The sequence below is a fragment of the Kitasatospora sp. NPDC059408 genome (assembly GCF_042751525.1).
In the GTDB taxonomy this organism is placed as follows: Bacteria; Actinomycetota; Actinomycetes; order Streptomycetales; family Streptomycetaceae; genus Kitasatospora.
The window spans coordinates 115,343-168,719 of the sequence record NZ_JBHYWI010000002.1 but is presented as its reverse complement, the minus strand read 5'-3'; the positions used below and the strand labels follow the sequence as shown (position 1 = coordinate 168,719).

The following is a 53,377-nucleotide window of genomic DNA, read 5'->3' as shown; positions in this document are numbered from 1 at the left end:
CGGGAGCGGCCAGCGCGGCCTCCAAGGCGAAGGTGGCACCGATCGAACTGCCCACCAGCACGGGCCGGTCGAGGGCGAGGCGGTCGACGAGGGCGAGCACGTCGGCGACGTTCCCGGCGACGTGGTTGCCCTCGGCCGGGTGGTCCGAGCGGCCACAGCCCCGCCAGTCGACGGTCACCGTGCGGTGGTCCGCGGCCAGGCCGGCGACCTGGGCGCCCCAGACGCGGCCGCTGGAGCCCCAGCCGTGCAGGAACAGCAGCGGGCGGCCGGTGCCGTGGTCCTCGTAGTGCAGTTCGATCCCGTTGATCCGCGCGAACGGCATGACGTGCTCCTCAAGTCCGGTCCACCGCCGGTGCGGTGGCGCAGGACCATCACACCAACCGGGCCGGCCGCGACCAAGGAGCGTTCCGCGCCTACACTCATCGGTGATCGTGATGAATCGCGGTGATGATTCGCCGTGATGATCGTCGGGGTGGTCGTCGAGGTGGGGGCTCTCGGGTGGAACTGCGTCAGATCCGGTACTTCCTCGCGGTCGCCGAAGAGCTGCACTTCGGCCGCGCCGCCGAGCGCATGCACATCGTGCAGTCCGCGGTGAGCCAGCAGATCCGGCGCCTGGAGCGGGAGTTGGGCGTCGACCTGTTCGACCGCACGACGCGGAGCGTGACCCTGACCCCGGCCGGCAGCGTCCTCGTCGACCGGGCCAGGGCCGTCGTCGCCGCCGAACAGGCCGCGCTGGACGCGATCGCGGCGCACCGGGCCGAGAACGCGGGCGGGGCCGCCGCGCTGCGCATCGGCACCAACGTCGGCCTCGGTGCCCGGCTCGAACGGCTGCTGGCGGCGCTGGAGCACCGGGCGCCGGACCTCGCCGTCGAACTCGTCAGCGCCGCACCGGCGGACCGCCTCCAGCGCGTGCGCGACGGCGGGCTCGACGCGGCGTTCGTCCGCGGGGCGACCCGCAGCCCCGGGCTGGAGCTGGTGCCGGTCTGGCGGGAACGGTTCGTCGTGGCGCTGCCGGCCGGGCACGCGCTCGCCGCGCGCGAGACCGTCCGCCTCGCCGACCTGGCCGGGATGCCGCTGCGGATCGCCCCGCGCGAGGCCAACCCGCACCTCGTCGACCTGGTCCTCGACGCGTGCCGCGCCGCCGGGTTCGAGCCGGTGCTCGGCCCGGCGTTCACCACCGACCAGGACACCCTGGCCGCGATCGGCGCGGGCGGCGGCCACTGGACGGTCTTCTACGCGACCCAGGCCGAGGTGCTCCCGACGATCCGCACCGTCTTCCGCCCCCTCACCGGCCCGGACGCCCCGGCCATGCCGACCTACCTCGCCGTCCGGCCCGACGCGCCGGCCCGCACGGTCACACCGCTCCTCGACGCGTGCCGCGACGTAGCGGGGTAGCGGGGGAGCGGAGTTCCCCTTGGCACGAGCGCGGCGAAACGGGGTAGTCGCGGGCGCACCCGGCGCGGTACGGACCCCGGGTAGCGATCGCCCGGCTGCGCACGGGCCTCCGGCGGCTCCGGTCAAGAGCCCGGAGCGTGCCTCCCGGGGTGCTTCGTCGCCTGGAGAACGCCGAGTGCGTTTTCTAGGATTCGGTGCCGATTCCAAGGGTCCCCACCCGGCATCCGCCCTGAAATCCAAGGCTGCGACCACCCCATGGCACACCCCCTCACCCTCTTGCGGACGGCGGCCGGCCTCTCCCACCAGCGACGTCTGCCGGCTCGGCCAGCCGCACTGGCTGGACCGGGCCACGGGCGACGCCGGTTTGCTCGACCAGCCCTTCACCGACGAGGGCACCGCCCACGTGCTGCGCGGTGCCGTCCACCTGCCCGACGCGCCAGGCCCGGCCGGACTCGTCCTGCTGCGCGACAGCGCCCCGCCCCGAACGGACCCGCCGTGACCGAACCCGAGCGCCCCCTCCTCGCCCTCCCCGACCTCGTCGCCCACGTCGGCGCCATACTGGCCGTCCCCGCGCTGGCCGTCCGCCTCGCCGCCCGGGACGCCCAGCGCCCCGAACTCGTGCCGGTGGCCTGGACGATCGGGGCCGCCGGCCTGCTCACGATCGCCGTGGGCGTCGCCCTCTCCCTCCTGCGCTCCACCCGCCCGAGCCCGGCGGTGTGGGGGCTGCTGGTCTTCTGGGTGCTGGTCACCGGCGTCATCCTGCTGGAGGCGTGCGGCTGATCGACGGATTCACCGTCAGAGCCGAGGACCCGGCCGGCCCGGTCCCGGCCGGGACCGCTCATCCCCGGCCGGGACCGCTCAGCCCCCGGCCGGCTCGACCGTCAACTCCGAGCCGGCCAGCAGCACTTCGCCGGGGTTCAGCCACAGTGACCAGTGGTCGAACTCCCCGTCCTCGGGGTCGCTGCGGTACATCGGGAACGTCTCCAGCCGCAGTCCGCCGAAGTCGAACCGGGTCGCCAGCGCGGGCGGCCGGATCACGACCTCCGTGAGCGCCCGGCCCTCCAGCCCGGCCAGCGCTTCGCCGAGCCCGGGGTCCTCGGAGCCGACGACGACCCGGTCGTCCGTCTCCAGCCGCCACGCGGCCATCTGGATCCACAGGTGGTACTCCCCGTAGACACGGCCGAACCGGTCGGGCGGCTGCGGCCGGCCGAACTCCAGGGTGACGAAGCTGCCCATGCCCCGCCGTACGTCCCACGCGGGCCGCCCGAGCAGCGGGCCGATCCGCCGGTGGGCCTCGGCGACGCCGACGACCGCCTTCACGCCGTCATCTCCCAGCGCGCCCCCGGGCCGACGACGAGCCGGCCGCCGGACGGCGTCCGGAAGGTCCAGTCCGGGGCCGCCGAGGGCGTGTGGTGGCACAGCGGGAAGACCGTCAACTCCAGCTCCCCGAAGCGGAAGAGCGTGTCCCACCCGGGTGCCAGGACGCGCACGCCGGTGATCGCGCGGCCGGTCAGCACGGCGAGGTCCTCGGCCAGCCGCCGCTCACGGTCCCCCGAGGCGGCCACGACGCCGTCCGGCCGGTCCAGCCGCCAGGCCGGTGCGTGGACCGCCAGCCACCGGCGCCGGACCTGCCTCCTCCCGTCGTCCAGCAGCCGCGTCAGCCGGACCTGCAGCCCGAACCGGCCGCCCCCGTCGAGCGGCACCCGCACCTGCTCCACCACGCCGCCGACGAGGCGCGCGGCCGCGGCCCGCAGCCCTTCGATGTCCGTCGTCCCCTTCATCGCGCCCGAGTATGGGGACGGATGGCGCCGTCGTGCAACGGAAATCGGTCCTTTCCGCCGCGATGGGGCCGTTGGCCTCTTGTGGTGGGAGTGGCGGGCGCGCAGCGTAGGGGGTGCTGTTGGGCGGGGTCCACCGAGTGGCAGGAGGATGGCGGAGATGAGCACGGACATCGCGGTGGTGGCCTTCGGAGGGGTGTCGCGCGAGGTGCTGGCCGAGGGCCGGGCCCGGGTCGCGGCGGCGGTGCAGGGGGCCAACGCGCTCGTCGAGGCGCTGAAGGTCAGGCTGTCGGCCACCGGCGCGGGCGTTCTGGCGCAGGTGAACGCCGAGGTGGACGGCCGCCGGGTGCGGGTGCAGACGGCGGCGCCCGGTTTCGCGGAGGCGGTGGACGGGATCGGCGAGCGGCTGCGGCGGCGGATCGCAGCGGTCGGCGGGGCGTGGAAGCCGCGGGCGTGGACGCCGGGAGGGTCCGAGGAGGTGTCCGCCCCGGACGGCGCCCGGCGGATCGCCCGGGTCAAGTCCCCTTCGTTGGTGTGGTGTTCGCCGGACGCCGCGGTGCGCACCCTCGACGCGATGGACTACGACATCCACCTGTTCACCGACCCGGCCACCGAGACCGACGCCGTCGTCTACCGCACCGGCCCGACCGGCTACCGCCTCGCCCGTACGACGGCCGCCGCCCCGCCGCACCGCTGCGCCGTGCCGCTGACGCTCCACCCGCGCGGCGCCCGCCGCCTCACCGACGACGAGGCCGTCGCGAGTGCGGAGGCCGCCGAACTGCCGTTCCTCTTCTACGCCGACCCGGTCACCGGCCGCGGCCGCGTCCTCTACCGCCGCTTCGACGGCCACTTCGGCGTCATCGCGGGCGGCCGGCCGTGAGCAGACCCCGGCACGACCGCGCGGTGGGGAACGACGGCTCCGACGAAGGACTGCCCGAGGGCTGGACGATCGAGCGCATCCGCACCGCCTCGGGGGACTCCGAAGCCGAACTGCTCTCCCTCGCCCGGCTCGTCGTCGTCGAGGTGCACGGCCGCGCCGACCACGAGACCCTCCGGCCGAGCATCATCATCTCCTTCCACGGCCTCTGCCTCGTGAAGGCCGGCGACGACTGGTACATGGGGGACCTGGACTCCGACGGCTCGATCTCTTGCTGGTCCTCCTACGGCCCCGACCTGGGGGAGGCCATCCGCGGCCTGTGATCCTCCTCTGCGAGAATCGGCGCATGGCTGATCACGACGAAGACCGCGGCTACCTCCTCGACAACCGGCGGGCGGAGGCCGGCGTCCGCTTCGACGCCCTCGCCGAGATCTTCAACCCGGTGACGTTCCGGCACGTCGACCGGATCGGCCTCGGCCCGGGCATGCGGGTCTGGGAGGTCGGCGCCGGCGGCCCGTCCGTCCCGCTCGGGCTGGCGGAGCGCGTCGGCCCGACCGGGACGGTGGTCGCCACCGACATCGACGCCTCGTGGACGAGCGGCATCGCCGACGGCACGATCGAGGTGCTCACCCACGACGTCGTCGCCGACCCGCCGCCGCCCGGCGAGTTCGACCTCGTGCACGCCCGGCTCGTCCTCGTCCACGTCCCCGACCGCGCCGAGGCGCTGCGCCGCATGGTCGGGGCGCTGCGCCCCGGCGGCCGGCTCCTCCTGGAGGACGCCGACCCCGCGCTCATGCCGCTGATCTGCCCCGACGAGTCCGGCCCCGAGCAGCGGCTCGCCAACCGGCTGCGCAACGGCTTCCGCGAGCTGATGGCCTCGCGCGGCGCCGACCTCGCCTACGGGCGCACCCTGCCGCGCGTGCTGCGCGAGGCCGGGCTCGCCGACGTGCAGGCCGACGCGTACTTCCCGATCACCTCGCCCGCGTGCGCGGTGCTGGAGGCCTCGACGGTGCGGCACGTCCGGGGCCTCCTGGTCGAGAAGGGCCTCGCGACGGACGAGGAGATCGACCGGCACCTCGCGGCCGTCGAGAGCGGGAAGCTCGACCTGGCCACCGCCCCGCTGATCTCGGCCTGGGGCCGCCGCGTCTGACGTTCCGTCCGGTCCTCAGGCGGTGAGCAGGTCGACCAGCGCGGACACCCCGTCCGGCCCGTGGCCCGCCTCCGCCGCCCGGCGGGTGAGGGCGAGCGCGGCGTCCAGGACGGCGGTGTCCAGGCCCCGGGCGCGGGCCGTGTGGGCGACGTGCGCCAGACCGGCCGCGGCGGAGGCCACGCTGCTGCGGTCGCCCGGGTGCCGGCGGTCGTCGGCGCGCCGGGCGAAGTCGTCGATCAGCGGGGGCAGCAGGAGTGGCAAGCCCTGGGCGTACGGCGCGAGTTCGGCGCCGCTGATGCCCTCGGTGCGGGCGAGCGCGAGGGCGTGGACGTACCCGTGCACGGTGGTCCAGAACAGGTCCAGCAGGGCCGCGTCGAAGGCCGCCGCCCGTCCTGGGTCCGTGCCGACGTGGCGCACGGTGCCGAGGGTCCGGAGCGTCTCCCGATGCTCGGCGAAGGCCTCGGGGTCACCACTGAGCAGGATCGTGCCCCGGGGGCTGCCGATCGTCGGGGTGGGCGTGAGGATCGCGGCGTCGAGCAGACGGTAGTCACGGGCGTCGGTGGCGTTGGCGCGGGCGTCGTCGGGCGCGATCGAGGTGGCGTTGACGAGGGTCCGGCCGCGCAGCGCCGCCGCGGTGGTGTCCAGGACGGCCCGGGCGGCCGGCTGGTCGCGGACGCAGAGCAGGACGAGCGGTGAGCCGGCCACCGCCTCGGCGGCGCTCGCGGCCGACCGCGCACCGCGGGCGAGCAGGTCGGCGTCCCGGCCCGGCGTGCGGTTCCACACGGTGGTCGGATGCCCGGCGGCCAGCAGCGCCCCGGCAAGGGCCCGGCCCATCGGGCCCAGGCCCAGTACGGCAACGGCGGTGCGGGCAAGGGTGGTTGAGGAAGATCGTTCGTTCGGCATGCCGGTTACGCTAGACCTTCACGCCGACGTCAGAGTCAAGCCGGGACGCGGCGCCCGTCCCGTCCTCAGGAGGTGCCCGCGATGCGGATCGGAGAGCTCGCCCGGCGGACCGGCGTCACGCCGCGCGCCCTGCGCTACTACGAGGAGCAGGGGCTGCTCGCCCCCGAGCGCCGCCCCAGCGGCTACCGCGAGTACGGCGAGCGGGACGTGGACGCCGTCCACGGCATCCGAACCCTCCTCGCCGCCGGACTCAACAGCGCCGCGATCGCCGAGATCCTGCCGGGCCTGCCGCTCCCGGGCCGCCGCCGCCCCGGCCCGACCTGCCCGGAGCTGCTGGAGGGCCTGGCCCGCGAACGCGCCCGGATCACCCGGCAGATGGACGAGCTCGCCGCTGCCCGCGCCCTGCTGGACGAGATCATGGGTGCGGACGCGCCGAGTGAGGCGATCCGCCGGCGCGGAGCGTCGAACGCTTCGCCGTCGCGCGCCTGAGTGACCACGCAGTGAGTCCAAAAACTGCGGGTCGGGACGACCTACCGCCGGACCCGCACGCTCCCGCGCCCCGCCGAGGAGCACTTCCGCGTCGTCGCGTACGACCCGCCGCACCTGCTGACCGCGGACGGCGACTGCCCGGTCCACAGCCGCCGGAAGACGGGCGAGGACCGTCAGAGGCCGATGTCCACCGGGGCGCCGCTCAGTCCCATGCCGGGTCCTCCGTGAGCTTCTCGGCGATCCGGTCGTGGAAGCTCCGGCGCTCCAGCGCCCGCTCGACGTCGGCGACCACCCGGCTCAGCGGGTACGGGATCTCGGCCTCGATCTCGGCCAGCGCCGCCTCGGTGGCCCGCCACTCCGCCGCCAGCCGACCGGTGATCGCGCGGGCCTCGTCGGTGAGCGTCACTTTCTTGCTGCGCGCGTCATCGCCCGGGACGGTCCGCACCCAGCCCGCCGCGCGCATCGCGGCGACCTTCTGACTGAGCGCCGAGTGCGTCCGCCCGACCGACTCGGCCAGCTCGGTGATGGTCATCGGCCCGTGGGTGTGCAGCCGCAGGAGCTCCATGACGCGACCGCGGTGACGACGCGGGCGCTGGCCAACTGGGTGAGCACGATGCTCGGTTCGATGCCGAGGAGGGCTCTCGGGTCGTACGGCTGGAACAGCTCGGGATCGACGAACGGCGTGCCGGTCGAGATGGTGCCGACCCCGGAACCGACCACCGGGGTGGTCACGGTGAGCGGCACGCCGGTCTGCTCGGAGACCATGGCGGCGAGGGCGGGCAGCCGGGTGAGGTCGGGCGCCCGCCACCACAGCCCGGAGCCGTCGCCGGGCAGGCCGAGCAGCCGCGCGGCGCGCTCGGGCGTGTGGGCGAGCAGGAACAGCACCTGCTCGGTGGCCACCATGCCGGAGCGCTCCGCGAGCCCGAGCCACGAGGCCGAGACCACCCGCACACCCGCCCGGAGCGCCTCCAGGGTGTTCGCCAGCCCGAGGCCCAGGTCGTTGTGGAGGTGCGAGCCGAGGACGGCCTCCGGCCCGGCCGCCGCGCGGACTCCCGCGAACATCTCGGCCGCCTCGACCGGCAGTTGCCGCCCGACGGTGTCCGCGAGGATCACCGTGCCGGCGCCGAGGGCGGTGAACTCCCCTGCGGCGTCGCCCATCAGCCCGTGCTCCGCCCGGGAGGCGTCGGCCAGGCACACGTCGATCGCGACCGCGTCGTCCAGGTCGCGGGCGGCCTTGACCAGGTCCGCGCCCTGCGCGAGCGCCTCCCGCGCGCCCTGGTGGACCATCACCCGGGCCATCGCCTCGGACGCGGGCACGACCGCCATCACCCTGGCGTGCTCGGTCCCGCGCACCGAGGCGACGGCCTGCCGGACGTCGGCGGGCGTCGCCCGGCACACGGCGGCGACGCTCACCCGCCCCTCCGCCTCCACCGCCACCTGCCGCACCGCCTCGAACTCCTCGGCGCACACGGCCGGGAACCCCGCGGCGAACACGACGTGCCGGGGCCCGTCCGCCCCGAACACCGCCCCCTGCGCACACGCGAGCCGCACGCGGAACGAACCGGGCATCAACGTCTTCGCCTGCGCCCCGTCCCGGGCGGACTCCTCCCACACCACCATCCGCCCGGCCGACGCCGACTCCCGCACAACGTCCCGCATGGCGAGCTCCCTCGTGTGTCGGACCGGGGGAGACGTTAGGGGGAGGGGCGGCGCAGCAAAGGTGGAATGATCAATTTCGATCATGCGTGGCACTTATCATGGATCCCTGGACCGGAAGTTGCTCGATCCCGATCGAGATGGTGCGCGGGACCACACGGCGAGTGGGTCAGTGGCCCTCGTGGACACTCCGGACGGCCGCCGACAGCCGGAGGTCCGGCCGCCGGTGATGCATCCGCCACTGATCGGGCCGGCCGGGCGTGCGTTCGTGCACCGGCTCCGCTTCGTCGTCGTCCCCGACGATCTCGTAGAGGCGCACCATCACGATGTACAACTGACGCTCGGCGCTCCCCACGTGGCTGCGTCGGCCGAACGCGGCCATCATGGTCAACTTCGTCGCGGCATGGGAGGCCTGGCGGAAGATCTCCTGCATGAGCGGCCTCTGGCCCGGCTCGCTCACGGCGCGCGCCAGATTGGCCAGGTCCGCCGACAACTGCTTGGCAGCCATCCCGAGTTCGTCCAGCTCCCACGCCGGGTCGGCCCTCGTCTTGTGTCCGATCCGCGCCCGGGTCAGCTCGCCGGCCAGTTGCCGCGCGGTACGGGCTGCGCGCCGAAGTGCGTCGTCCGGTGGCCTTCCAGCGGGTGTCGGCCACCAGGGCGCGGCCCATGCCCGGTCGGTGGAACCGGACGGTGTGACTTGCTGCCACCGACGGACGCCCATCACCCGTCCGTCCGGTCCGGCCAGGTCTTCCCACACGGACTCGGGCAGCACCAGGATCGGCCCGGGATCGTTCCGGTGCAGGAATTCGTCCCGGACCGACCTGAGGAGACCGAGTTTCCGGCCCAGATCCCAGAGCACGCGTCGATCCGATGACCGGGTCCCCAGGACGCCGGCCAGGTAGCGCGGCCGGTGTTCCCGGGACAGCCCGGCCGCCACGAGGCGGAACCAGCGGGCGATCGACTCCCCGCCCGCGTTGTTCGGCAGCACGGCCATCAGTCCGTCGCCCTGCTCGACCCTGCAGTCCTGCCAGCCGACGACCCGCGAGCAGGCCTCCGTCACCGCGCGGAACCACGCGTCCCGGAACTCCTGGTCACGGTGGTTGCGGATGCCGGACCGCTCGCAGTCCACGACCACGACGACGCGGCGGACGGGCTCCTCCACCGGGCTCTCCTCCTCGGCGTCATCCCAGTCGTAGACGTTCCGGTCCAGCACCGGCTCAATGGACTCCGGATCGAGTTCGGGCGCGATCGAGGAGCCCCGCAGGGTCCTCAGGAAGCCCCGCAGCGATGGGCTCAGTCTGCCGACGTCCACTTCCGCGCCTCCGCGCGACGGCAGGCGGACACGCTCCAACTCCCGCGTCCAGACGCCCGCGTCGCTCGTGCCCGCGGTGCGGAGAATCGTGAGGGCCCAACGGATCAGGTCGCCGGTGACGGCCTCGGGCATGGGATTGGTCATGGGTGCGTCCTCCTCCGTTCCTCGTTGGTGGGGTCCTGCTGCTCGCCGGGTTGTCGGGGCCCGCGCTGCCGGCCGCGGCCGAGGTGGTCGCGAAGCCGTTTGACCCGCATGGAGACCGCGCCCTCGGAGAGTCCGAGGCGGGCCCCGATCTCCTTGTCCGTGAGTCCCAGGGCGCGCCAGCGGAAGATCTCCGCGAGGATCCGGCACTGTTCGGGGGTGAGGTCCGGCCCGAGGTCGGCGATCACCGTCTCGGACGCCGCCAGGTCGGGCACGATGTCGTCGTGGGCGCGGTCCTGCTGCACTTCCCCGCCGTCCACGATGTCGGGCAGCGCGTCGCCGAGCGGGACTTCGACGGCGGCACCCGCCGCGAACTCCCGGCACCAGCGTCGGTGGGCGCCGGGGAAGGCCAGCAGGACCGCGCCCACGAAGTAGGAGGCGAGCGTGGCACCGCCGGCGCAGCTCCAGCCGCCCTCGATCAAGGCCTTCTCCCGGAACCGCGTCCAGGCGAGGGCGACCGTCTCGCCGATCAGCGACTCCCGCTCGTCCACCCGATCGCGGAGGACCCGCCGCGTCCCGGCATCCGTGTCCAGGGGCCGGCCGGCGGTGAAACAGCGGTGGTGGATCTGCTCCGTGACGATCCAGTGCCGCAGCACCTTCGTGCCCGTGGCTATCATCGCGGCTTCGAACAGCACGTAGTCGGGGCCGGTCCAGCCGTCGGCGGCGAGCCGGTCGACGAGGTCCTGGTCCGCCTTCCGGCGCGCGAGCGAGTCGGCCGGGGCGCGGGCGGGCTCTCTGGCCGGTGCCGGGTACGGCGAAGCGCCGCTCCTCTCGACCTGCACCATCGACCCTCCCGCGTTGCGGCCCAGCACCACGCTGCTCCTGTCGGCGTTGTAGGCCCGCGGACGAGCACGATCCCACGCATCGTCACAATTCTTTCGGGAAAAGATTTTTGGGCCGCTCGCGTGGGTCCGGACGGTGCGCCCGACCTATGCCCGAAACGAACCGGGTCCGCCGGACCCGACCGCACCGCCAGGAGACGCGACCATGTCGCACGACCAGATCCCAGCTCAGGCCTCGTCGGACTCCCTCACGCAGCCCGAGCCCGTCGGCCCGGTCCTGGACGTCCGCGTCGGAGGGATCCGCCTGACGCTGGAGGTGCCGGCCCGCCTCCACCTCCTGGCGTCCGGCCTGATCACGTCCGGGACCGCCGCCGCCCTCGGGTACCTGCTCGCGGCGCGCTGAGCCCGGTGGGCCCCCACGGTCCTGATGCACAAGGGCCTGTGGGGGCTCCGACCGTCAGGCGTCGGAACGCGGACGGGTGCGGGGACGGGGCCGTTGGAGCGGATGCGAAGCAGCCGGATCCGGCACCGGATCAGCGCTGGGCGCGCCGGAAGGCGCCCGGGGTGCGGCCGGTCTCGCGGGTGAAGAACTTGCCGAAGTTGGTGGGCTCGCCGAAGCCGAGGGTGCGGCCGATGGTCGCGACGGGGAGGTCGGTGTGGGCGAGGAGGCGCTGGGCCTGCAACGCGACGCGGGCGTCGGCGAGTTGTTTGGCGGTGCGGCCGGTGGCGGCCAGGCAGGCGCGGGTGAGGGTGCGGGGGGAGTAGCCGAGGCGGGCGGCGTACTCCTCGACGGAGCGGGTGGTGGCGAAGGACCGTTCCAGTTCGCGCCGGAAGGCGAGGTAGAGGTCGGGGGAGGGTTCGCCGGTGGGGCCCGGGAGGCGGGCGATGCGGATGAGGAACGCGCCGAGGAGCTGGCGCAGCAGCGCGCTCGAAGGGTCGGCGGGGGCCGCGCCGGTCCGGAGCGCCGCGTACTCGGCTTCCAGCTCCGCCGCCGCCCGGTCGAAGGCGCCGAACTCACCGGGCGGCAGCTGCCACGCGACCGGGTCGAAGCCGTCGAGCGCGGCGTGCGTCGCGGGCAGTGGCGGTGGGAAGTCGGCGGTGAAGAGGAGCAGGACGGCGTCGAGTGCCGCCGGGCGGCCGTCGGCGCCGGACGGCAGGCGCTGCACCTGGCCGGGGCGCAGGTGCAGGAGCGTGCCGCGCGTGCAGGGGTGCGGGACGAAATCGACCATCGCGGTGCCCTCGCCGCCGCGCACGAGCACCAGCTGGTGGAAGTCGAGCCGGCTCGGCCGGCGGGCGACGGAGCTCTTCAGGCGCTGCTTCAGCGCCTCGAAGGTCAGGACCTCGACTCCCGGGTGTGCGGGGTCGGGGTTGTCGTAGGCGATCTCGATGACGTCGCGGTGTCCGTTTTCGACCATGGCGAGTCCCGACTCTACCTCGCCGGGGAGGCGGCCCCGGCGGGATCGTGGAGGCACGGCGGCCGAGGGCCGTCACCGTCACCACTACGACACGTGAGGATGTTTCACCATGTCCGTCCCCGTCATCACCGATCCCGCGCAGCTGCCGATCGCGTTCGAGCACGCCCTGAACGCCGGCGACGTCGACACCGTCCTGACCCTCTTCGCCCCGGACGCGGCCATGCGCACGGTGGCCGGCGAGTTCATCACGGGCACCGACGCGCTGCGTGCGGAGTTCGGCGGCACCGTCGCCGTCCACGGCAAGCTGACGAACGTCCGGCGGCACACGCTCGTCGGCGCGGGCAGTGCCCTGCTGGTCAACGACTGGACCCTGGAGGTCGACACCCCCGGCGGCGGGCGGACCGCCCGGACCGGCACCACCGCCAACATCGCCCGCCGGGACCCGTACGACGGCACCTGGCGCTTCGCGCTCCTCAACCCGCTCGGCACTGCCTGAGCCGTCGGGCGCGTCCGCGGTCAGTTCTCCAGGCTGACGGCCTCGTTGAGGGTGTGCACGCGTTCGGTGGCCCCGGGGTCGGCGCCGATCTCCGGGGCCCGCGCGATCAGGAGGTCCAGGAGCGCGAGGGCCGAGGCGCGTTCGCGCTGGGAGAGGGTGTCGGTGCCGGGGGCCGCGTTGGCGGCGTCGGTGACGGCGCGGTGGAGGCGGCGGACCCGTTCCGTCACCTCGGCGTCGCGGCTGAGCGGGCCGGTCCGGGCCATCAGCCGGTCGAGCACGGCGTCGATCTGCGAGGGCCCGCCGGGAGCGCTCCGGTGGCCGGCGCCGGTGTCGGTGCTGATGCCTGCGTGGCCCCTGGACCCGTCGCGGGACGGGAAGGCGGCGATCTCCGCGACGAGCACCCGGATGCGGTCGACGGTCGCGGGGTGGTGGGCGATGGTCGCGGCGTGCTCGTCGAGGAGCGTGCGCAGCGCGGTGATGGTTTCCGGCGCGCTCATGCCGTCGGCGACGGTGGGCAGCGGGGTCATCGGGGACTCCTGGGGGTCTGGCCGGGGCGGTCGCCGGTGGGACGCGGCGGGCCCGCAGTCGGGTGTGCGGGACCGGACGCGCTCGCCGCACGCCCCCATGCTCGGTCGGCGGGCCTCCCGCTGTCCTGCGGGACCCGTCGCACGGGTGATCCGGCCCGGCGGGTCCTGTGGAAACACCGTGCCCCGGACGGCGGCCGCTCGTGCCCGTTCGACGAACCGTCCAGGCCACTACCGCGCCCGCCTGGCCGGTATTCGACCGGTTACTCCACGTCGCCGCCGGGGAAGATCGACCAAGTCCGATCCGCGCATGACAGAAGGAGCCCGTCCATGGCCGACGACCAGCCCACCGAGACCACCGCCGACGAGCCCGAAGCCGGCGAGACCGCCGCCGCCGAGACCGCCGCCAAGCCGACAGCCGTCAAGGCCACCCAGCCGGTCGGCCATCAGAAGCTCGAGGTCAAGCACATCCAGGGGCAGGTCATCACCCACACGATCGTCAAGCCCCTGCCGGAGTGACAGGCCGAGGCGTGACCGCCCCGGCGCCTCGCGGCTGACCGGCACGCGACTACGCGGGGAAGCCGGGCGCACCGTGCTGTCACTGGGCCGCCCTTCACGGCAAGGGCGGCCCAGATCGCTGTCCGCGGCCGGCCCCGCAGGGCGGCCGCGGCTCTTCGATCTCGCTGCTGGTTGCTGCGCTGCATGTTTGACACGTCATCAGATGCAAGGAGTTCCTGTGGTGAATACCAAGGTCCCGATCGCCGCCGTGGTGGCCGTCGCCGCCGCGCTCGTGCTGGGCGGCGGCACGCAGGCCGTCGCCCAGCCCCAGGCCGGGACGGGCGCGGCGGCCTGCGCGGGGTGGACGAAGGTGGAGGCGGTCTCCTACCTGAGCCATGCCGACGGCAGCTACCGCCGGGCCCAGGGCACGGTCCGGAGCGTCGCGAAGGACACCTGTTTCATCGAGCTGGACGAGAACAAGTACGCCCCCGGCTGGTACACCGGCTGGGACGGTTACTGGAGCATCGCCAAGGAGAACGACAAGGGCGCGGTGTACAAGCAGTTCGCCAAGGCGGTGGTCAGGAGGGGCGACGGCGGCTACGTGGAGTCCCACCTCGTGGACCTGGACCAGCTGCGCGACGTCGCGGAGAGCGTGAACTGCGACGCGAGGGTCACCAAGGACCTCGCGGACGCCTGGCGGGCGGACATCCGCGTCTACGGCGAGCCGAACCGCCAGCGGACCGACTGGATCCGGACCTGGAACGAGGTGACCGGCTTCACCAACCTGGGCAGCCGGTGGCGCAAGGACCAGTGCGTCAAGCTCACCGGCAGCGCGACCAAGTGGGACGGCCACACCTTCTACGAGACCCCGCAGGGCCAGGGCGGCCACTACGACTGGGTCCGCGACGACGCGGTCAACCTCCGGCGCAAGTAGCCCGCGTCATCCACCGGTGCCCGCCCGCACCGCCCGCAGGTCGGAGCAGGTTCCTCGGCGAACCGCCCGCTGGGAAACCTGCTCCGGGCGGGCGCAGTGTTCACCACGCCGGTTGAAACGCCCTAGCCGAAGAGCCGGTCCAGGTGCTCGTCCAGGACGGCGAGTGCGTCGGCCTCGCGGTAGACGCCGAAGAGGACGGGCCAGCGCAGGCCCTCGACGACGGTGTGGAGGGCGCGGGCGGCGTGGTCGGGGTCGAGGTCGGCGGGGAGCTCGCCACGCTCCTGGCCGAGCCTCAGCTGCTGGGCGAGGAAGCCGGTGGCGCCTTCGTACACCATCGTCACGACGTCGCGCACGGACGGGTCGACGGCGCCGCGCGCGAGGATGGCCGCGCCCATCCGGGCGCCGTCGCGGCTCTGCTCGTCCAGCGGGAGCAGCTCGACCAGCAGCCGGCCGAGCAGCTCCCGCACCGTGGTGGGCATCCGGTCGCCGGCGAAGAGGCGGGCGAAGCGCGCGGTGAGCAGCTCGTGGTTGTACTCGATGGCGAAGCGCAGCATCTCGTCCTTGGTGGCGAAGTAGTGCTGCACCGCGCCCATCGAGACGCCGGCCTCGGCGGCGACGTCGCGCAGGCCGGCGCCCTCCAGGCCGCGGGTGGTGATGATCCGCAGCAGGGCGGCGGCGATGTGGCGGCGGCGTTCCTCGCGGTCGACCTGCTTGGGCATGGGCGGCGGTTCTCCCGTGACGATCCGTCTGGTGGTCCGGTACTGCGGCAGTCCGGCAGTGGGGCAGTTTGGCAATGCGGGTGCATTGCCAAGCATACGCGGCGGCTTTTACCATGCGAGTGCATGGTGAAAATCGGCGAGGCGAGGGGGCCCCGATGGTCGTGTCAGTCCCGTACGAGCGCGCGGTGGCGAGGAACGGCGAGGTGGAGATCGCCTACGAGGCGTTCGGCGAACCGGACGGGCGGCCGCTGCTGCTGATCGCCGGCCTGGACGGCCAGATGCTGTGGTGGTGGACGGACTTCTGCCGCCTGCTCGCCGGGCGGGGCTACCGGGTGGTCCGCTACGACCACCGCGACAGCGGCCTCTCCACGCACTTCACCGGGTACCGCGGCGCCCCCTACACGGCCCTCGACATGGCCGGGGACGCGCTCGCCGTCCTGGACGCGCTCGGCTGGCGCGACGCCCACCTCTGCGGCGCGTCCATGGGCGCCGGGCTCGGCCAGTACCTCGCGGCGACCGCGCCCGAACGGGTGCGCACGCTGACCTCCATGCTGTCGATCCCGGTCGACCGGCCGGCGAGCGCCCTCGCGTACGTCCACCCGCTGCGCCCGTTCAAGCTGGCGTTCCGCCGGTACGGGGACGACCGGGCGAGCCAGATCCGCCGGACCGTGGACGTGCTGCGGCTGACCTACCCGGACGGGGCCCGCTTCCCCGAGGAACAGGCCCGCGCGGTGGCCGCCGAGTGCCACGCCCGTCACCCGCACGATCCGACGGCCCGCCGCCGCCAGCTCGCCGCCTCGCGTGCCGTCCGCTTCCCGGCCCCGGGCCTGGCCGGGATCACCGCGCCCACCCTGGTGATCCACGGGGAGGACGACCCGCTGGTCCGTCCGGCCGGAGGACGGGCGGTGGCGGCGCGGATCCCGGGCGCCCGGTTCGTCGGCTACCCGGGGATGGGGCACAACCTGCCGGAGGAGCGGTGGACGGACATCGCCGACGAGCTCGACCGGCTGACGGCCGGTAGCCGGTAGCCGGTAGCCGGTGGCCGCCGGCGGCCCGCGGAGGCACGGGGGTCTTCCGCGGGCCGCCGCTCCGCCTGCCGCGCGGCGCGTCAGTCCGTGAGCTCGAACCGCGCGGCGATCTCCTCGATGAGCGGCAGGTGCTCGTCCCAGGTCGCGCTGCCCATGCCGAGGATGAAGGCGGCGTTGCCGCGCACGGCGAAGTACTCCCGGGTGCGGTAGATGACGGCGCCGCTGCCGTGCCGGGTGAGGAAGTCCAGCGCGACGCCTTGGCGTCCGCCGAACCGGGCCTCGGTGCGCGTGAAGTCGCCGTAGCCGTGGGCCTCCAGTTTCTCCTGGGCGACGTCCGCGACCTTCTCGGCGGTCATGTCCCTGGCCGGGACCTTGAAGACGATCAGGTTCCGGCCGGGCCCGCCGGTGGCCCGCAGGATCTCCGGACCGTTCGCCGGGACGGGCGGCATCGCCTCCCAGCCGGCCGGGACGTGCAGGACGGCGCCGTACGGGACGATGGCCAGGGGCTTCCACGCAGTGGTGTCGGACATGGTGCGGGCCTCTCGGTTCGGTGCGGTTCTCATGTCGCCGGAGGTGATACCGGGAAACCGCGGCGCTGCGAACCTCGCATTCGGCGCGCCGCCCGGTATCGGTACCCGGTGACAGCAGGACGAGGGCCCGACCCGGGGAGACGGAGCACGATGAGCAACCACGAGGTGCGGGAGCGGCTCGTCACCGCGCACGGTCACCTGGTCGAGCGGGAGGTCGCCCGCTACCGCACCTGGCACCTCGACCGCGCGGACCTCCGCCAGTCCGGCATCCTCGGCCTGCTGATCGCCGCCCACCGCTTCGACCCGGACCGCGGCGCACCCTTCGCGGCGTACGCGCACACGTGGGTGCGGAAGGAGATCCAGCGGGCGATCGCGCAGCAGGAGTTCCCGGCCGTCGTCCCCGCCGACCTGGTCGGCCGGACGGTGGCACTGCGCGGCGCCCTCCGGGACAACGCCGACGACCTCGGCCTGGCGGCGGCGGCACTCGGCATCTCGCCGGGCACGGTGGCCGCGCTCCACCGGCAGCTGCGCACGGTCGCGCCGGAGGAGGACGAGGAACCGCCGGTACCCGGCCTCGGCCTCACCGATCCCGAACGCTCGGCCGTGGCAAGGGACTTCGCGACCGTCGCCCGCAAGGCCCTGGCACGCCTCGACCGGCGCGAGGCCGACGCGCTCGTCCTGCGCTACGGCCTGGACGGCGAGCCGGAGCGGTCGTTCCGCGAGGTCGGCCGGGCCCTGGGCGTCTCCGGCCACACCGCGAAGGCGCTCGTCACCCGGGCCCAGACGGAGCTCAGGCGGCTCCTGGACTGACGCCGGGCGGGACCGGACCGCCAGTCCCGGGCGTCCCCCGAAGGAGCCGCACGGACGGCGCACCCACGACGGCCGGGGCAGGCTGGCCGCATGAGGGTCGCTCCGGGGCGCGGTGAGGCGCTCATCGCCGGCGTCATGTTCGCCCTGACCATGGTGGCCGGCGCGGTGGACGCGATCACCTACCTCGGGCTCGGGCACGTCTTCGCCGCGCTCGCCACCGGGAACGTGCTGCTGCTCGGCTTCGGGGTGGCGGGTACGGCGGGGACGCCGCTCGCCGCGCCGGCGGCGGCGCTGGGGGCGTTCACGGCCGGGGTGCTGCTGGCCGATCGCGTGATCGTGGGCCGGCTCCGCGAGGGCCGGCGCTGGTTCGTGTCCATGCTGGGCACCGAGGCCGCGCTCATCGCCGCCGCCGGGGCCTGCACCATCGCCGCCGACGGCGCCGAGCGGCTGCCCACGCACGGGGTGGGCCTCCTCGTCCCGGTCCTGGCGGTCGCGATGGGCTGGCACAGCCGGATCATGGACCAGGCGCGGATCCCGGACATGCCGACGACGGTCCTGCAGACGGCCCTGGTGAAGGCGATCGTGGACACCCTCGCGTTCCGCCCGGCGGTACGGGCGGTGCCCCGGCTGACCCGGATGCGCCGGGTGGCGACGGTGGCGGGCATCCTGCTCGGCGGTGTCGGCGGGGCGCTGCTGCTGCGGCTCGGGGCCGGTCCCGGGTTGCTCGCCGTGGCCGGCTTCGAGGCGGCGGTCGTGGCGCTGTACTCGCGTGCTCCCCGCCTCCGGCCCGCCGAGGGTGACGCTCCGGCGGCGACGGGCTGAGGGCTCCTGCCCTGCCCGGGCCGCTCCGTTCGTCCGCGGTAACGATCCGGTGACGGGTGTGCACGGTGCGTGCAGGCGAGGATAGTTGGATGCGCTAATCTGACTAGCCGCCACCGGACTGACGCCTCATCAGTCACATGTCTGATCGGACGCGACCGGACCAGGCTCATGTGCACCGCAATTCGACCTCCTAGGGACGTGACGTGCATGGCTGACCCCACCGGCTCCGCGGGCTCCACCGGTTCCACCCCCGAGACGATCGAGGTCCACCTCGGCGACGGCACGACCGTCTACGCCGCCGTCCGAGACCCCCGGCCGGGAGGTGACGGCCGGACGGGACGCGACTCCGGTGACGCCGGCGCCGTCTCCACCGCCGTGCGGCACACCTTCGACCAGGTGCGCGAGACCGTCCAGGCCGTCGGCCAGTGGGCCAAGGACACCGCGGTGAAGTGCGGCGACCCGTCCTCGTTCGAGGTGGAGTTCGGGGTGACGCTCTCCGTCCAGGCCGGGCGGCTGATCGGCGTGCTGGCCGAGGCGGGCGGCGAGGCGAGCCTGAACGTCCGGCTCACCTGGGACCGCGCCGGCTCCGGCACCCCCACCGCCGCGTAGGGCGGCCCGCGTGGTCCTGAGAGCCGGCGGCCCGCACGACCCCGCCGTCTGGCTCGCCGACGGCGCCACGACCTTCCTGGGCAGCGGCTTCTTCGTCGCCCCCGGACTCGTCGTGACCTGCGCCCACGTCGTCCACGGACGCCGGCCGGTCACGGTGCACGGCGCGCTCGGCCCGGAGGAGGTCCTCTCCGTCGACCTGTGGCCGCCCGACCGGCCCGCCGGCAGCGCCTACTACCCCGCGCCCGACCTCGCCGTGCTGCGTACACCCGTCCGCGAGGGGCGGCCGGTCGCCGTCCTCGCCGCGACGGAGGCACCGGCCGGTACGGAGCTCTCCGCGCACGGCTTCACCACGGCCACCCCGGCGGACGGCGTGCAGCCGGACACCGCTCGGCTGACGGTGGCCGGGCTGTCGGGCGGCTTCGTCCGGCTCGTGAACGGGTGGATCCGCAAGGGGCTCAGCGGGAGCATGGTGGTCGCCCCGGGCAGCGGGCAGGTGGTCGGTGTGGTCAAGGGGACCGAGGACGACGGCGACCCGGTGGGTGGGTGGATGACCCCGGTCGGGCAGCTGCGCGCGCTGCTGGACCTGCCGACGGCTGCTGCGAGCCCGGCTGCTGCCTACCGCATGGCGGGACGCCAGGAGTGGGCCGACGCGCTGTTCCGAATACCGGCGCTGGACGACGAGCGGGTGCGCCACGACCTCGTCCGCCGGATCAACGACACACTCCCCGCCGAGCAGGGCATCCGTCCGCGCGGCGACTCGCTCGCCCTGCCCCACCTGGAACTGATCGCCGGCGCCTGCCTGGACAACCTCGCCCCCTGCGACGCGCTCCGCGCCCTGGTCGCGGCGGTCCGACGGCTGGCCGGCGGGCACCGGGCGGTGGGCGACCTGGAGCTCCTGCTCGCGACGAGCTGCGGAGGGGGCACACATGCGGCAGCTTGACGAGCGCGCGGTGCACGTCCTGGCGGCGGCGTTGAAGGACATCCCGCTGCTGGAGAACGTCGATCGACGTGTCGACCTCGTGCACAGCATCCGACAGGCTCCCGGGGTGCTGGAGTTCGAGGTCGCATCGGACAACGGGACACACACGCACCTCACGCGGATCACTCGCGCGTGCATCGAGCACCGCAACGCCCCTGCGGCCCGTCGCGCGCTCTACGAGGAGGCCCGGCGCCTCGCCGGCGGTCAACGAGCGGTCTCCTGGCTGAGGTTCTTCAACGCCGTGCTCGATTCGCGGCACCCGGACTCCTTCAAGATGTGGCTGCTGGAGCGCGGCGGGCTGTTGCTCGCGCAGGGCTGGGGGAGCGCCACGGCCCCCGGTGTCCCCGACCCGTTGAGCGAGTTCACGTGGCTCGTGGTCGGCGGGTCGCGGACGCAGATCCAGGCGTACTGCGCCGAGATCGACGGACTTCCGGACAACACGGTCGCTGACCCGGTCGTACCTCCGCCGGACGGGGAGTCACCGGCACCCGAGAAGGAAGAACCCCCGAGCCGCCGCCGCAAACGGTGGCTGCTCGCTGGTGCCGGTGCCGTCGTCGTCCTGGCCGTGGTGATCTGGGCCTTCGTCTCGGCCGGCGGCGACCTGCCGACGGTGTCGCGGCAAGTGGAGTGGCCCACGACGACGCTCTCGCTGGACCCGCACGACGGGCAGCAGTCTGTGACCGGCAGCGTGGCCGATGTGCCCGCCGGGCGCACCCGCGTAACGCTTCCGCTGAATCTGAGCGACCTGAACCCGAGCGGCGGAGCTTGCCCGGGGACGACGGTGGACGTGTCGATCGAAGGTCAGGAGTTCCCCGGAACGCCGTTGGACGGCGTCGTCCACGCGAGCGTGCCAAAGGGCCGGACGAGCCTGAGCCTGAAGCTCACACTGCACACAACCAATAACTGCAAGTTTCTGATCAACTCGAGCACCGTCGACTTCGAGGGCTGAGGGGTTCCGCCGTGATCGCCAGTCGCCGTTCGCGCATGATCGCCGTCACCGTCGCCGTCATCCTGCCGCTGGTGCTCGTCGCCTGCTCGTCCGGACCGGACAAACCGGCGCCCTTCGACGGGACGGTCCGGGTCGGGTTCAAGACGGCGGCCCCCGGCATGTCCGTCCAGGATCCCAACGGCATCTTCCAGGGCTTCGAACCGAGGCTGGTCGACAAGGTGCTGGGCGACGCCCGCGTGAACTACTCCTCCGTCCCGCTCTCCGCGCAGACGTGGCAGGACGCCCTGCTGGACGGCAACACCAACCACAACGGCGCCGACGTCGTCGTGGCGGACATCTCCGACACCGCCGACCGCGAGCAGAAGTTCGACCTCGCCGGGCCGTACCTGAAGACGCCGCTCGGTGCCCTGGCTCCGGCCGCGCGCCCCGTCGCGGTGCAGCGCCAGGAGGACCTGACCCCGCTGCGGGTCTGCACGATCGCGAAGACCACCGCCCGAGCGCTGATCGACAACGAGGTCAAGCCCAAGGTGTCGGTCGACGCCCTCGTCCCCGACGACTGCCTGAAGGCGCTGGACGACGGCAGCGCGGACGTCTTCGTCTCCGACTACCTCGTCCTGCGCGGCATGGCCGTCAACGTCAAGGTGAACGGCCAGGCCCCGTACGTCATGGCGGAGGGCCGGTTCGGCAGAGTACAGACGCTGGTCGCCGCGCTGCCCCCGGGGCACACCTCGGCCTGCCGATGGCTGCGGGGGCGGCTCGACGCGTACGTCAAGAGCCAGGCGTGGGCGACGGAGCTGCGCAGCAACTTCGCCTTCGGCCCCGACGTGTCGGACGACAACCTGCGCCAGGACTTCCAGCCGCTGATCAGCGCCTCGGACAACCTCTGCGCGAAATGACCGGGACGGTCCGCCGGTTCGTCCACGAGTGATCTTCCAACTCACGTACAGTGACGGGGAGGTGGCGGAACGGCGCGAGGAGGGTGCGGCGGCATGGCCGAGGAGAGCATCGCGGATGCGGTGGAGACGGTGCGGCGGTACTACGGGAGCAGCGAGGTCGACGGGTTCTACTCCGCCGTGTGGGGCGGGGAGAACATCCACACCGGCATCTACCTCGACGCCCACGAGCCGGTCGGGACGGCGTCCCGGCGGACGTGCGAACGGGCGGCGGCGAAGGTCGCGCACCGGCTGCGGACCCCGGGGGTCACGGTGCTGGACCTCGGCTCCGGGTACGGCGGGCCGACCCGTTTCCTGGCCGGGACGTTCGGCTGCCGGGTGACGGCGCTCAACATCAGCGAGCCGCAGAACGAGCGCCACCGCCGCACGAACGCGGAGCGCGGGCTCGACGGACTGATCGAGGTCGTGACCGGCTCGTTCCAGGAAATCCCGTTCCCCGACGGGCACTTCGACGTGGTGTGGTCGCAGGAGGCGTTCTGCCACAGCCCCGACCGCGACCGCCTGCTGAGCGAAGCGGCCCGCGTCCTGCGGCCGGACGGCGACCTCGTGTTCACCGACGTCATGGCGGCGGACGGCGTCGCGCCCGAGTCGCTGCGCGAGGTGGTGGCGCGCCTCCAGGTGGAGAGCCTCGCCACCCCGGGCTACTACGAGAAGCGGCTGCCCGAAGTCGGCCTGAGCGGCGTGGACTTCGACGACCGCAGCGAGCAACTCCTCACGCACTACGTCCGGCTGGAGGAGGAGACCCGCCGCCAGGCCGACGCCCTGCGCGACCTCGTCGGCCCGGTGTACCTGGAGGGCCTGCTGGAGAACCTCCCCCGGTGGGTGGCCGCCTGCCGAGCGGGCCGCCTGAGCTGGGGCATCTTCCACGCCCACGGCGACTGACCGCCCGGGCCCGCGGCCGGCCCCGGTGCGGGGACCGGCCGTGGGCGTCGGGGCCTCGGCGACGTGTCAGTGCTCGTCGTCGAGGTGGATGGCCAGGATGTTCGGGGTCGTCTTCGTGAAGTAGGCGCCGTTGGCCACGTAGGCGGTGCCGTCGTGGATCACCAGGGAGGTGGGGTTCTGCAGGCCGTCGTCCTTGCGGACGACGGTGTAGGTGTGGTCGGGGTGGATCCCGGGGTGAACGCGGACCACCTCGTTGCTGCCGTTGAGCGCGGCCAGGAGCTCGTCACCGTGGCCGGTGAACGCGAAGTCGTCGACGGTGGACAGGTTGTCCGCCCGGACCTCGGGCCGCCCGGACCGGCCGTCCCGCAGGATCGGGATCCGCACGATCGTGCCATTGACGGAGTTCGAGACCCAGACCGCGTGGTGGTGGAGCTTCAGGCCGTTGGCGCCGAAGCCCTTGGCCGCGAGCAGGGCGTCGTCCGAGAAGACGGTCGGGGTCCCGCCGGTGGTGGGCACCGTCCAGACCCGGCCGAGGGCGCTGTCGCTGATGTAGAGCAGGCCGCTGCGCCCGTCCAGCGCGATGCTGTTGGGCAGACTGTTGTTGGGGAGCTGGGCGACCTGCTCGGGGGTCGTCGTGTGCGGTCGCAGCCGCCAGACGCCGGTCTGGTCCGTGTCGCCGTTCGCGTACAGGAAGAACAGGGTGCCGTCCTGGGCCCGGACCAGGCCCATGGTGACCGGGTGGCCCACCAGCGGCGTGCCGCCCCCGGTGCCGTCCGGTACGGGCATCCGCACCAGGATCCGCACCCGGCCGTCGGTGCCGACCCGGGCCACCTGCTGGGCGAGCGAGAGCGTCACGTCGAAGGAGCCGTCGGGCTCCTGGACGATGTTCTCCGGCGTCTGCTTCAGCTGGTCGCCGTAGGTGAAGCAGGCCACGACGTCGGGCGAGCCGCAGTCCGTCGCCGTCGCGGAGGCGGGCGCGGCCGCGAACGTCGCGAAGGCTCCTGCGGCCAGGGCGAGAGTGGCCGCCCTTGTCGTCAACTTCTTCAAAGCATCCCCCTGAGACGTGTGGTGACCATGTGTCAGGTCACCGGACTCATACGATGATGCTCAAAGTAGCAGCCGTGACTGAGGGGAAAACCGGGAAGGAGCTTTCCTCGCCTGTCAGGAAGCGGGCGGCGCGGGAGGGTGGTTGACGACGTCGCCGGGCGGGGCGACCTCGTCGTCGCTCCGATGTCCGTGGACGCTGCTCGGCCCAGCGTGCTCGGGGGCCCCGTCGGCGGAGCCCGGGGCCGTCATGACACCGGCCGCGCCCAGGGCCGCGAACGTGATGGACGCGGCGGAGACGCCCCGTTGCCAGGGAAATCTCAATACCCCTCCTGCGGGTCGCACCGGTCGGGCCACCTCGACTCGGCTTCGGTGGAGCACAAACCGTACTGCCCGCCCCTGGGACCTCGGGTATTCCGGTCCGTTGATCCCTCGATCGGATGATTCCGCGTTCGAGCGGTTCAGGCGGATTCCCGGCCCGCCGCCGCCACAGCGGCGGCGCGGCGCAGCGCCGTCGTGGCGATGGACAGGAACTCCGGTGATCGGACGGCTGCCGGGACGCTCCGGAGACTCGGGCCATGACCGACACCCGCACCGACGCCCGCACCGAAATCCGCACCACCACCCGCACCACCGCCCTCGTCATCGGCGCCTCCCGCACCCTCGACCTGCTCTTCGTCAACGCCGCGATCACCCGCGGCGACCTCCCGATCGGGGACGTCCCGACGGACGTGTTCACCGAGGTCATGGTGACCAACGCGCTCGCCCCGATGCGCGTCGTGGAGGTGCTCTGCGCGCTGGTCGCACCGGCCGGGACCATCGGCGTCATGTCCACCGACCAGGGCAGCCTCACCCTCGACACCGACGGCGGCCAGGACCAGTACCGGGCCGGCAAGTCCGCGCTGAACCAGCTCGTGCGCTGCTATGCTGCCCGCCACACCGCCGACGGCCGGACCCTGATCCTCATGGACCCGGGCTGGGTGCGGACCGAACTCGGCGGCCCCGAAGCCGATCTCAGCGTGGAGGAGAGCGTTCCCGGCGTGGCCGGGACGACCGAGCAGCACCGGGGCACGCCCGGTCTGCACTTCGTCGACCACCAGGGGCGGGCCGTGCCCTGGTGACCGTCGGCGGAGTGGCCCCGCGGCTCGACCCCGGTCGACCACGTTCGGCCACGGACACAACGGCAGCACCGGAACGCAAACTGGAATCCGTCCGCTGTTGGTCCGACGGTCGCGCGTGTTCTCTACACTGGGGCCACCGCAGATCACTGTAGGTGATGGAATCGCCGGCCCTGCCCGGCCCGTCCGCCTCTGAGCGAAAGGCCGTCCGATGGCCCCGCGTCTGTCCGTCGTCGTCCCGATCTACAACGTCGAGCGCTACCTCGAAGAGTGCCTCGACTCGATCGCGGGCCAGTCCTTCGAGGATTTCGAGTGCGTCATGGTCGACGACGGCTCGACCGACGACAGCGCCCTCCTCGCCAAGGCGTACGCCGAGCAGGACCCCCGCTTCCGGCTGGTCCAGCAGACGAACAAGGGCCTCGGCGCCGCCCGCAACACCGGCTGGCGCCACCTCACCCCCGGCACCGAGTACCTGACCTTCGTCGACAGCGACGACACCCTGCCGCCGCACGCCTACCAGCTCATGATCCGCACGCTGGACGACACCGGATCCGACTTCGCCACCGGCAACGCCATGCGCCTGCGCACCAGCGGACTCACCCCCTCGCACGGCCACCGCCGCCCGTTCCGCGAGACCCGGCTGCGCACCCACGTCAGCGAACTGCCCGCGCTCGTCACCGACCGCACCGCCTGGAACAAGGTCTACCGGCGCTCGTTCTTCGACGGCGCGGGCATCCTCTACCCCGAGGGCCTCCTGTACGAGGACGCCCCGGTCAGCGTGCCGCACCACTTCCTCGCCGAGCGCGTCGACGTCATCTCCGAGCCGATCTACCACTGGCGGGTGCGCGAGGACGGCGCGCTGTCCATCACCCAGCGCAAGACCGACCCGCGCGGCCTGATCGACCGGGTCCGCTCGATGGAACTGGTCCGGGAATGGCTGACGGCCCGCCCCGAGCCGCAGTTCGCCGAGCACCTGCGCGCCTACGACCGGAACTGCCTGGTCGAGGAGATCCCGATGTTCTTCTGGTCCCTCCCGGACGGCGACCGCCCCTACTGGGAGGTCTACCAGCGGCACGTGAGCCGGCTGCTCCTGGCCATCGGCTCCGAGCAGCTGGCCGGACTGAACGCCCAGCTGCGGCTCAAGTACAGCCTGACGCTGGCCGACCGGATGCGGCGCTTCGTGGCCCTCCAGCGCCTGCACCGCATCGTCCGCCGCACCCGCCAGGCCGCCCGCCGCTGAGCCGGGGGCCGCCCGCCGCTGAGCCGGGGGCCGGGGGCCGGGGGCCGCTGAGCCCGGGGGCCGCGCGCCGCTGAGCCCGGGGGCCGGGGCCGGGCGTGGTGTGCGTGCTCCGGCCGCGGGCCCGTCCCGCCCGTACGGCGTAGCACCGAGTGTCGGAGGCCGGACGGCCGGGCGCCGGTGCACATAGTGCGGTCATGACCCGCATGCGCATCGCTGCCCTCTGTACCGCGACCCTGCTCGCCTCCACCCTCCACCTGTCGGCCGGGCCCGCGACGGCCGCCGGGCCCGGGCACCCGCAGCACCGGTGCGCCGCCTCGCCCGACCCGGGGAGCGGGCAGGCCGGGAAGGTGCTCGACGCCGTCCGCCGGGCGAAGGAGGAACTCGACCTCAACTCCGTCCTGCTGAAGGTGACGGTGGACGGGCGGGAGGTGGTCACCGGGGCGGTGGGGGAGTCCATGACCGGGGTGCCGGCCACCGCCGACATGCACTTCCGCGTCGGGTCGGTGGCGTTCTCCTACATGGGCGTGGTGCTCCTGCAACTCGTCGAGGAGGGGAAGGTGGGCCTGGACGACCCGGTGTCGCGCTGGCTGCCCGACCTTCCGCACGCCGAGGAGATCACCCTGCGGATGCTCGGCTCCACCACCTCCGGGCTGCACGACTACGTCCCCGACCCCGTCTTCCAGAACGCCTACCTCGCCGACCCGTTCCGGGAGTGGACCGAGGCCGAGCTCGTCGGCGTCTCCACCGCCCACGACCTCTGGTACGCGCCCGGCACCAACTGGAGCTACTCGCACGCCAACTTCATGCTGCTCGGCGAGGCGCTCGCGAAGATCACCGGTGAACCGCTGGACGGACTGCTGCGCCGACGGGTGATGGACCGCCTCGACCTGCGTCAGACCCGCAACGGTTTCACCCCCGACCTGCCGACCCCCGTGCTGCACGGTTTCACCGCGGCGCGCGGCCGCTACGAGGAGGTCACCTTCTGGAACCCGTCCTGGACCGCCGCGCGCGGAGCGGTCCTCTCCAGCGACATCTGCGACCTGGCCCGCTCCGCGCAGGCCATCGGCGCCGGTGAACTGCTCTCGCCCAGCAGCTACCGGACGCAGCTGAACCCGGGGACGGTCGGCCTCGGGCACGCGACCAAGACCTGCCCGGCGGACATCTGCAGGACCAACACGGAGGCCGAGCACTTCGGCCTCGGGGTGTTCGTGCGGAACGGCTGGGTGCTGCAGAACCCGTTCCTGCCCGGGTACGCCGCCGTCCAGGCCTACCTGCCGGACTGCCGCCTCGCGATCGCCGTCGCCACCACCCAGGGCCCCACGACGACGGACGGCCAGCCGGCGCAGACCATCGCCGCCCGGATCTCGGAGCTCCTGGCCCCGGACCACCCGCTGGCACCCTGAGGCACCCTTCCCAGCCGTCGGCGCCCCCGTGGCCGCTCCTCCGGAGTCGACCGCAGCGAGCGGCCCGGGTGTGCGCCACCATGCCGGAATGTACGCACGACTCCTTCACAAGGCTCCGCCGTCCCGGCCGGGTTCCGCCCCCGCTGAGGCCCGTATTCCGCCTCGTAGCAAGGCTGTGACAAAGGAGTGACAGGGCTGCGCGGACTTCTGTTCGGTTCTCTCATGTCGTGCACGTATGGTCGCCACATGCGAGAGAAGCGGCGGGGAACAGGTGTGAACAAGCTCGGGGCCGGTGTGCGGCTGCTCGGTGTGAGCGGCATAGCCGGGGTGGTCGTGGCGGGCATAGCCCTGCCGGCCGTGGGGGCCGTCGGCCTCGGGGCGCAATCGGCCGCGGACGACTTCCAGAACCTCCCGGACGACTTCAAGACCCCGCCGCTGTCCCAGGCCTCGACGATCTACGACGCGCAGGGCGGCGTGATCGCCACCGTCTACGACCGCGACCGCACGATCGTCCCGGGGGACCAGATCTCCCCGCTGGTGAAGACGGCCCTCGTGGACATCGAGGACAACCGCTACTTCGAGCACGGCGCGATCGACCTCAAGGGCGTCCTCCGGGCCCTGAACAAGAACGCCGCCACGGGCAGCAGCCAGGGCGCCTCCACGCTCACGCAGCAGTACGTGAAGAACGTCTTCGTCGAGGAGGCGGGCGACGACCCGGCGAAGGTCCAGGAGGCGCAGCGGCAGACGGTCGGCCGCAAGATCCAGGAGCTGAAGTACGCGATCAAGGTCGAGGAGACCCTCAGCAAGGACCAGATCCTCACCAACTACCTGAACATCACGTACTTCGGGCAGCACGCCTACGGCATCGAGGCGGCGGCCCACCGCTACTTCGGCGTCCACGCGAAGGACCTCACCCTGCCGCAGGCCGCGCTGCTGGCGGGCCTGGAGCAGTCCCCGAGCGGCTACGACCCGGTGGCCCACCCGGACGACGCCAAGACCCGGCGCGACACCGTGCTGAAGAAGATGGCCGAGTTCGGGCACATCACCAAGGACCAGGAGCAGCAGGCGATCGCGAGCCCGCTGGGGCTGAACATCCAGTCGTCGCCGCAGGGTTGCATCACGGCCAAGCAGGGCGAGGGCTTCTTCTGCGACTACGCGCGCCAGGTGGTGCTGACCGACCCGGCGTTCGGGAAGAACGCGGCCGAGCGGAAGGCGCTGTGGAACCGCGGTGGCCTGCAGATCCGCACCACGCTCGACCCCAAGGCGCAGGCGGCGCTCAACGACTCGGTGACCAAGGGCGTGAACCCGGGCGACCTGGCGGCGACGGCGATGAGCATCGTCCAGCCGGGCACCGGCAAGATCCTCGCGATGGGCCAGAGCCGCCCGTACGGCGTCGACGACTCCAAGCACGAGACCCAGATCAACTACAACGTCGAGAAGTCGATGGGCGGCGGGTCCGGCTTCCAGACCGGGTCGACGTTCAAGCCGATCGTCGCGGCGGCGGCCCTGGAGGCCGGCATCGCGCCGAGCCAGAGCTACACCACGGACTACAGCATCCCGTGGCCGGCGATGAAGGACTGCAACGGCGGCAAGTTCCCGTCGACCGAGTCGCTGCACAACGACAGCCCGAACCTCAAGGGCCAGTTCGACATGAAGACGGCGATGGCGCAGTCGGTCAACACCTACTTCGCGAAGCTGGAGGCCGACGCCGGGCTGTGCTCCGTCGCCCAGATGACCAACAAGCTGGGCATCACGGCGCAGGCCGGCGGCGAGAAGCTCCAGGTGGTGCCGTCGATGACGCTGGGCAGCAACTCCCTGACCCCGCTGGAGATGGCGAACGTCTACGCGACGTTCGCCGCGCACGGCACCTACTGCAAGCCGACCGCGATCACCGCGGTGACCGGCCCGGACGGCAAGCAGCTGGCGGTGCCGGACGCGAACTGCACCTCCGTGATGTCCTCGGACACGGCCGACACCGTCACCACGATGCTCAAGGGCGTGGTCGAGGACGGCACCGGCAAGCCGGCCGGTCTCTCCGGCCGCGACAGCGCGGGCAAGACCGGCACCACCAACGGCAGCCGCCAGGTGTGGTTCGTCGGCTACACCCCCGAGATGGCGGGCGCGACGGTCGTCAGTGACACGGCCGTCCAGAAGCCGCTGGACGGGCAGCGGATCGGCGGCCACGTCGTCGACCAGGCCTTCGGCGGCACGCTGGCCGGGCCGATCTGGAGCGGTGCCATGGACGGCGCGCTGAGCGGCGTGCCGGCGGGCACGCTGACGACGGTGCCGCTGCCGTAGCGGCGGACTGCCGTAGCCGTCGGATCGTCGCGGCCCCGCCGCTCGCCCGAACCGAGGGAGCGGCGGGGCCGTTCCGTCGCTTACGCGTGGGTGGCCTCGTAGTCGGGAGCTGCTGCGGCGGCCGGGGCTTCCGGCACCTTCGGGCGCAACGCGTACGTCAGGACGGCCAGGGCGGCGAAGATCCCCGCCGCGACGGCACCGGTGACGTGCAGCGCGGAGGTGAACGCCTCGCGCGCGGTGTGCAGGAGGTCCGCGGCCCGCCCGGCCGGGAGGTGCCCGGCCGCGGCGACCGCGCCCGCGAGGGAGTCGGAGGTGCCGTGCGTGCGGGCGCGGTAGACCGCTGCGGCCAGCGCGCCGAGGAGTGCGAAGCCCAGCGAGCCGCCGAAGTAGTTGCCGGTCTCCGACATCGCCGCGGCCGATCCGGCACGCTCCGGCGGGACGGAACCCATGACGAGCCCGGTGCCGAGCGCGAACAGCGGGCCGGTGCCGAGCGCCAGGACGGCGACGCCGGTGATGACCAGCGGCAGGCTGCCGGGACCGTCCACGACCGCCAGCAGCAGGCCGCCGAGCGCGGAGAGCGCCAGCCCGCCGGCGATCGCGGTCGACCGGCTCACCCGCCGGGCCAGGAGCGGCGAGGCCATCGTGCCCACCGCCACGGCCAGGCCCATCGGCGCGAACAGCACGGCGGACGCGAGCGGCGAGTGGCCGAGGACGCTCTGCAGGTACTGCGTCACCAGCAGGCCCGTCCCGGCCATCGCCACGCCGGCGAACACCAGCGCGACGAGGACGGCCGTGAACGGGCGGCTGCGCAGCAGGCGGAGGTCCAACAGGGGCGTTTCCAGGCGTAGTTGGCGCTGGACGAACAGCGCGCCGACCACCGTGCCCACGGCCAGGGCCGCAGAAGGCACGGCGGGCGAGCTCCCGACCGCCAGCTGCTTGAGCCCGTAGACCACCAGGAGCACCGCCACCAGCGACAGCCCCACCCCGGCGAGGTCCAGCCGCCCCGACCGGTCGCCGCGGAACTCCGGCAGCAGGAACGGCCCGGTCAGCAGCAGCACCGCCATCGCCGGCACGGCGGCCAGGAACACCGACCCCCACCAGAAGTGCTGGAGCAGGAACCCGGCGAGCACCGGCCCGAGCGCGCCCCCGGCGAACTGGCAGGTCGCCCACACCGCGATGGCCCGCCCGCGCTGCCGCCCGTCCCGGAACAGGTCGGTGATCAGCGCGAGCGTGGACGGCGCCAGCGTCGCCCCGGCGACGCCGAGCAGCGCCCGGACGGCGATCAGCACCAGCGGGTCGGTGGCGTAGGCCGCCACGACCGACAGCACCGCGAACGCCGCGGCGCCGGTGAGCAGCAGCCGCCGGCGGCCGATCCGGTCACCGAGGGTGCCCATCGTGATGACCAGCGCGGCCACCGTGAGCCCGTAGCCGTCGCTGATCCACAGCTGCTGGACGTTGGTGGCACCCAGGTCCGCGCTCAGCCGCGGGAGCGCGAGCAGCAGCGCCGTCACGTCCATCGCGACCAGCAGGGTGGGCAGCATCAGGACGGCCAGGGCCGCCCAGGGCCGTTCGACTCGCATCTTCGTAACCTCCGGATCTCCGTACGTTGCGCGGGCTGGTCGGAGCCGGGGGAGCGTTCTTGACATCCGCCGGACGCGCGAGGGCCGTGCGACGGGAAGAGTCGTGGGAAATTTCTCCGGGAAACGTCCCGAGCGATGTCAAGACGGCGTCGGCGGCTCCGACCAACCGGTCGAGAGGGCCCCGCCGGGGCCCGCGCACCACGAGGAGCACGCGATGAAGTTCGTGATCGGCCTGCACATCAACCCGGCCGTGCTGGACGCGCTGACCGACGAGGAGAAGGCGGCGATCGGCGCCGGCCACGGCCGGTTCATCGAGGCGCTGAAGGAGTCCGGCGAGCTGATCCTCACCCAGGCGCTGGTCGACCCGTCCCAGGCGGCCGTGGTGACCGTCCGGGACGGGCAGCCGGTGGTGACCGACGGCCCGTTCCTGGAGGCCAAGGAATTCCTCGGCGGCTTCTACCTCGTCGACTGCGAGGACAAGGACCGCGCGATCGAACTCGCGGCGCAGATCCCCGACGCCGCGATCCCGGGACTGGGGGTCGAGGTGCGCCAGGTCATGTTCTCCGACGGACACTTGGAGGCATGACGCACGGCACGACCCCCGGCAGTTCGCAGGGCATGATCCCCGGCACGACCCCCGGCACGACCCCCGGCCGTCCGCACGGCACGGCGGTGCACGAGTTCGAGGACCTGCTGCGTGAGCTCGCGCCGCAGGTCCTCGGCACGCTGGTGCGGCGGCACGGGCAGTTCGAGGGCTGCGAGGACGCCGTGCAGGAGGCCGTCCTCGCCGCCGCCGTGCAGTGGCCGGACGAGGGCGTGCCGGACAACCCGCGCGGCTGGCTGGTGACGGTCGCCTCCCGCCGCCTCGTCGACCGGATGCGCAGCGACCACGCGCGCCGCGAACGCGAGGCGGCGACGGCGTCCGAGGTGCGGCCCGAGGACGTGCCGGACAGCGACGACACGCTCGTCCTGCTGTTCCTGTGCTGCCACCCGACCCTGACCGCGGCCTCCCAGACCGCCCTGACCCTGCGGGCGGTCGGTGGCCTGACCACGGCCGAGATCGCGCGCGCGTTCCTGGTCCCGGAGGCCACGCTCGCGGCCAGGATCAGCCGGGCCAAGCAGCGCATCAAGGCCGCCGGCAGCTCGTTCGCGCTCCCCGAGGGCGAGGAGCGCGAGGAGCGGCTGCGGGTGGTCCTGCACGTCCTCTACCTGATCTTCAACGAGGGCTACACCGCCTCCTCGGGCACCGACCTCGACCGCCCCGACCTCGCCCGCGAGGCGATCCGCCTCACCCGCACGGTGCACGCCCAGCTGCCCGACGACCCCGAGGTCGCCGGTCTGCTCGCCCTGATGCTCCTCACCCACGCCCGCCGCGAGGCCCGTACGACCTCCGCCGGCGACCTGGTACCCCTCGCCGACCAGGACCGGACGGCCTGGGACCGCACCCTGCTCGACGAGGGCCTCGCCCTCGCCAAGGCGTCCCTGGCCGGCCCCGCCCTCGGCCCGTACCAGCTCCAGTCCGCGATCGCCGCGACGCACGCGGCGGCGGCGACGGCCGAGGAGACCGACTGGCACCAGGTGCGCGCGCTGTACCTGATCCTCGAACGCATCGCCCCCAACCCGATGGTCACCCTCAACCGCGCGATCGCCCTCGCCGAAACCGAGGGCCCCGAGGCCGGCCTGGCCCTCCTCGCCACCCTCGACGCCGACCCGAGGATGGCCACCCACCACCGCCTCCTCTCCGTCCGCGCCCACCTCCTGGAACGCACCGGCGACCGGACCGCCGCCCGCGACCACTACCGCCGCGCGGCCAGGGCCACGGCGAGCACCGCCGAACAGCGCTACCTGGAGTCGCGGGCGGCGCGGCTGCGGCCGTAGCCCTGCGGGCGGCATCGCCCGGTTGAGTGCAATCCGGGCTTCGCGGGCGGTTGGTTGTGCCTCGAACCGGCGTGCCGCTCGCGCCGCGGCCTGGGATTGGTTTCGCGGTACTGTGGGTGCCGGTTCCGGTGGTGGTGCCGGTTGGGCTTCAGGGGCGCTTGACCTGCGTGTTTTTGGGGGAGTGACACATGGCCGTCAGTCTCGACAAGGTCGAGCGGAGTGCACCTGCGCTGGTGAGCCTCTACAAGACGGCCGACGCCTCGGTGGAGCGGCGCGGGCTCAGCGGTCAGCGCGTCGCGGTGTACCTGGTGATCGACTACTCCGGTTCGATGAGGCCCTTTTACAAGGACGGCAGTGTCCAGGCGCTCGCCGACCGGGTCCTGGGACTGTCGGCCAATCTGGACGACGACGGGAGCGTGCCGGTCCTCTTCTTCTCCACCGAGGTCGACGCCCAGACCGAGATCACCTTGGAGGACCACGAGGGCCGGATCGACCGGATCGTGGCCGGCCTCGGTCACATGGGCAAGACCAGTTACCACGTGGCGATGGACGCGGTGGTCCGGCACTACCGCGAGAGCGGTGCCACGGCCCCGGCCCTCGTCCTGTTCCAGACGGACGGCGGGCCGATCAACAAGGGCGCGGCGGAAGCGCGCCTGTGCGAGGCGGCGAAGCTGCCGATCTTCTGGCAGTTCATCGGCTTCGGCGACCCGGACAGCAGGCAGTTCGACTTCCTGCGGAAGCTTGACGAGTTGGCGGTCCCGGAGAAGCGGCCCATCGACAACGCCGGTTTCTTCCATCTGGGGCGTGATCCTCAGGGGATCTCCGACGCGAAGCTGTACGACCTGATGCTCGCCGAGTTCCCCAGCTGGCTCGCGGCCGCCCGGGCCCAGGGCATTGCGCCGGAGGGACCGGAGCCGCAGACCACGGTTGCTCCACGCACCGAGCACCGCGGGACCCTGCCCGAAAGCCGGGAGCGCCGGGGCCTCTGGGCAGGTCTGACCAAGTGGCTGGGAAGGTGACACGGCACCGGCCGGCGGCGTGAGCCCGGGTTTGGGGATCGCCCACACCCACCTGCACGGCCCCGAAGTCCTGGCGCAGACACCGCGGCGCAAGTAACTCGCCGGTAATTGCTGTCGGGGATCTTGGCGATGACGGTCGGCCATGCCCTCGACGTCTCAGTCTCCAAGATCCCCGACCTCGTCACCCGCGATCAGCCCTGCGTCTCCTCGCGGCGTCCGACAGCGGCCGCATCGGGTACGACGAGCAGCTTGCCGGTGGTACGCCGAGCCTCCAGATCGCTGTGGGCCTGGGCGGCCTCGGACAATGCGTAGCGGCCCGTTACGGTGACCTCAAGCGCCTTGGAGCGCACCCACTCGAACACATCGGCGGCCCGTCGGAGCAGTTCGGACCGATCGGCGATGAAGTCCCCGAGGCTGGGCCGGATCAGGGTCAGCGAACCGCCGTGGGCGAGCCGAATCGGATCAAACGGCGGCACGGCACCACTTGCCGCGCCGAAGAGCACGAGATGGCCGCGGGTTCGCAGGCTGGCGAGGCTCGCATCGAAGGTGTGCGCGCCGACGCCGTCGAAGACGACCGGCAGTCCCTGACCGCCGTTGAGCCGCCTCACCTCGGCTGCGAGATCGTCGACTGCGGAGGAAAGGATCACCTCGGCGGCCCCGGCACGCTTCGCCAGCTCGGCCTTCGCCGTGGTCGACGTCGTGCCGATCACCCTGCCGCCGAGTTGGGTGATGAGCTGGGTCAAAAGCAGCCCCATGCCGCCGGCAGCCGCATGGACGAGCACCGTGTCGCCCCCCTGAACCGGGTAGGCGTCCTTGACGAGATAGTGCGCGGTCATGCCTTGGAGGAGCACGGCGGCGGCTGTCTCGAAGCCGATATCGTCGGGCAGCGGCACCAGCCGGGAGGAGTCCACGACGGCCCGCTCGGCATACGTGCCGGGAATCTCCACCCAACCGACCCGGTCCCCGACCGCGACGTCAGTGACGCCGGGTCCGACTTCGACGACCGTGCCGGCGCCCTCGGCGCCCGGGGTGAAGGGCAGCGGGACGCTGTACCGGCCTTCGCGGTGGTAGACGTCGAGGAAGTTGACCCCGGATGCGGCGACCTCCACGACCGCTTGGCCCGGGCCCGGCGTCGGTTGATCGATATCGACCAGTCGCAGCACCTCGGGACCGCCCACTTCGGACATCTGAATCGCTCGCATGACCCCTCCTGAACGGGAAACTTCCCTCACCAACTCCACTCGTGACGATCCTATTTCCACTCGCGGTGAGGTGTCGTAGCCGTCACGTTCAGGTCAGCGACATGAAGCCGGCAGTGCCGCGGCAACTGCCCTGGAGCCCGAGGCTGCGGCCGAGCATCGTTCAGCGTGCCGGCTCAGGAGGCTCGGCGGGCCTGTCGAAGGAGGTATTCCCGTTCATCAACTGCCAGCGCTCAGACCGCCGTCTGAAGACGTTTGATGAACGCTAGGACTTCGGGGCCTGCGCGCCGAGCGCGGACGCACGCGCGGAGAGATCGTGATCCGCATCTGAAGCGGGCGCGGCATGGATGGGCCGGTCCGCCTGACGGCGGTGGCGGCGGCCGGCTCCGCCGCGGGGGTGGTCAGATCAGGAGCAGGGTCTTGCCCAGGGCGGTTCGGCTTTCGATCGCGGCGTGCGCGTCCGCGGCGCGCTCCAGCGGGAAGGTCTGTCCGATGACCGGCCGGACTCGGCCCGCGACCGCTTCTGCCATCACCTGTTCGGCCCACCGGTGCATCCGCGGCCGGAACCCGTAGAGCTGCTCGATTCCGATCACCTCGACTCCGCGCCTCCGCGCTTCCGCGGGCTCGATCACCGTCAGCTGACCGCTTGAGGCGCCGTGCACGGAGAACCGGCCGTGGTGGGCCGTCACCTCGAACGCGGCCCGGCCGATCTCCCCGCCCACGCCGTCGAACACGACGTCGACTCCCGCGCCGCCGGTCGCCCGGAGGACCTGCTCGGTCCAGTCCGGTGCGGAGTAGTCGACCGCGGCCTCGGCCCCCAGGCCGCGGATCAGGTCGAGCTTCCGTGCCCCACGGGCGATCCCGATGACCCTGGCCCCGGCCGCCAGAGCCAACTGGACCAGCAGGCTGCCGACACCGCCGGCCGCCGCCTCGACCAGCACCCACTCCCCGGCAGCGATCCGCGCCCCCTCGACGAGGCCCGTCGCGGTGCTGCCGTCCGTGTGCAAGGCTGCGGCCTCGCGCGGGCCCAGCCCTTCGGGTACCGGGATCAGGCTCTCCGCGTCGGCCGCCACCCGCTCGGCGAAGGCACCCGTCGCCCCGGCGTCGGCCAGAACGAGGCGGCCGATCCAGCTCGGATCCGTTCCTTCCCCGGTCGCGCTCACCCGGCCGGCCACCATGCCGCCCGGTACGTACGGCAGGTCGGGTCTGGCGTGCCACCGGTCGACGCCGCGGCGGATCTGCGTCTCGACGAACGTGATGCCCACGACGGACGCCTCGACCATCACCCGTCCCGGTCCGACGACCGGCTCCGGTGTCTCGCCCGGAACCAGAACCTCCGGGCCCCCGAAACGCACCGCCCGCACCGTTCGCATGGCTGATCACTCTCCTGTCTGGATGACGACGACTCCGACAACGCGGATTTCCTCGACCTCGACCGAGGTTCGGCCCCGGTGAAGTTCATGACCCCAAGGTAGAAGCTCAAGCCGACTTGAAGTCAAGCGCCGGAGTGCGGGACGAAATCCGCGACCCGGACGGGTGTCCCGTCTTCCTGCATGGCTCTCAAATAGCCGACTGGGAAGTGTTTGTTGCTGCGTCATGCCGCCCGTTCGGCGCCTACGGTCGTGTGTTCGACCTCCGGATAGACTGCGAAATCCCCGGCCCCGTAGCACGCACGAAGAGGGTCGACGAGTCCGTCCGCCCGTTGGCGGTCACTTCGGCACCTCGGCACGCGATCCCGCGCGGCCATGCCGCGAATCGCGTGCCGCAAGGCGAGCAGAGAGTAGGCATTCGTGAATCACCCTCAGACCACGTCGTCCGGCGGACTGCTGGTCATCGGCAGCGCCGCCGCTGCCGACGCTCCTGGAGCGGGTCTGTGCGCCGTTCGCTACGACGGCACCGGCGCCATGAGCCTCGTCCGGATATTGCCGCTGGACCACCCCTCCTATGCGGCTGTCGATCCGACACGCGGGGTCGTCCACGCCGTCCTGGAACGGGCGGTTGGAGGGGTCGCGTCCCTCCGGGTGGACACCGACACCGACATCGACATCGACACCGGGTTCCAGGGGCCGCCCTTCGTCGCTGCCAGTGGTGGCGCGGGCCCCTGTCACGTCGCGGTCCACCCCAGTGGTTCGCACGTCTTCGCGGCCCACTACGGCGATGGCGCCCTCTCGGTCGTTCCCATCGGCGCCGACGGCATGGTCGCTGCTGCCGGGCCGGTGCAGATTGTCCGGCACCCGGGCCGGGAGGCGTCCGGAGAACTCCTCACGGCCCCGCATGCCCACATGGCGGCTCCCTCGCCGGACGGGCGGTTCCTGCTGTGTACCGATCTCGGTACCGACCGGGTTTACGTCTATGCCTTCGATCCGGACAGCGGCCTGCTCAGCGCCCACCGGACGGTGCAACTGCCGGCGGGCAGAGGCCCTCGGCACCTCGTGTTCCATTCGTCGGGCCGGTACGCCCACGTTCTGAACGAACTCTCCTCGACCCTCACCGTCTGCACCTGGGACGGGCTCTCCGGCCGCCTCGAACCGGTTGCCGAGGTCGAGACCCGACAGGATCCGGGCGCGCCGAACGCCAACTCCGCCGCCGCGGTCCGGCTGTCCGGGGACGGCCGCTTCCTCTACACGACCAACCGCGGCGACGACGCGATCGCGATCCACGCCGTCCACGACGACGGCGCGTCCGTGGAACTGCTCACCGCCGTTCCCTGCGGCGGCACTTGGCCGCGTGACATCGCACTCACCCCCGACGGCCTTCTCCTCTTCTGCGCCAACCAGCGCTCCGGTACGGTCACGGCCTTCCACCGCGACCCGTCCAGCGGCCGCCTGAGCCCGGCCGGGGAGTCCCTGGTGATCACCGAGCCCACGTCCGTCCTGCCGATCGGAGGCTGAGCGGAGGAGGCGGGAGGTGCCTGGCGCGGGTGGGACGCGGGGCGCTCCTCAGGACAGGGCGGCCGGCGCCTGCGCGGCGAGCATCTGCTCCAGGGCCACCAGGGCGCGCGGGGTGTGCCGGGTGCCGATGCGGACGGCGTAGATGAAGCGGGTCAGCTCCGGGTCGGCGAGGGGGCGCGCCACGACCGGGTCCCGCGCGATCAGCGTCCGGCGCGGTGTCCGTGGCGCCGGCAGGGAATGAAGTCGTCGTAGCTGAGGGCCAGGCCCATGGCAGAAGATCGGCCGGCGGGCGATCGGGGAGCGGGCGATCGGGGGGCGCGCGCCGCACGGGCGACGGCGCTTGCCGTCGGTCCGGCGCCGACCCCTTGACACCGCTCGGCCGCAACCCTCAGGATCGGCCCGTGAACCTGTCAGACAGCCAGACAGCAGGATCGGCCCCCCGCCGCGTGAGCGCGATGGAAGCGGTGTTCGGCCACCTGCGCGGCGCCATCGAGCGCGGCGAGTACTCCGTCGGGGACAAGCTCCCCTCCGAAGCGGAGCTGTGCCGCACCCTGGAGGTCAGCCGGCCCGTGCTGCGGGAGGCCCTCCGGGCCCTCCAGACCATGGGCCTGACCGTCTCCAAGACCGGCAAGGGCACCTTCGTCGTGGCGAACACCGTCGAGGACCCCACGTTCGGCGACTACGCGGCCCGCGACCTCCTGGAGGTGCGCCGGCACGTCGAGATCCCGGTCGCCGGGTACGCGGCGCTGCGCCGCACCCCGGAGGACCTGGACCACCTGGCGCACCTGCTCGACCGGATGGAGCGGGAGACCGACACCACCGCGTGGGTCGCGCTGGACACCGTCTTCCACCTGGCGGTGGCCGAGGCCTCCCGCAACCCGGTCTTCCGCCGGGTGATCGAGGAGATCCGTGACGCACTGGCGCGTCAGTCCACCTTCCTCAACGAACTCGGCGGCCGGCGCGAGCAGTCGAACTGCGAGCACCGGGCGATCGTCGAGGCGCTGGTCGACGGTTCCGAGCCCGACGCGGTCGCGGCGATGTCCCACCACCTCCACCGCGTCGAGGCGACCCTGACCGACATCGTGCGCCCCGGGCGCACGGACACTCCCACGGAAGGCAGATCCGAGGCGTGAGCGAGCAGTTCCTCAAGGACGAGAAGCGCCCCACGACCCGTCACGTCGACGCCGGTGACACCGGCTACAGCAAGTCCCTGAAGCCCCGGCACGTCAACATGATCGCCATCGGCGGTGCCATCGGCACCGGCCTGTTCCTCGGCGCGGGCGGACGGCTCGCCGACGCCGGGCCCTCCCTGTTCGTCGCGTACGCCGTCTGCGGCGTCTTCGCCTTCCTCGTCGTGCGCGCGCTCGGCGAGCTCGTCCTGTACCGCCCGTCCTCCGGGGCCTTCGTGTCGTACGCCCGGGAGTTCCTGGGGGAGAAGGGCGCGTACACCGCGGGCTGGATGTACTTCCTCAACTGGGCGACCACCGGCATCGCCGACATCACCGCCGTCGCCACGTACACCCACTACTGGCACCTGTTCTCCAGCGTCCCGCAGTGGGTGATCGCGCTCATAGCCCTGGCCGTGGTGCTGACCGTGAACCTCATCTCGGTGCGGATCTTCGGCGAACTGGAGTTCTGGTTCGCCATCGTCAAGGTCGGCGCGCTGCTGGTGTTCATGGGCATCGCGATCTACCTGCTGGTCACCCGGCACCCGGTCGACGGCGCCGTCCCCGGGCCGTCCCTGATCTCCGGCAACGGCGGGATCTTCCCCAACGGCCTGATGCCGATGCTGCTGGTCATCCAGGGCGTCGTCTTCGCCTACGCCTCGGTGGAACTCGTCGGCGTGACGGCCGGGGAGACCGAGAACCCCGAGAAGATCATGCCGAAGGCGATCAACTCGATCATGTGGCGCGTCGGCCTGTTCTACGTCGGTTCGGTGCTCCTCCTGTCGATGCTGCTGCCCTGGAACAGGTACGGCTCGGGCCAGAGCCCGTTCGTGACCGTGCTCTCCCACATCGGCGTCCCGGCGGCCGGCGGCGTGATGAACCTGGTGGTCCTCACCGCGGCCATGTCCTCGCTCAACTCCGGCCTCTACTCCACCGGCCGCATCCTGCGCTCCATGGCCGTGAGCGGCTCGGCCCCCCGGTTCACCGCCCGCATGAGCCGCACCCAGGTGCCGTACGGCGGCATCCTGCTGACCAGCGGCATGTGCGTCCTCGGCGTCGGCCTCAACTTCGTGGTCCCGGCCGACGCGTTCGAGATCGTGCTGAACTTCGCGGCGATCGGCATCCTCGCCACCTGGGGCATGATCATGGTCTGCCACTACCTCTTCTGGCGAAAGACCCGCCAGGGCGAACTGACCCGGCCCGGCTACCGCCTGCCCGGCTCGCCGTGGACCGAGCTCGTGACGCTGGCCTTCCTCGTCTCCGTCCTGGTCCTCATGTACGCCGACGGCGGCGCCGGGCGCACCACCGTGCTGTGCCTGCCGCTGATCGGCGGAGCGCTGGTCGCCGGCTGGTACGCGATCCGCGGACGGATCGCGCGCGCCGCCGCCGACTCCGACAGCTGAACCAGACATCCAGGCAAGGAATCTGACGGCCCGTCATGCCATCGTCGCGGGCCGCCACCCGTCGGCACACCGCTCAGCCGCACCTCCACCACCGAACGAGGACGTCATGTTCAGCAGTCCCCTCGCGGACGCGCCCGCGATCCGCGAGCCCCGCCACGTGCCCGTCGCCCACGTCACCCGGGGCGCAGTGGTCGAGGGCACCCACCACGGCTCCGTCGTCGTCCTCGGCGGCGACGGCGGGGTGCGGTTCCGGCTCGGCGACATCGAGGCCGCCTGCTACCCGCGCTCGGCCCTCAAGCCGGTCCAGGCCGTCGCCATGGTCCGGGCGGGGCTGCCGCTCGACGGCGAACTGCTCGCCCTCGCCATGGGCAGCCACTCCGGCGAGGAGCGCCACCTCGCCGGAGCCCGGCGGATCCTGGACCTCGCCGGCCTCTCCGAGGACGACCTGCGCAACGTGCCGGACCTGCCGTACGACCCGGCCGTGCGCGACACCTGGCTCCGGGAGGGCCGCCCGCCCTCCCGGCTCGCCCAGAACTGCTCGGGCAAGCACGCCGCGATGCTCTACCTCTGCAAGCTCAACGGCTGGCCGCCGGAGGACTACGACGATCCCACCCACCCGCTCCAACGGGTGATCGCCGCGACCGTCGAAGAGCTCACCGGTCAACGCATCGCGCACGTCACCGTGGACGGCTGCGGCACCCCGCTGTTCGCGGTCTCACTGCACGGCCTCGCGCGCGCCGCCGCCCGCATCGCCACCGGTACGCGCGGCACGCCCGAGTCCCGGGTGGCGGGTGCGCTGCGCGCACACCCGGAGATGGCCTCCGGCGCCGGACGGGACGTGGCCGCGCTGATGCGTGCGGTGCCCGGACTGCTGGCCAAGGACGGCTTCGAGGGCGTCCAGGTCGCCGCGCTGCCGGACGGCCGGGCCGTCGCCGTGAAGATCGCCGACGGCGCGAACCGGGCACGCGTCCCGGTGGCAGCGGCCGCGCTGGCCCTGGCGGGAGTCGACCCGCGGCTGCTCACCGGGTTCGCGGGGGAGCCGGCGACCGGCGGTGGCCGGCCCGTCGGCGGTGTCCGGCCGGTGGCCGCGCTGGACCCGTCGGCCCTGCTCGCCCCTGCGTGACCCGACCCGCCATTCCCTGAAGAAGAGGACCCGCACACCCATGACCGCCGCCACCCGCAGTGAACACGACCTGCTCGGAGACCGCGACGTCCCCGCCGACGCCTACTGGGGCGTCCACACGCTGCGCGCCACCGAGAACTTCCCCATCACGGGCACGCCCATCTCCGCCTACCCGCACCTGATCGACGCCCTCGCCGCCGTCAAGGAGGCCGCCGCCCTCGCCAACGAGGAACTCGGCCTCCTGGAGCCCGCGAAGGCCGGGGCGATCGTCGCCGCCTGCCGCGAGATCCGGGCCGGCGAGCTGCACGACCAGTTCGTCGTCGACGTCATCCAGGGCGGCGCCGGCACCTCGACCAACATGAACGCCAACGAGGTCGTGGCCAACCGCGCGCTGGAGCTGCTGGGGCACGCCAAGGGCGAGTACCGCCACCTGCACCCCAACGAGCACGTCAACCTCGGCCAGTCCACCAACGACGTCTACCCGACCGCCGTCCGGATCGCGACCGTGTTCGCCGTGCGCGGCCTGCTCGACGCGATGGCCGTCCTCCAGGACGCCTTCGCCCGCAAGGCCGTCGAGTTCCGCGACGTCCTGAAGATGGGCCGCACGCAGCTGCAGGACGCCGTGCCGATGACGCTCGGGCAGGAGTTCTCGACGTTCGCCGTCATGCTCGACGAGGACCGCAGCCGGCTCGCGGAGGCCGTCGAGCTGATCCACGAGATCAACCTCGGCGCCACCGCGATCGGCACGGGCCTCAACGCGCCCGCCGGATACGCCGAGTCCGCCCGACGCCACCTCGCCGACCTCACCGGGCTGCCCCTCGTCACCGCCGCCAACCTGGTCGAGGCCACGCAGGACTGCGGCGCGTTCGTCCAGATGTCCGGCGTGCTCAAGCGCATCGCCGTCAAGCTGTCGAAGACCTGCAACGACCTGCGACTGCTGTCCTCGGGGCCGCGCGCGGGCCTCGGCGAGATCAACCTGCCGCCGGTGCAGGCCGGTTCGAGCATCATGCCCGGCAAGGTGAACCCGGTCATCCCCGAGGTCGTCAACCAGGTCGCCTTCGAGGTGATCGGCAACGACGTCGCCATCACGATGGCCGCCGAGGGCGGGCAGCTCCAGCTCAACGCCTTCGAACCGATCATCCTGCACTCGCTGTCCGAGTCGATCACCCACCTGCGGGCGGCCTGCCTCACCCTCGCCGAGCGCTGCGTCGTCGGCATCACCGCCAACACCGAGATGCTGCGCGCGACCGTCGAGAACTCCATCGGCCTGGTGACCGCTCTCAACCCGCACATCGGGTACACCGCGGCGACCGACATCGCCAAGGAGGCCCTCGCCAGCGGCCGGGGCGTGGCCGAGCTCGTCCTGGAGAAGGGACTGCTCCCGGCCGAGAGGCTCAGCGCGCTGCTTCGGCCCGAGGTGATCGCGGGCAGCGGCCTGCCCGTGGCCTGACGGCGGACGCGGCAGGTGGCCGAACGACGCGCCGCCGCACCGGGGTTCGGGTGCGGCGGCGCATCGTGCGCCCATCGTGCGAGTGGGCGCCGTGGTCGTGCCTGCGCACGGTGAGGGTCGGAGCGCGGCCTTCGGATGCTCCTTCGGTCCGGGGCCCGGGAGGGCCGTGGACCCGCACACGTGACGGCGGGCCGCTGCGAGGGCGGGTCGCTGCGAGCGCGGGTCGTGTCCTCCGAGGGCCGGTCCTCACCGTGCCGGGGCGAAGCCTCCCCCGACGGACGCGGAACCGCCCGCCGACTGGGCGTCCACCCGGTAGCTGTCGTTCGCGGAACTGCGGACGCCGGTGGCGTGGTTGTACTGGCCCGCGAACTCGTGCTGGCCGGCGGGCACGGTGCGGCCGGGTTTGAGGACCCAGCGGTAGACCAGTGCGCCGCCGGACTCCTGGGCGGTGACGGTGAAGTCGTCGCTCGGCAGGGTCCGCCAGTTGCCGGTGTCGCGCACGTCGCCGGTCTGCGCGATGCGCAGCTCGACGGTGAGCGAGGTGAGCGGTTGGGCGGTCCTGAGGGTGAGGTTGTCCTGGCCCCAGTAGACGGTGCTGTGCGTGTCGATGGATCCCTCCGACCACAGTGGCCCGTTCTGGGCGCGGCTGCTCGTGGACGGGGTCGGGCGCGGACTTGCCGGGGCGCTGGTGGCCGGTGCCGGTGCTTGAGCCGGAGCCGTGGCGGCCGGTTGGGCCGACGGCGTCGGCGAGGGCGTGACCGTCGGCGAGGGGGCCGAGGGTGCGGTGGTCGTGTCCGACGGGGGTTGGGTCCGGACGATGCTCGCCACGGCGAAACCGCCGGTGGCCAGGATGCCGGCGGTGGCGAGGCCGGCGAGCGCGGCCTTGGGCCATGACCGCAGGCCCGACCGCGCGCGGTGACGGGCGGCGGGGCCGGCCGCGCCGCGCTGCACCCGCGCCAGCATCCGCGCGCGGTCGGGCTGGTGGGACTCGGCGGCCTCGCGCAGCTGCCGGGCGATGTGCTCGTTCACCGGGTCCTCCTTCCTGTCGCCAGTTCGCCGACCGCTCGCGCGCCGAGCAGCTGTTGCAGCTCGGCCATTCCCTTCGAGCTCTGGCTCTTCACCGTACCGACCGATATGCCGAGCGCCGCCGCGGTGTCCTTCTCCGAGAGGTCGAAGGCGTGGCGCAGCACCACGCAGGCCCGCTTGCGGAACGGCAGCCGGGCGAGCGCCGCACGGACGTCCAGCACGGCTGCCACGTCCGGTCCGTCGGCCTTCTCGGGGCTGCGGGTCCAGAACAGCAGGACCCGGCGCCGCTCGCGGACCGCGCTGCGGATCCGTGCGCGCGCCATGTTGGCGACCACCCCGCGGGCGTACGCGAGCGGGTGGTCGGCGGCGCGGAGCCGGTCCCAGCGTTGCCACAGGGCGATCAAGGCGTCCGCGGCGAGGTCGTCGGCGGCGTCCGTCTCACCGGTCAGGAGGTGGGCGAGACGGGCGAGTTCGGCGTAGTGGCGTTCGAAGAAGTCGTGGAACTCCGCGGACGCGTCATCGAGGAGCATGTCCCCCGGTCGCCCTCTCCCTGCAATGTGAGCGTTAACAATCGGCATGAGCGTAGCAGTGCCCGTTTCCCGGACGCGGCGGTGGTCGCCCCGCAGGGGCGCCCCCGACGGCCGACGGGCGAGCAGTGCGGTCAATGCCGGGCGAACTGGACTCGGGTCGGCTGGGCGACGTCCGGCCTCACGGCGATCCCGTCGACGGTGAGCTGCTCCCCGAAGATGTCGGTGATCCTGAGAGGGCCGCCGCACCCGCTGCCGTCCGGGGAGAGGAAGTAGTTGTAGTCGGTGCGGGACAACTGCCGCCAGCCGCCGCCGGTCCTGACCTCCAGGGCCGCCACCGGGTTCCGGTGGCCGATCACCTGGATCCCGCACCACCACTGGCTGGATCCGGTCTTGTACCGGATCGACATCGTGGCGGGGGCCGTGCCGGGGCTCAGCAGCGTCCAGGTGATCGGGAGGCGGCCCACCGACAGGTCCGCGAGCTTGGCGAAGGCCTCGTGGCTCAGGTCGAGCTGCCCGGGTGCGCAGGGCAGGGGGCAGTCGTTGACGATCCGCACCGTGATGCTCGTCCCGTTGGCCGCGTGCACGAGCACGTACGCCCCGCACGCGCCGGACGTCTCGTAGTCGGTGTGGTTCATCGCCGCGATCATGAGGTCGCCGGACGGGCCGAACGAGCAGGCGCCGTTGCCGTCGGCGGCGTCGTAGGACGTCGCGACGCCCTGGTAGCTCGCCCCGGGCTTGATCCGTCCGGCCAGGGATGCCGTGGCCGCCGCTGCGGTGCGGGGACTGCCGGCGCCCGACGGCGAGGGCGACGGGGAGGTCGTGGTGACGGACGGCCGCGGCGAGGCAGTGGCCGACGGCGAAGGGGTGCCGGTGGCCGAGGGCGAGGGTGCGGGGCTGGTGACCGTCGGCGCCGCCGTCGAGGGTGTGGCGGTGGCCGGGACGGCGGCGCCCGGCGGGGTGTCGGTCGGGGTGCTCGGCTCGGTGGCCGCGACGGACGCGCCGGCGGGCATCCCGGCGTCGACGACGCCCCCGCCGTCCGGCAGGAGTGCGAGGGCCAGGCACACCAGCGCACCGACCGCGATCACTGCCAACGGTATGCCCAGGGCCAGCCGACGGCTGCGGCTCGACAGCGGAGCGGCGTGCTTCGTTGCTTTCATTCCCGTCCATTCGGTAGATCGACTCGGCGTCGCACCCACCAGTGGGCACCGGGGACGGAAAGGTTGCCGTGCGGGAGTAATTATTTTTCGGCGCGGGGCACGCTCAGCCCGACGCCCGGACGACCAGTCGGGTGGGGAGCACCACCGACTCGCCGCGTTCCGGGTGCCGCAGCAGCAACTCCATGGCACGGGAACCGAGTTCCTCCACCGGCTGGCGGACCGTGGTCAGCCCCGGCCGGCACCGCGCCGCGAGGGGGGCGTCGTCGAAGCCGATCAGCGCCACGTCCTCGGGCACCCGCAGGCCGCGCCGCCGCAAGGTCCTGAGGGCCCCCGCGGCCATCTGGTCGGAGGCGGCGAACACCGCGTTCAGCTCGGGGCGCTGGTCCAGCAGCCGCTGCATCGCGTGCTCGCCGGAGGCGCTGCTGAAGTCGCCGTACGCCACGGCGGGCCGCATCGCGGCCATCGCGGCCATCGCCTGGTGGTAGCCGGTCAGCCGGTCCGCGCCGGCGGCGGTGTCCGGTGGCCCGGCGATGGTGGCCACCGAGCGGCGACCGGACGCGCACAGCCGCCGCACCGCGTCCCTCGCGCCGACGAGGTTGTCCGCGTCGACGAACGCCACCGCGCCCGGCTCCGGCGGCCTGCCCAGCGACACCACGGGCACCTTGGCCGCGTGCAGCAGCCGGGTGAGCGCGGTGTCCCCCCAGGGCCCGACCAACAGCACGCCGTCGACGTGGCCGCCGCACAGGTAGCGCACCAGCGGCGGCCGCCGGGAGCGCCTGGGCACCGTGAAGACGGCCAGCTCCCGCTCCGCGCCCGGAAGGGAGCGCCGCAGCCCGGCCAGCAGGCGTACGGGGAAGGCGTCCGCGTGGTACTGCAACGGATCCGCGAACACCACGATGGCGACGACACCGGTCTCCCGGGTCCTGGCCGCCCGTCGGCGGACGTACGCCAACTCGCGCGCTGCGCGTTCCACCCGGGCCGCCACCTCCGAGGAGACCCGGGCGGAACGGTTCAGCACCCGGGAGGCGGTGGCGGTGGAGACGCCGGCGCGACGGGCGACCTCGGCCAGCGTGGGAGCGGGATTGTCGCCATGAGTGGGCAGGGACATGGGGGCCGTCCTGGATCGGTCCTCGACACGGGAACTGCACCCCCGGACCTGCCGCCCACCCCGGGCCACCGCCCCTGCCAGCTTGGTCGGTTGAACGACCAGCGTCAAGGGATCCGACACCGTCACGCGCAGGGGTCGGGCAGCGCGCCCCGGCGGATCACCTCCGCGTACCACCGGGCACTGTCCTTGGCGGTCCGGACCTGCGTGGCGTAGTCCACGTAGTACAGGCCGAACCGTTTGCCGTAGCCGTACGCCCACTCGAAGTTGTCCATCAGCGACCAGAGGAAGTAGCCCCGCACGTCCGCGCCGGCGGCGATCGCCCGCCGGACGGCGTCGAGGTGGCCGCGCAGGTAGTCGATGCGCTGCGGGTCGTGCACCGCGCCCTCCGCCGTCGGCCGGTCGTCGAAGGCCGCACCGTTCTCGGTCACCATCAACGGCAGCCCGGGGTGCTCGCGGTGGAGGCGCAGCAGCAGGTCGGACAGGCCGGTCGGGTCGATCGGCCAGCCCATGGCGGTGCGCCGGCCGGGCGCGTGGTGGAAGAGCACGTCGGCACAGCCGGCGAAGGGGGACTGGGCGCCGTCGCCGTGGCCGGCGTCGCTCGCGGCTGCGGAGTCCGGGGCCTTCCCGTCGGGCAGGGCCGAAGCCACCGCGGGGGTGTAGTAGTTGACGCCCAGCAGGTCGATCGGCCGGGCGATCGTGGCCAGGTCGCCGTCGTGGACCAGCGCCGGCCAGTCGACCAGGTGTCCCGTGTCGGCGAGCAGGTCCTCGGGGTAGCCGCCGTTCAGCATCGGTCCGGTGAAGACGCGGTTGCCCACCGCGTCGACCCGCCGGGCGGCCTCGCGGTCCGCGGCGGACTCCGTGAGCGGCCGCACCTCGTGCAGGTTGAGCGACACGGCGATCCGCGCCTCGCGGGGCAGTGCCGTGCGCAGCGCCTCGACCGCGAGGCCGTGGCCGAGGTTGAGGTGGTGGGCCGCGCGCAGGGCGGCCGCCCAGTCGGCGCGGCCCGGGGCGTGCACCCCTGAGCCGTAGCCGAGGAAGGCAGAGCACCAGGGTTCGTTGAGGGTGGTCCAGAGGTTCACCCGGTCTCCGAGCGCGTCCGCCACCAGCGCGGCGTAGTCCGCGAAGCGCTCCGCGGTGCTGCGGGCGGGCCAGCCCCCTGCGTCCTCCAACTCCTGTGGCAGGTCCCAGTGGTAGAGCGTGACGGCCGGCTCGATGCCGTGTTCCAGCAGCTCGTCCACCAGGCGCCGGTAGAAGTCCAGGCCCCGTTCGACGGCCGGCCCGCGTCCGGTCGGCTGCACCCGGGGCCAGGACACCGAGAACCGGTAGGCGCCCAGGCCCAGTTCGCTCATCAGCCGGACGTCCTGCCGGTAGCGGTGGTAGTGCTCGGTGGCGCGGTCGCCGGTGTCACCGCCGGCCGTCCGTCCAGGGGTCCGGCTGAAGGTGTCCCAGATCGAGGGTGTCCGCCCGTCCACGTCGACGGCCCCCTCGATCTGGTACGCGGCCGTCGCGGCTCCCCAGAGGAAGCCGGCGGGGAAGGCACGGACGGAGGTGTCGGCCGGAGCTGACTCGGGCCGTGCGGAAGTCATGACTGTGTTCTCCGTTTCGGTGGGAGTGGGCGTCAGCTCTTGACCGCGCCCGCGGTGATGCCGCCGACGACCTGCCTGCCCAGGACGGCGAACACCAGCAGGAGCGGTGCGGTCCCGAGCAGCGAGCCGGTGAGGATGACGGCCTGGTCGGAGTCGTACGATCCGCCGCCGAGGCCGGCCAACGCGACCTGGACGGTGGGATTGCTCTGGCTCAGCGCGATCAGCGGCCAGAAGAAGTCGTTCCAGGACTGCACGAAGTCCAGCATGCCGAGCACGGCCATCCCGGGCCGGGCGATGGGCAGCACCACGCTCCACAGGATCCGCAGGCTGCTCGCGCCGTCCACCCGGGCCGCCTCGACCAGTTCGACCGGCAAGGCCTCCGACAGGAACTGCCGCATGAAGAACACGCCGAACGCGGCCACCAGATTCGGCAGGATCACCGACTGCAGGCGGTCGGTCCAGTGCAGCCGCGCCATGATCTGGTACAGCGGGATGACGCTCAGCTGGGCGGGCACGGTCATCGTCGCCACCACCAGGCTCAGCAGGGCGTTGCGGCCCCGGAACGGCAGCCTGGCGAAGGCGAAGCCGGCCAGCGTCGCGAACAGCACCGTGCTCGCGGTCACGCAGCCCGCGACCACGACCGAGTTGAGCAGCGCCCGGCCCATGTGGACCTGGTTCCACGCGATGTCGAGGTTGTGCCACAGGCTCCCGCCGGGCAGCAGCGGCGGCGGGGTCTGCGCGATCCGGGTGCCGGAGGTCGAGGCGCCGACCAGGGTCCAGTACAGCGGGAAGAGGGAGAGGACGGCGACGACGATCAGCACCGCGTACGTGAGCGGTCCGGCTCCGGTGAGGCCGCGTGCTCCCGCACGCCGCCGCTGGTTGACGGCCATCGGTGCTCAACCCCCGTTCCGGGCGCGGCGGATGCGGACCAGGGCGAGGTTGAGCGCGCCGATGGCCAGCAGGATCAGCAGCATCGTCCAGGCCACGGCGGCGGCCCGGCCGAGGTGGAAGGCGTACCAGCCCTGGTCGTACAGGTACAGCCCGAGGGTCTGGTACTGGTGGGCCGAACCGCCGCTGTGGCCGGTCGCTCCACCGCCGAACAGCAGCGGCTCGCCGAAGAGCTGGGTGGCCCCGATGCCGGAGACCACGACGGTGAACAGGACGGTGGGCCGGATGGACGGCACCGTGACGTGCCGGAACTGCTGCCACCGGCCGGCGCCGTCGAGCGCGGCCGCCTCGTACAGGTCGTGCGGGACGGCCTGCATGGCGGCGAGGTAGATCAGGGCGTTGTAGCCGGTCCAGCGCCAGGTGACGATCGTGGAGACGGCGACCTGGGAGCTCCAGGTGCCGCCCTCCCAGTCGACGCGCCCCAGGCCCAGGTGGCCCAGCAGCCAGTTGATCATCCCGTAGTCCCGCCCGAACAGCAGCGTGAACACCAGGGTGGCCGCCGCGATCGAGGTCGCGTAGGGCGCGAGCATCGCGATCCGGAAGAAGCCCCGGCCGCGCAGGCGGTAGTTGAGGAGGTGCGCCAGGCCCAGGGCCATCAGCAGCTGCGGCACGGTGGACAGCACGCCGATGGTGACGGTGTTGCGCAGGGCGTTCCGGAACAGGTCGTCGTGGAGCAGCCGGGTGTAGTTGCCGAAGCCGCGCCACTGCATCCGGTCGGGCGTCTGGAGGTCGACGCCGTGCAGCGACACCCAGCCCGTGTAGACCAGCGGGAACAGGCCGAACGCCACGAAGCAGGCGAAGAACGGCGCGACGTACAGGTACGGCGAGGCCTTCAGGTCCCATCGGTAGAGCCGGGCGCGCCAGGGGCTGGGCCGTGGGGGAGCGGGGCGTGGCGTGCCCCGGGAGGTGGCCGGGGCGGCCTCGTCGAGCATGGTGGTGACCTCTCTGGGGGAGCGGACCGGGTGAAGGGCGGACGGCCGGCCGTCAGTCGCCGACCTTGTCGTCGATCTCCTTGACCGCGTTGCTCCACGCCTTGGCGGGGTCGCTCTGGTGCTGCTCGATGCTGAGCAGGGCGCCGTTGGTGAGGGTGTCCTTGACCAGGCCGTCCCACTCGCCGATCACGGTCGGCCGGATGGACTGCGCGGTGGCGGCGTAGATCCGCCCGGTGGGCGTGTCGCCGAAGAAGTCGAGCCTGGCGTTCTGCACCTCCGGCCGGCTCAGCGCCCCGGAGGTGGAGGGCAGGTTGCCGACCGTCGTGAAGACCCTGGCCTGCTGCGCGGGTGCGGTGAGCCAGGCGGCGAGCGCCTCGGCCTCCTTCCGGTGCTTCCCGGCCTTCGGCACGGTGAGGAAGGAGCCGCCCCAGTTGCCGGGGGCCGGGGCGCCGGCGATGTCCCACTTGCCCTTGTTGGCGCTCCCGGACTTGTCGGCGACGATGGCCGTCATCCAGGACGGGCAGGCGACCGTGGCGAATGCGGAGTTGGCGAACGCCTGGTACCACGGTGTGTCGAACTGCTTGAGCCCGGCGCTGATCCCGGCCTGGACCGCACCGGTGGCCAGGGCCCAGGCGCTCTTGACGCTGGGGCTGTTCTTGTAGTCCAGGCGGCCGCCGCCGTCGTCGTACTGCGTGGTGCTGGAGGACACCACGGCGTTGAACAGGCCGCCGGCGGAGTCGGTGAAGAAGGTGCCGGCGGGCGCCTTGGCCTGGTACTGCTTGCCGGTCTCGACGAACCTGGCCCAGTCGCCCTGCCAGAGCCTGGCCACCTCTTCGCGGTCGGTGGGCAGCCCGGCCTGCTGGAACAGGTCCTTGCGGTAGCAGATCGCCATCGGACCGATGTCGGTGCCCAGGCCGATCGTGCGGCCGTCCGCCGTGGTGGCCTGCTGCGACTTCCAGGGCAGGAAGGCGTTCTTGTCGACCCCGTTCGCCGTGCCGAGGTCGACGAACCGGTCCGCCTGCTTCTTCACCACCTGGGCGATCCGGCCGACCTCGACCGCCTGGATGTCGTCCAGGCCGCTGCCGGAGGCGAGGTGGGTCTGCAGGGCGGGGTAGTAGTCGGTCTCCTGCTCGACGGTGTGCTCCACGATGGTGATGCCGGGATGCTCCCGCATGTAGGCGTCGAACAGGCCGGCCTGCTTGTAGCCGAACGTGCCGTAATCGCCGACGGTCAGGGTGATCTCGGCGCCGGAGGCCCCGGTGCGGGTCGAGCCGGAACCCGCGCTGTCGCAGCCGGCGACCAGTACGGCGCTCAGGGCCACGGCCACGGCCACGGCGATCGGCAGCGGCTTGCGTACGGGGACGATGGCGGCTGCTCTGCCGCCGCGAGTGGTGCCGGGGTTCCGCATGGCCGAATCTCCTTGTCCAGGCTGGTCCATGGCTGCGCCGCGCACGTGTGGCGGCCGGAGGTGCTCGGAACTGAGTGCGAACGCTGGGTGGGAACGGTGGTGTGCGCGGTGGTGCGAGTGGTGGTGCGAGCGGTGGTCCGCGCACAGTGGGAGCGCTCCCACCGCGATGTGGGAAGATTGCTTCGCCGCGAGAGGCGTGTCAAGGGCGTGCATCGGCTCCGTTACCGGACCGTGTCGTCCGACCGTCCTCGCCGCGGTCGCCGTCGTCCGTCGTCCGCCGTCCGTCGGGAGAGCGATCATGAGCCGAGCCGCGCAGCAGCAACCCGCTGCCCGCCCCACCCTGGAGGCGGTGGCAGCGCGGGCCGGCGTGGGCCGGGGCACGGTGTCCCGGGTCGTCAACGGCTCGCCCAAGGTGAGCGCCAAGGCCCGCGCGGCGGTCGAGCAGGCCATCGCGGAACTCGGCTACGTCCCCAACCAGGCGGCGCGCTCCCTCGTCACCTCCCGGACCGACGCGGTCGCGCTGGTCATCCCCGAGAGCGTCGCGAAGCTGAGCTCCGAACCCTACTTCTCCGACATCATCACCGGAGTCTCCGCCGAACTCGGGGAGTCCGACCTGCAGTTGCTCCTGGTGCTGGTCCGCGACGAGCACGAGCGGGAACGGCTGACCCGCTACCTCACCGCCCGCCGGGTGGACGGTGTCCTGCTGGTCTCGGTGCACGAGGACGATCCGCTCCCCGAGCTGCTGGAGCGGCTGGAGCTGCCCGCCGTGCTCAACGGCCGCCGCTCGGCCGAGGAGCCGCTGAGTTATGTGCACGCCGACAACGCGGGTGGCGCCCGAGCGGCCGTCCGGCACCTGCTGTCCCGGGGTAGGACGGCGATCGGGACCGTCACGGGGCCGCTCGACATGGAGGGCGCCGCGGCGCGCCTGGCCGGCTACCGGCAGGCGCTCGCCGAGGCCGGCGTGCCGGCCGACGAGGGGCTCGTCGCCCACGGGGACTTCACCGAGCGCGGCGGACGCGAGGGCATGCGGGAGCTGCTCGCCCGTCGGCCCGGCCTGGACGCGGTGTTCTGCGCTTCGGACCTGATGGCGGCGGGTGCCCTGCAGGTGCTGCGCGAGGCGGGCCGGCGGGTGCCGCAGGACGTCGCCGTGGTCGGTTTCGACGACTCCGTGGTGGCCCG

Annotated in this window: 57 protein-coding genes (2 of these 57 cut by a window edge); 32 read left to right on the top strand and 25 right to left on the bottom strand. The window is 72.8% G+C overall.

Annotated features, from left to right (window positions below; genetic code table 11):
• Positions 1 to 322, bottom strand: partial view of an alpha/beta fold hydrolase gene (locus tag ACFXDE_RS03260; protein WP_380490363.1) — the beginning only. Its footprint begins 467 nt before the window's first position; 322 of the gene's 789 nt are visible here — the first part of the coding sequence; it begins with the start codon at positions 320 to 322; the stop codon falls past the left edge of the window.
• A 176-nt stretch (positions 323 to 498) separates the two neighbouring features.
• Here ACFXDE_RS03260 and ACFXDE_RS03255 point away from each other — a divergent pair, with 176 nt between their 5' ends.
• From ACFXDE_RS03255 to ACFXDE_RS03245, 3 genes are all read left to right on the top strand, one after another.
• Positions 499 to 1,395: a LysR substrate-binding domain-containing protein gene (locus ACFXDE_RS03255; protein ID WP_380490362.1), complete on the top strand. Its 897-nt coding sequence runs from the start codon at positions 499 to 501 to the stop codon at positions 1,393 to 1,395.
• Positions 1,396 to 1,759: 364 nt separating this feature from the next.
• A complete protein-coding gene (locus ACFXDE_RS03250; protein WP_380490360.1) occupies positions 1,760 to 1,894 on the top strand; it encodes a hypothetical protein in 135 nt (44 codons plus the stop codon).
• A complete protein-coding gene (locus tag ACFXDE_RS03245; protein ID WP_380490358.1) occupies positions 1,891 to 2,175 on the top strand; it encodes a hypothetical protein in 285 nt (94 codons plus the stop codon). The genes ACFXDE_RS03250 and ACFXDE_RS03245 overlap by 4 nt, the downstream gene beginning before the upstream one ends.
• A 78-nt stretch (positions 2,176 to 2,253) precedes the next feature.
• Here ACFXDE_RS03245 and ACFXDE_RS03240 read toward each other — a convergent pair whose 3' ends face one another.
• Both ACFXDE_RS03240 and ACFXDE_RS03235 read right to left on the bottom strand, forming a co-directional pair.
• Positions 2,254 to 2,715, bottom strand: coding sequence for a hypothetical protein (locus ACFXDE_RS03240; protein ID WP_380490356.1), 462 nt, complete (start codon positions 2,713 to 2,715; stop codon positions 2,254 to 2,256).
• The gene (locus ACFXDE_RS03235; protein WP_380490354.1) at positions 2,712 to 3,176 is read right to left on the bottom strand and encodes a hypothetical protein; all 465 of its coding nucleotides are present in this window, start codon (positions 3,174 to 3,176) and stop codon (positions 2,712 to 2,714) included. The genes ACFXDE_RS03240 and ACFXDE_RS03235 overlap by 4 nt, the downstream gene beginning before the upstream one ends.
• A 157-nt stretch (positions 3,177 to 3,333) precedes the next feature.
• Between ACFXDE_RS03235 and ACFXDE_RS03230 the strand changes: the two genes are divergently transcribed.
• Genes ACFXDE_RS03230 through ACFXDE_RS03220 form a run of 3 tightly spaced genes read left to right on the top strand, consistent with a single transcriptional unit; the run spans position 3,334 to position 5,200 of the window.
• Positions 3,334 to 4,053 (top strand): sigma 54 modulation/S30EA ribosomal C-terminal domain-containing protein, encoded by a 720-nt coding sequence (locus ACFXDE_RS03230; RefSeq protein WP_380490352.1) that lies wholly within the window; start codon positions 3,334 to 3,336, stop codon positions 4,051 to 4,053.
• Positions 4,050 to 4,373: a hypothetical protein gene (locus ACFXDE_RS03225; RefSeq protein WP_380490350.1), complete on the top strand. Its 324-nt coding sequence runs from the start codon at positions 4,050 to 4,052 to the stop codon at positions 4,371 to 4,373. Before ACFXDE_RS03230 ends, ACFXDE_RS03225 begins: the two co-directional genes overlap by 4 nt.
• A 23-nt stretch (positions 4,374 to 4,396) precedes the next feature.
• The gene (locus ACFXDE_RS03220) at positions 4,397 to 5,200 is read left to right on the top strand and encodes a class I SAM-dependent methyltransferase (RefSeq protein ID WP_380490348.1); all 804 of its coding nucleotides are present in this window, start codon (positions 4,397 to 4,399) and stop codon (positions 5,198 to 5,200) included.
• A gap of 15 nt (positions 5,201 to 5,215) precedes the next feature.
• On the opposite strand, the gene ACFXDE_RS03215 is transcribed toward ACFXDE_RS03220, so the two are convergent.
• A complete protein-coding gene (locus ACFXDE_RS03215) occupies positions 5,216 to 6,103 on the bottom strand; it encodes an NAD(P)-binding domain-containing protein (protein WP_380490343.1) in 888 nt (295 codons plus the stop codon).
• A gap of 81 nt (positions 6,104 to 6,184) precedes the next feature.
• On the opposite strand from ACFXDE_RS03215, the gene ACFXDE_RS03210 reads away from it, so the two are divergent.
• Entirely contained in the window at positions 6,185 to 6,592 is a 408-nt protein-coding gene (locus ACFXDE_RS03210; RefSeq protein ID WP_380448173.1) for a MerR family transcriptional regulator, read from the top strand.
• Between the two features lie 202 nt (positions 6,593 to 6,794).
• Here the strand turns inward: ACFXDE_RS03210 and ACFXDE_RS03205 are convergent, their stop codons facing one another.
• The 4 genes from ACFXDE_RS03205 to ACFXDE_RS03190 all read right to left on the bottom strand — a co-directional run bounded on the left by ACFXDE_RS03205 (position 6,795) and on the right by ACFXDE_RS03190 (position 10,546).
• Positions 6,795 to 7,124 (bottom strand): MarR family transcriptional regulator, encoded by a 330-nt coding sequence (locus ACFXDE_RS03205; protein WP_380490341.1) that lies wholly within the window; start codon positions 7,122 to 7,124, stop codon positions 6,795 to 6,797.
• Positions 7,121 to 8,251, bottom strand: a complete 1,131-nt coding sequence (locus ACFXDE_RS03200) for a 2-isopropylmalate synthase (protein WP_380490339.1) — start codon at positions 8,249 to 8,251, stop codon at positions 7,121 to 7,123. The genes ACFXDE_RS03205 and ACFXDE_RS03200 overlap by 4 nt, the downstream gene beginning before the upstream one ends.
• A gap of 166 nt (positions 8,252 to 8,417) precedes the next feature.
• Positions 8,418 to 9,692 carry a hypothetical protein gene (locus ACFXDE_RS03195; RefSeq protein WP_380490337.1) on the bottom strand — a complete coding sequence of 425 codons (1,275 nt, stop codon included), beginning with the start codon at positions 9,690 to 9,692 and terminating at the stop codon, positions 8,418 to 8,420.
• A gap of 8 nt (positions 9,693 to 9,700) precedes the next feature.
• Positions 9,701 to 10,546: a hypothetical protein gene (locus ACFXDE_RS03190; protein WP_380490335.1), complete on the bottom strand. Its 846-nt coding sequence runs from the start codon at positions 10,544 to 10,546 to the stop codon at positions 9,701 to 9,703.
• A 202-nt stretch (positions 10,547 to 10,748) separates the two neighbouring features.
• On the opposite strand from ACFXDE_RS03190, the gene ACFXDE_RS03185 reads away from it, so the two are divergent.
• Positions 10,749 to 10,946, top strand: coding sequence for a hypothetical protein (locus ACFXDE_RS03185; protein WP_380490333.1), 198 nt, complete (start codon positions 10,749 to 10,751; stop codon positions 10,944 to 10,946).
• A gap of 130 nt (positions 10,947 to 11,076) precedes the next feature.
• Here the strand turns inward: ACFXDE_RS03185 and ACFXDE_RS03180 are convergent, their stop codons facing one another.
• Positions 11,077 to 11,958 carry a helix-turn-helix domain-containing protein gene (locus ACFXDE_RS03180; RefSeq protein WP_380490331.1) on the bottom strand — a complete coding sequence of 294 codons (882 nt, stop codon included), beginning with the start codon at positions 11,956 to 11,958 and terminating at the stop codon, positions 11,077 to 11,079.
• Between the two features lie 109 nt (positions 11,959 to 12,067).
• On the opposite strand from ACFXDE_RS03180, the gene ACFXDE_RS03175 reads away from it, so the two are divergent.
• Positions 12,068 to 12,454 carry a YybH family protein gene (locus ACFXDE_RS03175; protein WP_380490329.1) on the top strand — a complete coding sequence of 129 codons (387 nt, stop codon included), beginning with the start codon at positions 12,068 to 12,070 and terminating at the stop codon, positions 12,452 to 12,454.
• Positions 12,455 to 12,474: 20 nt separating this feature from the next.
• On the opposite strand, the gene ACFXDE_RS03170 is transcribed toward ACFXDE_RS03175, so the two are convergent.
• A complete protein-coding gene (locus ACFXDE_RS03170; protein WP_380490327.1) occupies positions 12,475 to 12,981 on the bottom strand; it encodes a hypothetical protein in 507 nt (168 codons plus the stop codon).
• 327 nt (positions 12,982 to 13,308) lie between these two features.
• On the opposite strand from ACFXDE_RS03170, the gene ACFXDE_RS03165 reads away from it, so the two are divergent.
• Both ACFXDE_RS03165 and ACFXDE_RS03160 read left to right on the top strand, forming a co-directional pair.
• Positions 13,309 to 13,497 carry a hypothetical protein gene (locus tag ACFXDE_RS03165; RefSeq protein ID WP_380490325.1) on the top strand — a complete coding sequence of 63 codons (189 nt, stop codon included), beginning with the start codon at positions 13,309 to 13,311 and terminating at the stop codon, positions 13,495 to 13,497.
• Between the two features lie 220 nt (positions 13,498 to 13,717).
• Positions 13,718 to 14,410, top strand: a complete 693-nt coding sequence (locus tag ACFXDE_RS03160; protein ID WP_380490323.1) for a hypothetical protein — start codon at positions 13,718 to 13,720, stop codon at positions 14,408 to 14,410.
• A 122-nt stretch (positions 14,411 to 14,532) separates the two neighbouring features.
• Here ACFXDE_RS03160 and ACFXDE_RS03155 read toward each other — a convergent pair whose 3' ends face one another.
• A complete protein-coding gene (locus ACFXDE_RS03155; protein ID WP_380438302.1) occupies positions 14,533 to 15,129 on the bottom strand; it encodes a TetR/AcrR family transcriptional regulator in 597 nt (198 codons plus the stop codon).
• A 155-nt stretch (positions 15,130 to 15,284) separates the two neighbouring features.
• Here ACFXDE_RS03155 and ACFXDE_RS03150 point away from each other — a divergent pair, with 155 nt between their 5' ends.
• Positions 15,285 to 16,157 carry an alpha/beta fold hydrolase gene (locus ACFXDE_RS03150; RefSeq protein ID WP_380490320.1) on the top strand — a complete coding sequence of 291 codons (873 nt, stop codon included), beginning with the start codon at positions 15,285 to 15,287 and terminating at the stop codon, positions 16,155 to 16,157.
• A gap of 80 nt (positions 16,158 to 16,237) precedes the next feature.
• Here ACFXDE_RS03150 and ACFXDE_RS03145 read toward each other — a convergent pair whose 3' ends face one another.
• Entirely contained in the window at positions 16,238 to 16,687 is a 450-nt protein-coding gene (locus tag ACFXDE_RS03145; RefSeq protein ID WP_380490319.1) for a hypothetical protein, read from the bottom strand.
• A 150-nt stretch (positions 16,688 to 16,837) separates the two neighbouring features.
• Here ACFXDE_RS03145 and ACFXDE_RS03140 point away from each other — a divergent pair, with 150 nt between their 5' ends.
• The 7 genes from ACFXDE_RS03140 to ACFXDE_RS03110 all read left to right on the top strand — a co-directional run bounded on the left by ACFXDE_RS03140 (position 16,838) and on the right by ACFXDE_RS03110 (position 22,691).
• Positions 16,838 to 17,497 carry a sigma-70 family RNA polymerase sigma factor gene (locus ACFXDE_RS03140; RefSeq protein ID WP_380490317.1) on the top strand — a complete coding sequence of 220 codons (660 nt, stop codon included), beginning with the start codon at positions 16,838 to 16,840 and terminating at the stop codon, positions 17,495 to 17,497.
• Positions 17,498 to 17,587: 90 nt separating this feature from the next.
• On the top strand, positions 17,588 to 18,319 hold the full coding sequence (locus ACFXDE_RS03135) for a YoaK family protein (RefSeq protein WP_380490315.1): 732 nt from the start codon (positions 17,588 to 17,590) through the stop codon (positions 18,317 to 18,319).
• A 207-nt stretch (positions 18,320 to 18,526) separates the two neighbouring features.
• Positions 18,527 to 18,928, top strand: a complete 402-nt coding sequence (locus ACFXDE_RS03130; RefSeq protein ID WP_380490313.1) for a CU044_2847 family protein — start codon at positions 18,527 to 18,529, stop codon at positions 18,926 to 18,928.
• A 10-nt stretch (positions 18,929 to 18,938) separates the two neighbouring features.
• Complete coding sequence (locus tag ACFXDE_RS03125; RefSeq protein ID WP_380490311.1) at positions 18,939 to 19,868, top strand: trypsin-like peptidase domain-containing protein; 930 nt, start codon at positions 18,939 to 18,941, stop codon at positions 19,866 to 19,868.
• Entirely contained in the window at positions 19,855 to 20,856 is a 1,002-nt protein-coding gene (locus ACFXDE_RS03120; protein WP_380490309.1) for a hypothetical protein, read from the top strand. The genes ACFXDE_RS03125 and ACFXDE_RS03120 overlap by 14 nt, the downstream gene beginning before the upstream one ends.
• A gap of 11 nt (positions 20,857 to 20,867) precedes the next feature.
• Entirely contained in the window at positions 20,868 to 21,752 is an 885-nt protein-coding gene (locus ACFXDE_RS03115; RefSeq protein WP_380490307.1) for a substrate-binding periplasmic protein, read from the top strand.
• A 93-nt stretch (positions 21,753 to 21,845) separates the two neighbouring features.
• Positions 21,846 to 22,691, top strand: a complete 846-nt coding sequence (locus ACFXDE_RS03110; protein WP_380490305.1) for an SAM-dependent methyltransferase — start codon at positions 21,846 to 21,848, stop codon at positions 22,689 to 22,691.
• A 66-nt stretch (positions 22,692 to 22,757) separates the two neighbouring features.
• Here ACFXDE_RS03110 and ACFXDE_RS03105 read toward each other — a convergent pair whose 3' ends face one another.
• A complete protein-coding gene (locus ACFXDE_RS03105; RefSeq protein ID WP_380490303.1) occupies positions 22,758 to 23,738 on the bottom strand; it encodes a hypothetical protein in 981 nt (326 codons plus the stop codon).
• A gap of 575 nt (positions 23,739 to 24,313) precedes the next feature.
• Here ACFXDE_RS03105 and ACFXDE_RS03100 point away from each other — a divergent pair.
• From ACFXDE_RS03100 to ACFXDE_RS03085, 4 genes are all read left to right on the top strand, one after another.
• Positions 24,314 to 24,856 (top strand): SDR family oxidoreductase, encoded by a 543-nt coding sequence (locus ACFXDE_RS03100; RefSeq protein WP_380490301.1) that lies wholly within the window; start codon positions 24,314 to 24,316, stop codon positions 24,854 to 24,856.
• Positions 24,857 to 25,064: 208 nt separating this feature from the next.
• Complete coding sequence (locus ACFXDE_RS03095) at positions 25,065 to 26,093, top strand: glycosyltransferase family 2 protein (RefSeq protein WP_380438323.1); 1,029 nt, start codon at positions 25,065 to 25,067, stop codon at positions 26,091 to 26,093.
• Positions 26,094 to 26,287: 194 nt separating this feature from the next.
• Positions 26,288 to 27,496 carry a serine hydrolase domain-containing protein gene (locus tag ACFXDE_RS03090; RefSeq protein WP_380490299.1) on the top strand — a complete coding sequence of 403 codons (1,209 nt, stop codon included), beginning with the start codon at positions 26,288 to 26,290 and terminating at the stop codon, positions 27,494 to 27,496.
• A gap of 246 nt (positions 27,497 to 27,742) precedes the next feature.
• Positions 27,743 to 29,794 carry a transglycosylase domain-containing protein gene (locus ACFXDE_RS03085; RefSeq protein ID WP_380438326.1) on the top strand — a complete coding sequence of 684 codons (2,052 nt, stop codon included), beginning with the start codon at positions 27,743 to 27,745 and terminating at the stop codon, positions 29,792 to 29,794.
• Between the two features lie 80 nt (positions 29,795 to 29,874).
• Here ACFXDE_RS03085 and ACFXDE_RS03080 read toward each other — a convergent pair whose 3' ends face one another.
• Positions 29,875 to 31,374, bottom strand: coding sequence for an MFS transporter (locus ACFXDE_RS03080; RefSeq protein WP_380490297.1), 1,500 nt, complete (start codon positions 31,372 to 31,374; stop codon positions 29,875 to 29,877).
• Between the two features lie 214 nt (positions 31,375 to 31,588).
• Between ACFXDE_RS03080 and ACFXDE_RS03075 the strand changes: the two genes are divergently transcribed.
• The 3 genes from ACFXDE_RS03075 to ACFXDE_RS03065 all read left to right on the top strand — a co-directional run bounded on the left by ACFXDE_RS03075 (position 31,589) and on the right by ACFXDE_RS03065 (position 34,271).
• Positions 31,589 to 31,960: a YciI family protein gene (locus ACFXDE_RS03075; RefSeq protein ID WP_380490295.1), complete on the top strand. Its 372-nt coding sequence runs from the start codon at positions 31,589 to 31,591 to the stop codon at positions 31,958 to 31,960.
• Positions 31,961 to 31,992: 32 nt separating this feature from the next.
• On the top strand, positions 31,993 to 33,252 hold the full coding sequence (locus tag ACFXDE_RS03070) for an RNA polymerase sigma factor (RefSeq protein ID WP_380490453.1): 1,260 nt from the start codon (positions 31,993 to 31,995) through the stop codon (positions 33,250 to 33,252).
• 188 nt (positions 33,253 to 33,440) lie between these two features.
• Positions 33,441 to 34,271, top strand: a complete 831-nt coding sequence (locus ACFXDE_RS03065; protein WP_380490293.1) for a vWA domain-containing protein — start codon at positions 33,441 to 33,443, stop codon at positions 34,269 to 34,271.
• Positions 34,272 to 34,462: 191 nt separating this feature from the next.
• On the opposite strand, the gene ACFXDE_RS03060 is transcribed toward ACFXDE_RS03065, so the two are convergent.
• Together ACFXDE_RS03060 and ACFXDE_RS03055 are read right to left on the bottom strand one after the other, a co-directional pair.
• Entirely contained in the window at positions 34,463 to 35,473 is a 1,011-nt protein-coding gene (locus tag ACFXDE_RS03060; RefSeq protein ID WP_380490291.1) for a quinone oxidoreductase family protein, read from the bottom strand.
• Between the two features lie 398 nt (positions 35,474 to 35,871).
• Complete coding sequence (locus tag ACFXDE_RS03055) at positions 35,872 to 36,843, bottom strand: zinc-binding dehydrogenase (RefSeq protein ID WP_380490289.1); 972 nt, start codon at positions 36,841 to 36,843, stop codon at positions 35,872 to 35,874.
• A 417-nt stretch (positions 36,844 to 37,260) separates the two neighbouring features.
• Between ACFXDE_RS03055 and ACFXDE_RS03050 the strand changes: the two genes are divergently transcribed.
• Entirely contained in the window at positions 37,261 to 38,361 is a 1,101-nt protein-coding gene (locus ACFXDE_RS03050; protein WP_380490287.1) for a lactonase family protein, read from the top strand.
• A 48-nt stretch (positions 38,362 to 38,409) separates the two neighbouring features.
• Here the strand turns inward: ACFXDE_RS03050 and ACFXDE_RS03045 are convergent, their stop codons facing one another.
• On the bottom strand, positions 38,410 to 38,544 hold the full coding sequence (locus ACFXDE_RS03045) for a hypothetical protein (protein WP_380490285.1): 135 nt from the start codon (positions 38,542 to 38,544) through the stop codon (positions 38,410 to 38,412).
• A gap of 272 nt (positions 38,545 to 38,816) precedes the next feature.
• Between ACFXDE_RS03045 and ACFXDE_RS03040 the strand changes: the two genes are divergently transcribed.
• From ACFXDE_RS03040 to aspA, 4 genes are all read left to right on the top strand, one after another.
• Complete coding sequence (locus ACFXDE_RS03040) at positions 38,817 to 39,494, top strand: FadR/GntR family transcriptional regulator (protein ID WP_380490451.1); 678 nt, start codon at positions 38,817 to 38,819, stop codon at positions 39,492 to 39,494.
• Entirely contained in the window at positions 39,491 to 40,930 is a 1,440-nt protein-coding gene (locus ACFXDE_RS03035) for an amino acid permease (protein WP_380490283.1), read from the top strand. The genes ACFXDE_RS03040 and ACFXDE_RS03035 overlap by 4 nt, the downstream gene beginning before the upstream one ends.
• Before the next feature lie 106 nt (positions 40,931 to 41,036).
• Positions 41,037 to 42,053: an asparaginase gene (locus tag ACFXDE_RS03030; protein ID WP_380490281.1), complete on the top strand. Its 1,017-nt coding sequence runs from the start codon at positions 41,037 to 41,039 to the stop codon at positions 42,051 to 42,053.
• A 40-nt stretch (positions 42,054 to 42,093) separates the two neighbouring features.
• Positions 42,094 to 43,503: an aspartate ammonia-lyase gene (aspA, locus tag ACFXDE_RS03025; protein ID WP_380490279.1), complete on the top strand. Its 1,410-nt coding sequence runs from the start codon at positions 42,094 to 42,096 to the stop codon at positions 43,501 to 43,503.
• Between the two features lie 246 nt (positions 43,504 to 43,749).
• Here the strand turns inward: aspA and ACFXDE_RS03020 are convergent, their stop codons facing one another.
• The 8 genes from ACFXDE_RS03020 to ACFXDE_RS02985 form a co-directional block, all read right to left on the bottom strand.
• Positions 43,750 to 44,532 (bottom strand): hypothetical protein, encoded by a 783-nt coding sequence (locus tag ACFXDE_RS03020; protein WP_380490277.1) that lies wholly within the window; start codon positions 44,530 to 44,532, stop codon positions 43,750 to 43,752.
• Positions 44,529 to 45,059 carry a SigE family RNA polymerase sigma factor gene (locus ACFXDE_RS03015; protein ID WP_380490275.1) on the bottom strand — a complete coding sequence of 177 codons (531 nt, stop codon included), beginning with the start codon at positions 45,057 to 45,059 and terminating at the stop codon, positions 44,529 to 44,531. The genes ACFXDE_RS03020 and ACFXDE_RS03015 overlap by 4 nt, the downstream gene beginning before the upstream one ends.
• A 131-nt stretch (positions 45,060 to 45,190) precedes the next feature.
• Positions 45,191 to 46,216: an expansin EXLX1 family cellulose-binding protein gene (locus ACFXDE_RS03010; protein ID WP_380490273.1), complete on the bottom strand. Its 1,026-nt coding sequence runs from the start codon at positions 46,214 to 46,216 to the stop codon at positions 45,191 to 45,193.
• A gap of 103 nt (positions 46,217 to 46,319) precedes the next feature.
• Complete coding sequence (locus ACFXDE_RS03005; protein WP_380490271.1) at positions 46,320 to 47,324, bottom strand: LacI family DNA-binding transcriptional regulator; 1,005 nt, start codon at positions 47,322 to 47,324, stop codon at positions 46,320 to 46,322.
• Positions 47,325 to 47,446: 122 nt separating this feature from the next.
• Complete coding sequence (locus tag ACFXDE_RS03000; RefSeq protein WP_380490269.1) at positions 47,447 to 48,910, bottom strand: glycoside hydrolase family 1 protein; 1,464 nt, start codon at positions 48,908 to 48,910, stop codon at positions 47,447 to 47,449.
• A gap of 32 nt (positions 48,911 to 48,942) precedes the next feature.
• The gene (locus ACFXDE_RS02995) at positions 48,943 to 49,800 is read right to left on the bottom strand and encodes a carbohydrate ABC transporter permease (RefSeq protein WP_380490267.1); all 858 of its coding nucleotides are present in this window, start codon (positions 49,798 to 49,800) and stop codon (positions 48,943 to 48,945) included.
• 6 nt (positions 49,801 to 49,806) lie between these two features.
• Positions 49,807 to 50,790, bottom strand: a complete 984-nt coding sequence (locus tag ACFXDE_RS02990) for a carbohydrate ABC transporter permease (RefSeq protein WP_380490265.1) — start codon at positions 50,788 to 50,790, stop codon at positions 49,807 to 49,809.
• A gap of 52 nt (positions 50,791 to 50,842) precedes the next feature.
• The gene (locus ACFXDE_RS02985) at positions 50,843 to 52,198 is read right to left on the bottom strand and encodes an ABC transporter substrate-binding protein (RefSeq protein ID WP_380490263.1); all 1,356 of its coding nucleotides are present in this window, start codon (positions 52,196 to 52,198) and stop codon (positions 50,843 to 50,845) included.
• 298 nt (positions 52,199 to 52,496) lie between these two features.
• Here ACFXDE_RS02985 and ACFXDE_RS02980 point away from each other — a divergent pair, with 298 nt between their 5' ends.
• A protein-coding gene (locus ACFXDE_RS02980) for a LacI family DNA-binding transcriptional regulator (protein WP_380490261.1) crosses the window boundary here: on the top strand, positions 52,497 to 53,377 show its 5' portion. It continues 154 nt past the right edge of the window; only the first 881 of its 1,035 coding nucleotides appear in the window; its start codon is at positions 52,497 to 52,499; the stop codon falls past the right edge of the window.

Excerpts from the sequence above, each read along its gene's own strand:
- ACFXDE_RS03235 (WP_380490354.1), bottom strand. The coding sequence starts at position 3,176 with ATGAAGGGGACGACGGACATCGAAGGGCTGCGGGCCGCGGCCGCGCGC.
- ACFXDE_RS03230 (WP_380490352.1), top strand. The coding sequence starts at position 3,334 with ATGAGCACGGACATCGCGGTGGTGGCCTTCGGAGGGGTGTCGCGCGAG.
- ACFXDE_RS03220 (WP_380490348.1), top strand. The coding sequence starts at position 4,397 with ATGGCTGATCACGACGAAGACCGCGGCTACCTCCTCGACAACCGGCGG.
- ACFXDE_RS03215 (WP_380490343.1), bottom strand. The coding sequence starts at position 6,103 with ATGCCGAACGAACGATCTTCCTCAACCACCCTTGCCCGCACCGCCGTT.
- ACFXDE_RS03210 (WP_380448173.1), top strand. The coding sequence starts at position 6,185 with ATGCGGATCGGAGAGCTCGCCCGGCGGACCGGCGTCACGCCGCGCGCC.
- ACFXDE_RS03205 (WP_380490341.1), bottom strand. The coding sequence starts at position 7,124 with ATGACCATCACCGAGCTGGCCGAGTCGGTCGGGCGGACGCACTCGGCG.
- ACFXDE_RS03200 (WP_380490339.1), bottom strand. The coding sequence starts at position 8,251 with ATGCGGGACGTTGTGCGGGAGTCGGCGTCGGCCGGGCGGATGGTGGTG.
- ACFXDE_RS03195 (WP_380490337.1), bottom strand. The coding sequence starts at position 9,692 with ATGCCCGAGGCCGTCACCGGCGACCTGATCCGTTGGGCCCTCACGATT.
- ACFXDE_RS03190 (WP_380490335.1), bottom strand. The coding sequence starts at position 10,546 with ATGGTGCAGGTCGAGAGGAGCGGCGCTTCGCCGTACCCGGCACCGGCC.
- ACFXDE_RS03185 (WP_380490333.1), top strand. The coding sequence starts at position 10,749 with ATGTCGCACGACCAGATCCCAGCTCAGGCCTCGTCGGACTCCCTCACG.
- ACFXDE_RS03180 (WP_380490331.1), bottom strand. The coding sequence starts at position 11,958 with ATGGTCGAAAACGGACACCGCGACGTCATCGAGATCGCCTACGACAAC.
- ACFXDE_RS03175 (WP_380490329.1), top strand. The coding sequence starts at position 12,068 with ATGTCCGTCCCCGTCATCACCGATCCCGCGCAGCTGCCGATCGCGTTC.
- ACFXDE_RS03170 (WP_380490327.1), bottom strand. The coding sequence starts at position 12,981 with ATGACCCCGCTGCCCACCGTCGCCGACGGCATGAGCGCGCCGGAAACC.
- ACFXDE_RS03165 (WP_380490325.1), top strand. The coding sequence starts at position 13,309 with ATGGCCGACGACCAGCCCACCGAGACCACCGCCGACGAGCCCGAAGCC.
- ACFXDE_RS03155 (WP_380438302.1), bottom strand. The coding sequence starts at position 15,129 with ATGCCCAAGCAGGTCGACCGCGAGGAACGCCGCCGCCACATCGCCGCC.
- ACFXDE_RS03150 (WP_380490320.1), top strand. The coding sequence starts at position 15,285 with ATGGTCGTGTCAGTCCCGTACGAGCGCGCGGTGGCGAGGAACGGCGAG.
- ACFXDE_RS03145 (WP_380490319.1), bottom strand. The coding sequence starts at position 16,687 with ATGTCCGACACCACTGCGTGGAAGCCCCTGGCCATCGTCCCGTACGGC.
- ACFXDE_RS03140 (WP_380490317.1), top strand. The coding sequence starts at position 16,838 with ATGAGCAACCACGAGGTGCGGGAGCGGCTCGTCACCGCGCACGGTCAC.
- ACFXDE_RS03135 (WP_380490315.1), top strand. The coding sequence starts at position 17,588 with ATGAGGGTCGCTCCGGGGCGCGGTGAGGCGCTCATCGCCGGCGTCATG.
- ACFXDE_RS03130 (WP_380490313.1), top strand. The coding sequence starts at position 18,527 with ATGGCTGACCCCACCGGCTCCGCGGGCTCCACCGGTTCCACCCCCGAG.
- ACFXDE_RS03120 (WP_380490309.1), top strand. The coding sequence starts at position 19,855 with ATGCGGCAGCTTGACGAGCGCGCGGTGCACGTCCTGGCGGCGGCGTTG.
- ACFXDE_RS03110 (WP_380490305.1), top strand. The coding sequence starts at position 21,846 with ATGGCCGAGGAGAGCATCGCGGATGCGGTGGAGACGGTGCGGCGGTAC.
- ACFXDE_RS03100 (WP_380490301.1), top strand. The coding sequence starts at position 24,314 with ATGACCGACACCCGCACCGACGCCCGCACCGAAATCCGCACCACCACC.
- ACFXDE_RS03095 (WP_380438323.1), top strand. The coding sequence starts at position 25,065 with ATGGCCCCGCGTCTGTCCGTCGTCGTCCCGATCTACAACGTCGAGCGC.
- ACFXDE_RS03090 (WP_380490299.1), top strand. The coding sequence starts at position 26,288 with ATGACCCGCATGCGCATCGCTGCCCTCTGTACCGCGACCCTGCTCGCC.
- ACFXDE_RS03085 (WP_380438326.1), top strand. The coding sequence starts at position 27,743 with ATGCGAGAGAAGCGGCGGGGAACAGGTGTGAACAAGCTCGGGGCCGGT.
- ACFXDE_RS03080 (WP_380490297.1), bottom strand. The coding sequence starts at position 31,374 with ATGCGAGTCGAACGGCCCTGGGCGGCCCTGGCCGTCCTGATGCTGCCC.
- ACFXDE_RS03075 (WP_380490295.1), top strand. The coding sequence starts at position 31,589 with ATGAAGTTCGTGATCGGCCTGCACATCAACCCGGCCGTGCTGGACGCG.
- ACFXDE_RS03070 (WP_380490453.1), top strand. The coding sequence starts at position 31,993 with ATGATCCCCGGCACGACCCCCGGCACGACCCCCGGCCGTCCGCACGGC.
- ACFXDE_RS03065 (WP_380490293.1), top strand. The coding sequence starts at position 33,441 with ATGGCCGTCAGTCTCGACAAGGTCGAGCGGAGTGCACCTGCGCTGGTG.
- ACFXDE_RS03060 (WP_380490291.1), bottom strand. The coding sequence starts at position 35,473 with ATGCGAGCGATTCAGATGTCCGAAGTGGGCGGTCCCGAGGTGCTGCGA.
- ACFXDE_RS03055 (WP_380490289.1), bottom strand. The coding sequence starts at position 36,843 with ATGCGAACGGTGCGGGCGGTGCGTTTCGGGGGCCCGGAGGTTCTGGTT.
- ACFXDE_RS03040 (WP_380490451.1), top strand. The coding sequence starts at position 38,817 with ATGGAAGCGGTGTTCGGCCACCTGCGCGGCGCCATCGAGCGCGGCGAG.
- ACFXDE_RS03030 (WP_380490281.1), top strand. The coding sequence starts at position 41,037 with ATGTTCAGCAGTCCCCTCGCGGACGCGCCCGCGATCCGCGAGCCCCGC.
- aspA (WP_380490279.1), top strand. The coding sequence starts at position 42,094 with ATGACCGCCGCCACCCGCAGTGAACACGACCTGCTCGGAGACCGCGAC.
- ACFXDE_RS03015 (WP_380490275.1), bottom strand. The coding sequence starts at position 45,059 with ATGCTCCTCGATGACGCGTCCGCGGAGTTCCACGACTTCTTCGAACGC.
- ACFXDE_RS03010 (WP_380490273.1), bottom strand. The coding sequence starts at position 46,216 with ATGAAAGCAACGAAGCACGCCGCTCCGCTGTCGAGCCGCAGCCGTCGG.
- ACFXDE_RS03005 (WP_380490271.1), bottom strand. The coding sequence starts at position 47,324 with ATGTCCCTGCCCACTCATGGCGACAATCCCGCTCCCACGCTGGCCGAG.
- ACFXDE_RS03000 (WP_380490269.1), bottom strand. The coding sequence starts at position 48,910 with ATGACTTCCGCACGGCCCGAGTCAGCTCCGGCCGACACCTCCGTCCGT.
- ACFXDE_RS02995 (WP_380490267.1), bottom strand. The coding sequence starts at position 49,800 with ATGGCCGTCAACCAGCGGCGGCGTGCGGGAGCACGCGGCCTCACCGGA.
- ACFXDE_RS02990 (WP_380490265.1), bottom strand. The coding sequence starts at position 50,790 with ATGCTCGACGAGGCCGCCCCGGCCACCTCCCGGGGCACGCCACGCCCC.
- ACFXDE_RS02985 (WP_380490263.1), bottom strand. The coding sequence starts at position 52,198 with ATGCGGAACCCCGGCACCACTCGCGGCGGCAGAGCAGCCGCCATCGTC.